The following is a 57,671-nucleotide window of genomic DNA, read 5'->3' on the forward strand; positions in this document are numbered from 1 at the left end:
CTCGTCTTAACGGCAAGAAAACTTGTGCGGTTGGTCGATGCGCTGCTACGCAACGATCAAGTCTACACGCCAAGAAGGAAGGTGAATAACTAAAGGATAAAACATCCTAAATCCTTCAATATTTTCCAGTAAATGGTTTAATATCTTACTGGGTTTCTTAAGTATTGTCTTTTTTAGGTATTGGTTGGCTTACAATTTCCAATTCCTTAGATTTTGGTACTTGACATATTACCGCAGGACTTCTCCAGCTCGCTATATTGTGCTCGATATAATTGATAATACTGTCCTTTTAAAGCTAACAGTTCTTCATGTGTACCCTGTTCGGCAACCATCCCTTGATCAAGTAGCAGAATTGTATCTGCCTTTCTGACTGTAATCAATCGATGGGCAATCGTAATCGTCGTTCTTCCTGGAATTAATTGTTCTAGTGAGTCTTGAACCTTTTCTTCCGTTTCCCCATCTAAGGATGATGTAGCTTCGTCAAAAATTAACACTGGTGGCTGGCGTAAAATTGCTCTTGCAAGGGCAACCCGTTGTCTTTGTCCCCCCGAAAGCTTCAAGCCACGTTCTCCAACAACCGTTTCATACTTATCCTCCAAGGAATCAATTAGCTCTTTTAATCCTGCCGCTTCAACAGCCTGCTCCAGCTCTTCCATCGTTGCATCTGGCTTTCCATAAAGAAGATTATTGCGAAGCGTACTATTTAATAGGAAGGTTTCCTGTGAGACAACTCCAACCTGCCTGCGAAAACTATTGCGATTATAAGCAAATAAATTTTTCCCATCAATGGTCACTGAGCCTTTCTCCGGTTCATAAAGCCCTAGCAAAATTTGAATTAGTGTACTTTTTCCTCCGCCACTTGTTCCAACGATGCCGATATGCTTACCGGATTCCACAGAAACAGATACACCCTTTAGCACTTGCTTATCGCTTCCTGGATAGGAAAACCAAATATTATCTAAATCTATTTTTCCTTGAACTACACCAAAGTTCGGAAGATTTTGTTCATGCTCTTCTGGCAAATCAAAGTATTCGTATATTCTTTGCAATGCTGGAATGGCTTGTTGAATCGTTAAGGCATTTTCTGCTAAGGAACGAACGGGCTGGAACATGATTGGAATAAAGTTCAAGCAAGAAACGAGTGTTCCAACGGTAATATTCCCTTGCCAGATCGATAATCCACCAATTAGCATCACAACACCAGGAGTAGCAATATTAAATAAATTTCCTAGACGCCAATTGACTTTTCCAATTAAAGCCGCCCGAATAGAATAATTTTTCCAATTGGTCAGTTTCTTTTCCTGTGTAGCAATTTCCTCTTTTTGCGTTTGATAGGTTCTTACTAAACGAACACTTTCGATACTTTCCTGCAAATGCTGATACATGTCTGCACTCATATCTCTTTGTACCGCACTCATTTTCCGCATTGTTTTCCCTAATTTAAAGGATGGGAGAATGTAAATAGCAAATACAATGAACATCACAATCGCAGCTGGCCAGTATATCGCAAATACCGTGATAAAAGCTGCTACTGCACTAATTACTTGTTGAAGTATCCGTGGTACAACCGTATTATTTAAATTTTGTATCGATTCTACATCATGGGTTAGTCGATATAGCATATCCCCACGAGGTGTCTTTGAAAAAAAGGACATCGGCGTTCTGTGAAGTCTTTTAAATGCACGAATTTGCATATCTGTAATCACATCAAAGCCAATTTTCACCTGTACAAATTCTTGTAAAGATTCAAATAGTGCCTTCCCTAAAAATGCTGCTAATATTCCGAAAACAATCCATAAAATAAATGCTATTGCTTTGTCTCCGATTACTTCATCTACCAATTTCCCTACAAGAATTGGAGGTAAAATCGTAAATGCACCACCAATTAATGAGAAAAATAAAGCAATCAATAACTTACGCCAATATGGTTTAAAATGCTGTAAAGTAGTTCTTAATAAGTTCATTCTTTTTCCTCCCCACAAAGAGTTATTGTATTACAAATAATGAAAATATTCACTATAATTTACGAAAAAATTTCGGATTATGAAATTTATTTTTGTACATTAAAAAAGAAGGCAGCAATTGCTAACCTTCGCAAAATATTATTCCGATTTTTCAAGTGATATCTAGGATTGTTTACTATCTATAGCTCTACCACTTTCGATCTGGACAGCTCTTCTTAACTAAGCTAGCACGGAAGCGGACAAAGCATCCGCATTTCCCACATGTATGTTGATTTAGGTACTCACATTGTTCACATATGCTTAACCGCTGATCTCTTACTTCCTCCTGGGCTAAATCTATTTCGAAGGAAAGCTGTTCTTGAACAAGTGCTTCAACATCTAATCGACCAACCTGTTCCTTTATCTCGCAGCCTACACAAGCCATCTTAATTTTCCTTTGTTAGGATGCTTGCAACACTCATTGGAGGCAATGTAACTTTTAGCGTTTCTTTATCTACTAGATAACTAGTAAACTCTTTTTTTGCTACAATTTCTGGTTCTTCAAATGTATTATGTGCATCCATTACATCAGCTGTAATATATTCCGCTTTTAGGACAACAAATTCTCCATTCTTTCTAGAAAGCGTAATTTCTCTCGTTTCTGTTACATCATAGTTACATAAGGAGATCGCTACTTTGCCGTCCTTCTTGGAAGCTGTGTATGTGACATGATTAGTCTCATCGCCATAAGAGTCGACAAGCTCTGCATCCTGATGATGTTTATATAAATCGAAAACATGATAAGTAGGGGTTTTAATCATTTTTTCCCCTTCTGTTAAAATCATCGCTTGTAATACGTTCACCATTTGGGCAATATTCGCCATATGAACGCGGTCTGCATGCTTATGAAAAATATTTAGCGTAATCGCAGTAAGCATTGCATCACGAATCGTGTTTTGTTGATATAGGAAGCCTGGATTTGTTCCAGGTTCTACGTTGTACCAAGAACCCCATTCATCTACGATTAAACCAACTCGTTTTTCTGGATCGTATTTATCCATAATAGTACTATGCTTCGTGATTAACTCGTCCATATACTGTGCATGTTCTAATAAAGAATACCATTGTTCCTCTGGGAAGTTTAAGGCATTTCCTTTATCCTGCCATACTCTTGTTGGAATGGAATAATGATGTAAACTAAGTCCATCCATAAAGTTTGCGGCATTTTTCATTAATACTTCTGTCCAATTATAGTCATCTACACTTGCGCCACAGGCAATTTTATAAATATTATGTTCTCCATACTTGCGGACATATGTCTGATATCTGCGGTATAAATCCGCATAATACTCGGGACGCATATTTCCGCCACAGCCCCAATTTTCATTTCCTACTCCAAAAAACTCTACTTTCCAGGCTTCCTCTTGACCATTCTCTCTACGAAGATTTGCCATTGGCGACTCACCGTTCATCGTCATATACTCAACCCATTCTTGCATTTCCTGAACAGTTCCACTACCAACGTTACCGTTAATATATGCTTCACATTCTAACTGACGAATTAATTCAAAAAACTCGTGTGTTCCAAAGTGGTTGTTTTCTGTTACGCCACCCCAATGTGTATTGACTATTGTACTTCGATTCTCAACTGGTCCAATTCCATCCTTCCAATGATATTCATCCGCAAAGCAACCACCTGGCCAGCGAACTACTGGTACTTGAATTTCCTTTAATGCTGCCACTACATCTTTACGAATTCCATTTACATTAGGAATATCGGAATCTTTGCCAACCCATACTCCTTCATAAATGCATCGCCCTAAATGTTCTGCAAATTGTCCATAAATATGTTTACTAATTTTCGGTCCTTGTTTATCTAATAATAAATTTACTTGCATATTGTTATTCCTCCATTACTGTTTTTTTGGAAAAATGTGAACAGATAATAGGCTACTCTATGTATTAATTCCTCCTTTGCGTCTAACTCATTATCCATTGCCAGTTACATACTTCAAAGATAAACTTACGACTAAAATATATTATATTTTGTAACCGTTGTCAATAACTTAATAGTATACTATTTTAATAATTTTATCATCTTTGTTAACCATTCGGTTATGTAAAATAATTTATTTTGCCATTAATTTATTCCTGTAGTAATATAAGAATAATAAAAGGGGGAATCACACATGCAATTAGATATTTCGGAAAATTCTATCCCTGTGTACGAGGTTCTATCCAGTCCTACTCGAATCAACATTATTAAATTATTATCCAAGAAAAAAATGAATATTGGAGAACTAGCGAAGGAATTGAATATAAGTAGTGCGATAGTGAGTAGACATATTACAAAAATGAGCGATGCAGGGTTAGTAAAAACCGAAACAATCCCTGGTAAATCTGGTCTGCAAAAAGTTGTTATCTTAAAAGTAGATCGAATTGAAATACAATTTCCACAAAAGATCTACTCTGCTTATGAAAGCTATAAACAGGAAATTCCTGTTGGGCATTATTTTAATTTTGATGTTTATCCAACATGCGGACTTGCTACCACAACACATCCAATTGGCGAATACGATGATCCCAAATACTTTATGGATCCACAAAAAAATCAAGCAGCTATCCTTTGGTTTACAAAGGGATTTATTGAATATCGCATTCCATCTATTTTAAAAAAGACGGATAGGCTAGAGATGATTGATATTGTATTAGAGGCATCATCAGAATTCCCTTTTTCCAATAATGTTTGGCCATCTGACATTACGTTCTCCTTAAATGGAAAAGAGCTGTGTATGTGGACTAGCCCAGGAGACTTTTCTGATACAAGAGGTCGCTTCACCCCTGATTGGTGGCCGAATGAAACCAATCAATACGGCATCTTGCTAACAATTCGCATTACCAAGCATGGTGTTTATGCAGATGGGAAAAAATTATCAGACACTACTATTGACGAGTTTCGTGAAGAACAACGTGGAATGTGGGATTTAAAGGTAGAAATAAAAGAAGATGCCCACAATCTTGGTGGCGTTACTTTATTTGGAAAAGGGTTTGGAAATTACAATCAAGATATTAATTTTATTACTTATTACAGTAATCCTGTGTGATGGAATGGGAAACTCCTCTGTTGAAGAATAAACTGCACGGTTAATGGTTCTTTCGTTTTTGGAGAAAAGCTGTTTAGTAAAGACACTTTTTCTTTTACACTTGTAAATTCGGTTTTCATGCTTGGGATGAAAACCTTTTTTGTTTTTGGCATGAGGTTTGGTGTTCATTGGTTTGGTGAACACTACTTTTCCAGCTTTTGGCATGGATTTTGGTTTTCATCGGCTTGATGAACACCACTTTTCCCTCTCCTTTCATCAATTTTGGTTTTCATCGACTGGATGAACTCCACTTTTTCCTCTCCTGTCATCAATTTTGGTTTTCATCGACTGGATGAACTCCATTTTTCCCTCTCCTGTCATCATTTTTGGTTTTCATCTCCTCCATAAACACCACTTTTCCCGCTTCCCCAAAGCTCCCGGCCTTCATCCAGGATCAATCACCAATCTCCCCCTCTAAACCTCCAAAGCAAAAAGCTGCACCAACATCGGTGCAGCAAAATTATTATTTCAATAAAAGCACAGCAAATTGCTCTAGCTCTAGTGCTTCTTTTACTACTTCTCCGGTTAATAGATTTAGTTTGCCAACAAGCTCTTCTGGCAATTTCTGTATCTTTGGATGTTGATTAATAACAAAATAATAGGAGGAATCTGCTGTGTCTCTTTTCGTAATTTCTAGACCTTTTCCGTTCGTGCAGATTGGTTTTACAGTCGTTTCTGCTATCACTTGATCGAATAAATGGGCAATGCCCTCTTGCTCTACTTGTGTGCCAACATACCAGACATTCCCTTTCCCATACGAATTTTTCGTAATTGCTGGAGTATCACTGTAGAAATCCTCTTTATAGGTGGCAATGGCCTCTGCACCTTCGAGATGAATAATGTCACATAGCAACGTACAGGTATATGCATTTCCATCATTAAATGCAACGGCATTTTTTTGCTCTGGCGCTAATGCATCTATTTCTTCTACCCATATTCCAGCTATTTTGCGCAATGGTCCTGGGTATCCTCCTAGGTATACATTATCTGATTCATTCACAATACCGCTCATAAAGGTAGTGACAAACTGTCCTCCATTTTCAACAAACGCTGTAATGCGCTCTGCCAAGCCTGCTTTCATCATATAAAGAACTGGGGCTACCACCACATCATATTTAGAGAGATCACTATCGACCGAAATCATATCGACTAGAATATTTTCATTATAAAAATATTGATAGTACTGATGGATTTGGTCTACATAGGTTAAATCTTTATTTGGTCCACTCGTATACTCCAGCGCCCAATAATTTTCCCAGTCAAACATGATGCCGACTTTACTTTTTATTGTTGATCCTAGAATTTCCTCTAATTGCTGTAGTTCTTTTCCAAGCTCCATCACTTCTCGAAACACTCGTGTATTTTCATGTCCAACATGTTCAATGACAGCACCATGAAATTTTTCACATGCCCCTACTGAACGGCGTAGCTGGAAAAATTGGATGGTGTCAGCTCCATGGGCAATTGTCTGGTAGCTTTGCGCACGCATTTTCCCTGGTCTTTTTAAGGAATTATAAGGCTGCCAGTTTTGTTGACTTGGGGTTTGTTCCATTAGCATAAATGGTTGCCCATCTTTAAGCCCGCGCATCAAATCATGGCACATCGCTGTATAGCTTAATGGTGTATTATAGCTTGGATAATTGTCCCAGGAAACAATGTCCATCTCTTTTGCCCATTTAAAGTAATCTAAATTTTTGTAAGTACCCATTAAATTTGTAGTGATTGGCGTTTCAGTATCGTATTTCCGAATCGAATCTCGTTCCATCTTGAAATTTTCCAGCATGCTATCCGAGTTGAAACGGCGATAATCTATAGATATTCCTGCAAAAGCGGTTTTATCGCTGCCAATTCCTTCACTTAGTGCATTCGGCAATACTACTTCATCCCATTCATAAATAGTATGACCCCAGAATTCTAAGTTCCATGCTTTGTTTAGTGCTTCAATCGTTTTATAGCGATTTTTTAGCCATACACGAAAGGCCTTCTCACAGTTTTCGCAATAGCACTCGCCCCCATACTCATTATTAATATGCCAACAGGTTACATGGGGATTGCTTCCATATCTTTCTGCAAGTTTTCCTGCCAATTTGCTAGCAAACTTCTGATAAACAAGACTGTTCGGACAAGCATTATGTCTTTGTCCAAACTTATGATGTCTTCCTTCATAATCGGTTCGCGCCACTTCAGGATATCTTTTTACCATCCATGCAGGCAAAGAAGCAGTAGAAGTAGCGAGAATAATGTCATACCTATCCTTACTTAGCATTTCTATGATTTCGTCTAGCTCATCAAAATAATATACTTCTTCCGAAGGCTGAATTTTTGCCCATGAAAAAACATTGATTGTTGCCGAATTAATTCCTGCCTTTTTAAAAATGCGCATATCCTCTTCCCAGATATCCTTTGGCCACTGATTCGGATTATAATCTCCTCCATACAAAAAACGATTAAACAATTTTTTCTCCATATTTCATCCCTCCGCACTTTTTATACATTCATTATAGAAAGGCAAATGGAGAAAAAGTATAATAAGAGTAACTAGTTTATATAAAATTATGAAACTATTGTAAGGGGATACATAAATGGAAGTATATTTTAATTTACTAGATCATTTCAATCCTTTTTCCATTGAAAGCATTGGGTATATGTGGGAACAACCAATGGTCTTAAGAGAAGAGGGATATCCTTACTATCACTGGCTACAAACAGCAGAAGGATTAGGGGAAGTAACGATTGCAAATGAAAAAATCCAATTGCATCCTCAAGAAGGGATACTTATCGCACCATTTGTTCCCCACTTTTATGAATCGATTTCAGCAAAAGGATGGCGCACAAACTTTATGACAATTAACGGTACTTTTTCCGCAAGTATAGCCGAGATACTTGGTACTTCCTCTTACTATCTAGCAAATGACTGTCCTGATTTTTCCTATAGTGATTGGACGCAGAGGATGTTATCACATATAAAAAACGAAAACAAAAACTCTGTACAGCAAAAGCTTTCCGTTGACGTGTATAACTTCTTACTAAATATCCGGGATCATGGTTTACACAGAACGTTTCAAAAGAATGATTTATATCATCAATATATCTCCCCTACTATCGAATGGATTGAAACAAACTATGGAGAAAAATGTGATATTTCCGATATAGCAGGAAGGCTCTTTATATCGCCACAGTATTTGAACAAGCTTTTTAGACGATTTGTTGGCATTTCCGTCTATCAATATGTACTTGCTTATCGAATCAAAAAGGCTAAAGAAATTTTAGTTACAAAAAGAGATGTAAAAATAAAAGACATTACCTTTCTAACTGGATTCAATGATACAAGTCACTTTGTTGCCACCTTTAAAAAAGAAACAGGATATACTCCTAAAGAATTCCGCTCCTTTTATTAGAAAACTCCTCCACTTCAAAATGGAGGAGTTAGAGACAACGAGCAGGCCCCTTTATTAAAAAAACCGCTTCTTCCAAAAGATCAAAGCAGTTACGCCTGATAATAGGAAGGAAATCATAATCGCAATTGTAAAAGAATATGGTACATCTTGATATGGAATATGAACATTCATTCCATAAAAGCTTGCAACCATTGTTGGTAATGACAAAATAATCGTGAAAGATGTTAAGAATTTCATGACAATATTGACATTATTTGAAATAACAGAAGCAAAAGCGTCCATCATCCCACTTAAAATAGACATATGGGTTTCAGCCATCTCAATTGCCTGCTGATTCTCAATAATTACATCTTCTAGCAATTCTTGATCATCTTCATACATTTTCAAATAATTGCTTTTGAGCATTTTTTGCATGACAATATTATTTGATTTTAAGGAAGTGGTAAAATACACCAAGCTTTTTTCGATATTAAGCAAGGAAAATAGCTCTTTGTTTTTCATAGATTGGTGAAGTTCTTTTTCAATAGTATCTGTCTTCTTGCTAATTTGCTTTAAATATTTTAAATAGGCAGTTGCCATACAGTATAATATTTGCAGGGAGAATCGTGTCTTTTTATACGTAAAAAAGCTCTTCATTCTGCCTTCAGAAAACTGGTAAAATATCGGATTATCCTTTAAGCAAACCGTAATAAAGCAATTCTTGGCAATAATCATACCTAATGGGATTGTGTCATAAATAGGCATACTTTTCTCATCAAAGGAAACAAGGGGGAGATTCACGATAATTAAGACATTTTCCCCATCCTTTTCAATTCTTGAACGCTCTTCTTCATCCAAGGGATCTTTCATAAACGCTAATGGAATGTCTAAACCGGTAGCAATTTCTGTAATTTCTGCTTCTGTTGGTGCAATTAAATTAATCCAGCAGCCATCCATCATGCTATCCGTTTCTTTCAGCATTCCTTCTTCAGTAGAAATATAAATTTTTCTCATGTTCTTACCTCCTCTTGTTTAGAGGAAGTCAAAATGCTCTGCCAAATAAAGTTGAATCTTTATCAGCATTCAAACTTCTAAAGGAAGGGTTATTCATGACTCCCTCTTTCATGGCCGTGGGTTCCGGATCAGGTTCCATACACATTCGAGTACTCATAAAAATTCAACTCCTTGCTAGTAATCTTTAAACCTATTACATACTACTTTATATTTTATTTATTGTAAACCGTAAAGGTGCATCTTTCCTAAGCCTCTATCCGACCACCTCTTTGTATTTGAACACAAAAATAAGGAAGAAATTTAGAATTTATTCCATAGATTATTTTCTTAAATATTCGTATAATTTTAAAAAATCCAAAAACACTTCACAACACGGAGGTACATATGAGCGAACTTGCAAAAAAACATCCAAACTATGCCGAACCAACACCGCCTAGTAAAACAAAACTAGTGGACAAGTTTTTAAACATCATTGAACGTGCAGGTAATAAGTTACCTGATCCTATTACCTTGTTTGTCATCATGTCAGCCATTATTTTAGTCGCTTCTTATTTACTATCTTTAATTGGTGTCTCTGCTACTAATCCTAGCTCAGGCGAGACTATTGAAGTAGTTAATTTACTGAATCGAGAAGGTATTATTCAAATCTTAACAAGTATGGTGAGCAACTTTACTTCCTTCCCTCCATTTGGACTAGTATTAGTCATTATGCTAGGGGTTGGTCTTGCAGAAACGACAGGTCTTATTCAAACGGTTATGAAAAGAACGGTGTTAAGTGCACCAAAAAAATTAATCCTTCCTGTTATTGTTTTAACAGGAGTCCTTGGCAATATTGCAGCAGATGCGGCATTTATCGTGTTCCCACCAATTGCAGCGCTTATTTTTATGAGTGTGGGAAGAAGTCCTATTGTGGGTCTTATTGCCACTTATGCAGCTATTGCTGGTGGCTATAGTGCAAATCTGATTCTTAATTCTTTAGATGTATTAGTAGCCGGTATTACAGAACAAGCTGCAAAAACGGTAGATCCTAATTATGTTGGAAATCCTACGATGAATTATTATTTCTTAATCATTTCTACCTTTTTATTAGTTGCTGTCACTACTTGGGTTACCGTAAAATTTGTGGAACCTCGCTTTGGTAAATACACAGGTGTAGTACAACAACTAGAGCAAGTAACTGCAAATGAAAAAAGAGGATTACGTTTTGCCGGTATTACCTTAATCATCTATTTAGCTGTCATTTTATTAATGGTTATTCCAAGAAATGGTTGGCTACGCGATTTAGAGACAGGCTCTGTTATTAACTCGCCATTTATGTCCTCAATCGTTCCACTCATGCTATTTTTCTTTTTATTACCTGCTTTAGCATATGGTATTGGCTCTAAAACGGTTAAAAGTGATAAAGATATTGCGGAAAAACTATTTAAATCCATTGCAGACTTAGCTCCGTTTATCGTGCTAGCTTTTGTCGCTGCACAAATGATTGCTTACTTTAGCTGGAGCAATATTGGTCCGATTCTTGCGATTAAAGGTGCAGAATTGCTTCAAGCGATGAACTTTACTGGTCTGCCAATGATTATTGGTTTCATCATTATTTGTTCGTTTATTAATCTATTAATTGCCAGCGCATCTGCAAAATGGGCATTACTATCTACAATCTTTGTTCCGATGTTTATGTATTTAGGCTATAGCCCAGCATTAACGCAAATGGCTTATCGAATTGGAGATTCTATCACAAATCCAATCACACCAATGCTTGCCTACTTTGCGATCCTTTTAGCTTTTGCTAGAAAACACGATAAGTCGATTGGGATTGGAACTCTAATATCAGCATTGCTTCCTTATTCTATCTTCTTTGCGATTAGTTGGATTTTATTGTTCTCAGTCTGGTATTTATGTGGACTTCCATTAGGACCAGGAGACCCTATCTTCTTAAAATAATTTAGACATTCACCATGTGCAACCTGAAATTTAGGTTGCCATGCTACATATAATTTTAAAAAAATGGAAATGAGGGGTAAGTAACATGGAAGCTTTATTTTCACTCTTAAAAGAATACGAACAGGAGATGATTGAAATTCGTCGTCATCTTCACGAACATCCAGAATTATCCTATCACGAAGTATATACACCTGCTTATATTGCAGAATATCATCAAAAATTAGGGCATGAAGTTAGAACTGGCGTTGGTGGTCGCGGTGTAGTTGCTACACTAAGAGGGAACAAACCAGGTAAAACAGTTGCATTACGGGCAGACTTTGACGCACTTGCCATCCAGGAAGAAAATGATATTCCTTATAAATCTAAAGTAGATGGGGTCATGCATGCATGTGGCCATGACGGTCATACTGCTACTTTATTAGTATTAGCAAAAGCATTAAACAAGCTGCAGGCAGACTTCGAAGGAACCATTGTCTTTATTCATCAATTTGCGGAAGAGCTATCTCCAGGTGGTGCGATTGCAATGATTGAGGATGGATGTTTAGAAGGGGTGGATGTTATTTTCGGTACCCATCTATGGGCAACAGAACCACTTGGAAATATTATGATTAACGCAGGTCCTATTATGGCAGCTGCCGACCAATTCGATATTACCATTCAAGGAAAGGGCGGCCACGGATCCGAGCCACATATGACGAAAGACGCGATTATGATTGGTGCCCAATTTATTACAAATGTACAGCAAATTGTTTCAAGAAGAGTAAATCCATTACACCCTGCTGTTGTTTCTATTGGTAGCTTTGAAGCGCAGAATCCCTTTAATGTTATTGCTGATACTGTAAAATTAAGCGGAACAGCGCGAACATTCCACGATGAAGCTCGTGACTTAATCGAGAAGGAAATTGGAAATGTCATCAAGGCATCCTGTGAGATGGTTGATGCAACTTATGATTATCGTTTTAAACGTGGCTATCCTGCTGTTGTGAACCATCAAGAAGAAACAGACTTTATTATCAAGCATGCAGAACAAATAGAAGAAGTGCAACAAGTAAGAATTTGTGATCCACTTATGGGCGGAGAAGATTTCGCATACTACTTACAGCATGTAAAAGGCGCCTTCTTCTTTACAGGTGCCATGGATCCTAATTGGAAAGAAGTATATCCACATCATCATCCTAGATTCAATATTGATGAGCGGTCACTTTTAATCGCAGCCAAGACACTAGGAACTGCAGCATTACACTATTTAAAGAATGAGTCTGTCGAAATTAAACAAGAAAGCTTGATTAACGAATAAAAGGAAAAAGAAGCTGGGACATATGTATTTTAGCCAAAGACAAAGCCAAACAATTACACGAAAGTTTTCGTATGATTGTTTGGCTTTTCAATAGCTTTTTAAGAGGAATGTTTCCGTAATGCTGTTTGTTAATACTCTTCATTCCCCATCGTTCCTTGTTCTTGTCGTTCATACAAAAACAATGCTACCTTTAAATTAGTTAAGTGGTCTAGATTATCAAAGTCACAGTTCAATTTTTCCTGAATTTGTTGAATTCGATAGTAGACCGTATTTTGGTGAAGATGCATTATTTCAGCTGTTTTTGAGACATTTTTATTCGAATATAAGTAGCTTTGTAAGGTACTCAACCATTCATTTTTTGTTCGATTATTTACTTGGGAAAGAATAGGTCCCAAAATATTTTCTACAAAGTATTCTGCTTCTTCTTCTGGTACATTAAATAAGTAGCGCTTATAGCCAAGAGCTTGAAAGTCAAACACCGATTCCTCTTTTTGAATGGGATCCATCTCTTTCTCTAATAATTCAGCATCTTTATAGGAGATGGGGAGGTGACGCATCGAGTAAACCGGACGGCCAATATAAACGAGTATATCCTTATAGCTCGCTTGTAATCGTTCTATATATTGTCTAACAACTTGAACATTCCCCGAATCTTCCTTCTTTGCGCCTAACAGCAGAAATAGTTTATTTCGATTTGGGAAAATCATCACTGAAAATTCTTTTTTGAATACTTGCCGCATCCCTTCCTCTAGCAAATGAAACTGCGTTAGTTCTTCAAAAGAATGCTGCTTGCTTTTGATTACAAGAAAGACAAAGTACTTGGAAGGAATCATCTCCTGTTTTTTTAAATAGCCTTGAACCTCTGTAGTTAAATTCAAGTTTAAAATATCTTTTAATAAAGCTTCCTTTTCCGCTTGTCTGCTCTTTAATTGTTCTTGGAGCTTTATTTGCTCAATCGCAATAATAGAAGCAGCATGCTGAAAGGAAAGCTCTCCCACAATATCGAGTGGAACGCTTTTTCCTGTAATCACTAAATAACCAATTGTTCCAAATGAAGATTGCACAGATAATGCCTGTCCAAACAACTCCTCCCTTTTATATATTTTCTGTAGCTGCTGGATTTGCAGGACTTTCCGATTTTCCCTAAGCCAGTCGCTTAAAAATGAAACATCGCCGCTAGAGGTTGGATGAGATATATCAAGCCGACCTAATGAATCAAAATAATAAATGCAATCATTTGGATTTCGGGCAAGACTTTTTACAAGTGATTGCATCCCGTTTCCTTCTAGCACTGTCTCATTTAATTGATTATGCAGTTTAAGAATTGTTTCTAACTGTAGAGCTCTTTGTTGTTTTTCATAAAAAGCACGTGCATTTACAATAGAGATGGCTATTTGACTCCCGATTGCTTCTAGAAATCGTAAATCCTCTTCTGTGAAAAAGCCTTCATTTTTAAAGTTATCAATCGTAAGAACGCCAATTTTTTGCTGCTGATAAACAAGCAACACAGACATACAGCTAACTGGCATTAAAGCATGAACCGTCGATTTCAGATAATATTGAAGTGTCTTATTCCGCATATTGGACATTGCTTTTTCAATTTCGTCGATTGTATTGATTAACATGCTTCTACCTTCTGCAAAAACGGTTCCGCTAATCCCTTCTCCTTCTAGCAGCTTATTTTGCAAATAAATATCTTCCTTAAAATTAACGGCAGCCTCAATTTCCAAATACTGATTTTCCTCATTCCAAAGCAATAAAAATCCTGCATCTGCCTTATCAATAGCGCCAATAACGTCTTCGATAATTTGCTGAATCAATTCCTTTAGACTATCATTTGTCGTAATATTTTTCGATACTTGTATAAATGTGTTTAATCGTCGCTCCATATTATTCTCGTTGCTCATTTACTTCCCTCTTTAATACAAATTATTTATTAAGATATTAGTATTATCCCCTTAAATTTATTTTTTGTTAAGAACATTCACGCAAAAAAACAGGACGGCTCGCTAACGAGTAGAACCGTCCTGTATCCATTTTTATACTAACTTATGTCCACAATTGGAGCAAAAATTCCCTTCCCCTGTTTTCGTCCCACAATTTGGACAGAAATTCGGTCGCTGCTTTTTCTCCTGACTCTGTGGTGCTGGTTCCGATGCTGGTTCCGATGCTGGTTGTTGATTTTGCTGCTGATTTTGATTTTGCTTATTCATTTTATCCATCATTTGATTAGCCATATTCATGCCCATCATCATTCCAGCCATGTCAGATGCCGTTCCACCACCAGAATTTTTCCCACTAGACATGCTATCTATCATGGAGATTTGTTGATATTTATCAATATTGCCAACCATTCCATGGGATGCATTTTTATTAATCATATCCTGTACTTCCTTCGGATAGCTAAAGCTCATGATTTGGAAGCCTGTGATAGAAAGTCCGCTTTCGGCCATTTGACTATCTAAATCTTCTCTTATGCCTTTAGCAATTTCAAAGGCATTTGCCTGCAGATTAAACATATCCTTTCCTTCTGTGACAATCCATTTCATAAGAAGCTGATCTAGAACGGAGATAATGCGTATTTTTACATCTTCCACTAAATACTGGTTCTTAATTCCTGCGATTTTATCAATTAAAGAAATATAATCATTTACTTTAAATTGAAAGGTTCCGTTCGCTCGAATTGGCATTCCTCCAGGAAGTCCAGTTGCTGGTATATTTATCGCATTTTTTGTACCCCATTTAACCGTAAATTCCTTTGTATTGACAAATAGCACCTCTACACGCATTCCGCTGTTAAATCCAAATTTGAAACCTTTTAAAGTTGATAAAAATGGGACGATTTGTGACTCAATATCATACTCTCCATCTTCTTGGAATGCTCCCTCTATACTGCCATTGTTTAAAAAGATAGCGTCTTGCCCTGGGCGAATAATTAATTTACTGCCCTTCTTAATTTCACGGTTTTTCCATTTATAGAAGATCATATCTTCTCTGAATTCTTCCCATTCCACAACATTTGCAAATTGATTGCGAAAAAATGACATCGTTCTATCCCCTTTCATTATTCAAATAACTGTTTAGAATTTCCCTCTACTTCCACTATGGGAGTGACCACCACCAGTAATCCCTCCACCACCACCTGAATTATTTTGTGGCTTTCGTTGTTTTGTCACTGTTTTTCGAATAAAGCGATCATGTCTATTTATAATCTTTGAATTTCGTTTATCCATATACGTATTGCCATTTACCGTTACTTTTCCGCCTGATCGGAAGACCATAATACTCACTACAATTCCCGCAAGCACAATAGAAACAATCAATTGGAAGCCCCAATGAGAAAGAAGTCCTAGCATCCCATTTGAACTATTTCCTTCGATATATTCATTTCGAGAGTCAGCAATTCCACTGTAATCATAATCATTTTCTAAATTTGCTGGATCATCAACCAAATAATAGGCTGATTCATGCATAAAGGTTGAGAACGCCTCAAAATAGTCACCTTCAGATAAAGCTGGCGTTATTTGTTCCCGAATATAATCTAAAGTAGCATTATCCAAATTATCTTCTGCCTTTTTAAAGCCGGCCAAATAAATATCCCTTTGTTCCATGTCAATTGCCAAAATAGCTGTATTTCCAAAAGGCTGATCATAGCCAGGTGCCTCATCATCATAATAATCCTCAACGTATTTCTTGATGTCTTTTCCATCTATACCATCTAATGTTAGTACCAATAATGCCGTTTCCGTTTCTTCCCCTAATTCCACTGCCAAGCTTTCTAGTTCTGTTCTTTCCGTATCTGTTAAAAGCATTGCTTGATCAAAAACAAATTGCTTTTGGTTTTCTGAAGCCGCCTTTACTGTCATACCAGAAAAAATGGACATTATTGCCAAGGCAATAAAAAGGAAACTACTATACTTGATTAACAACTTTCTCAAAAGAAGCCACCTCCCATAAAGAAGGAGACACATTTTAATGCTAGGAAGGAACTAGCGGCAATTCCACTAAACCATAATGCCACTTTTCCTTTACTAATTGGCGGTTTTCCTACTACTTTTCCTGTTTGCCCATTCATCGCAAAAATATGCTCTTGGTTTTCATAATCATAGCTTACCATCCATACAGGAAGTAACACATAGTCACTTCGCACCGCTCTCGTATCAATATTTTTATCTCGATAATGAATCGAATGATATCCAGCGAAAGTGGAGTGCACAAAGGAATCAACATAATCACTAATTTTATCTTTTGCTCTCGGCAATAACGCTGAATCTGTATAATTATATTTTTCCGATATAAAGCCAGCAAGATAAGGTGTTTTAAAATCTTTTAGCTGTTCATAAGGAAAAGGCTCTAATTTATCCATTAGCTCGTCATTCATTTTTTCAGAAGCATCTACTGGAATTTTCACATAATCTAAATTTATTTTCCGATAAGCTTCATAATACTTCGTTTCCGTATAAATATAATCCCCACTTGTATAAGTCCGAACCTTCGTACATGATGCTGTTACATCCACATCACTATTTAAATCATAAAGCCAAAATGGAACGTACATACCTGTAATGCTTTTTATCCGATCTGCACTCATAAATCCTTTTGGTGTTAGAAGTCCTTTTCTGCACCATTTTCGAAAGGCTATGATGGCCTCTTCTTTACTGATGGTAAAAGGAATTACTTTTTTAGGGGCAAGCACACCTGCCAACCGATCGGCGATCACTATTCCCGCACCACAAAAACTACAATTGGTTGCCGTAGTATCTGCTTCTGTTAATAACACTGCACCACAGTTGTCACAATGGTACTCCTTTACTTCATTTTCTTCAAATGATGCAGACATTAAATTGTCTGGATAGTTTTCAATATTCTCTTCATTTCCGCAGCTAGGGCAAGATAAACTGCCAGTATCTGCATTAAAGCTCATGTCTCCCCCACAATTTGGACATTTATAATGAAGGATCAAGTTAATCACCTCAATTTATTTATCTATCAATATACTAATAATAACTTAATTATCCTCTTACTGCTTTCCTACCCTTGAAAAAGGATGATATATACATATACTGATTGGATGTAGAAAAAGTTTCATTTTCCTATTCTCTCCTTAGAATCAAAGCCCATCACTTCATATTCTAATTTTCATAAAGAACTGGCATAATAAGGAGAAAAGGAGACAAAAAGCGAACGTTAGATGTGGTGTATCACAATAAACAATTAGGTACTTTCGAAACTTATATATAGGGGGAAAAGAATGAAAAAAGCACTTTTGATTATTGATGTCCAAAATGGCATGTTTCAAAAAGGGAATGTCGTACATAATGGCGAGCAATTACTTCGTCGTATCAAATCTTTACTGGATCAAGCACGCTTCACAAAAACACCTGTCTTTTACATACAGCATCAATCAGCAATTGGTAAACCGCTGGAATATGGTACACATGGTTGGGAAATCCATCCCGAAATCGCTCCAGAAAAGGAGGATATTATCATTCAGAAAACAACGCCAGATGCATTTTTTCACACTTATTTAGAGCAAGAGTTAAATCAATTAGAAATTGAGCAATTAATTATTACTGGCATCCAAACAGAAGCCTGTGTCGATACGACTTGTAGAGGTGCTTTTAGTAAGCATTATAAGATTACGCTTGTTTCTGATGCACATAGTACTTGGGATACTAATTTGTTAACAGCCGAGCAAATTATTGGGCATCATAATGAAGTTCTACGTTGGTTTGCAGATGTATATCCTTGCTCGAAGATAAGTTTTTAGGCGCTATTGCCAGGAGAAAAAGGTTAACTTAGAAGTCTTTTTTTAGCGTATATTTCTACTTGAAATAAACTCCTGTTAATGTTGATGTCACAGTATTATCAGGTTGTACTTTATATTATTTTCAGCTTAACAAGCTACTTTTCGTACAGCATTTTTTACTTTTTGATTATATCGGCTTTAAGATGTAAGATGCCTTCTCTGTTACCTTTTGTTGTTGGTATTCTTGGGTTGGGGCTCAAAGGGCGATTCTCTGTTACCTTTAAAGGGTTCCTTTTTGAGGTACTTTTCTTTAAATGTGTGTCGATTTGACAGTGGCATTGGCAGCGTTATTGGTATATAAAACCCCACTTACTATTGGTACAGTTCACCGTCATGCATTAAAATAAGGATTTCTTAGACTCACTCCCTTTTAAACAAGACGTTTTGTCCTGAATCAAGTAATCGGCAAAAGGGAAATAAGCGGAAGTTTTCCGGTTAAACGCAGAATAGAGCTTTTTTCGGGGTAAATAAGGGGATTTTTTCCGATTATGCAAAGCAAACTCTCCCTTTTTCGCATTTTTCGAGTCAATAGGCGGAATCTCTCCGTCTATTTAAGCCTTTTTTAATAATAATTACTAAATAAGCGAAATTTTTCCGTCTATTTTTCAACCCAGATGCTTTCCCTTATACCCCAACCGACAAGTGCGGACCCTCTCGAACCCTTGATACACAAAACAGCACTGCAAATGACAGAAGATTAGACATCTTTAACAGTCCCTAAATCATATTGCCGTTAACAAAAAAGCGGACCGCAAATTGCCTTTTTCAGCATTTACTGAAGGACTTTATATTTATTGCATTTAACTCATGTACCACAATAGGTTTTAAAAGCTGGATTCACCTTTTGCGGGGCTATGCCGTATTCTATTTGTTCTTTTGTATAAGCATATGGATTAGAAAGCATTTGCAATAATTCTTCCATTACACTTAAATCCCCGTCTTCTGCAGCATCAAGAGCTGCTTCTACAAGGTGATTACGAGGAATGACGACTGGATTATGCTTTTTCATTTTTTCACGTGCGCCTACTTCCCCACCTTCTTGGCTCTCTATTCTTTCCTTCCAAGCCTTGTGCCAATCAATAAATGCTTGATTTTTACTTAGCTCCAATTTATCTACTTCCCCTAATGCTAAAAAGCGGAAAGTATCTGTAAAGTCAGCTCGATTATTTTGCATGATGCCAAGGAGCTTCTCAATTAGTTCTGCATCTTGTTCTTCTTCTTTGGCTTGTAATCCTAGCTTTCCTCTCATGCCATCAAGCCAATGCTCTTGATAATACGTATTAAATGCATATAATTCATTTTGGGCTAGTTCCACTGCTTTTTCCACATTATCATGCAGTAATGGCAACAAGGCTTCCGCAAACCTCGCCAGGTTCCAGCCAGCGATTTTCGGCTGATTTCCATATGCATAACGCCCTTGGACATCGATGGAACTAAACACCGTCTCTAGATGAAAGGTATCCATAAATGCACAAGGACCATAGTCAATCGTCTCTCCGCTGATTGTCATATTATCCGTATTCATAACACCATGGATGAATCCTACCAACTGCCACTTTGCAATTAAGGTAGCTTGACGTTTAATCACCTCTTTAAACATTGCTAAATAGTGATTTCCATCTTTCTCAATCGTTGGAAAGTGGCGGTCAATCGCATAATCTGCAAGGGCTTTTAGTTCCTTCTTCGAATCAAGGGAAGCTGCATATTGAAAGGTCCCTACGCGCAGATGGCTTGCTGCAACTCTCGTTAAAATTGCTCCTGGCAAATCTGTTTCACGAACAATCTTTTCTCCAGTTGCCACGACTGCAAGACTTCTTGTTGTTGGAATACCAAGTCCATGCATTGCTTCACTTATAATATACTCTCTCAGCATTGGCTTAAGAGTAGCTCGCCCATCTCCTCCGCGAGAATACGGAGTGCGGCCAGAACCTTTTAATTGAACATCAACTCTATCACCTGTCGGCGTAATATGCTCACCGATCAACATTGCCCTTCCATCTCCAAGCATCGTTGGATGGCCGAATTGATGCCCTGCATACGCTTGTGCAAGAGGAAAGCCTCCTTCCGGAATCTCATTACCACTTAATACTTGTATCACCTCTGGGCTTTGCAATTGTTCCGTATTTAATCCTAATGTCTTTGCCAAATCGTAATTTAGCTTCACCAAGCTTGGCGAACTGACTGGATTTACCGTCATTTCAGAATAAAAAACACCTGGAAGACGAGCATAGCTGTTATCAAAATTCCAGCCAGCATTTATTTTCATTTCACTATTACTCATATTAGCTCCCTTCCAATCGTTATTTGGATATTTTCTATTATACCCTCTTCATCATATGGAACATGCAATAACCTCTAAATAGGTACGAAATCGTTTATTTTTTATACACTTCTTCTTTTGAATGAAAATCATCTTTTATGATTGTTTCTTCCATATTTTCTTTTGTTACAGCAACTGGTGAAAGCAAGATAGTCGGAACCTCTATTTTCCCATTATTCACCTTATTCTCCACAGGGATCATTTCTCCATTTGCCATCCGAACAGCAATTTGAGCTACTTCTTCAGCTAATGCTTTAATTGGCTTATATACAGTCATCGTTTGAGTTCCTTGGATTATCCGTTGTGCTGCTGGAAGATCGCCATCTTGTCCAGCAACAGGAATTTTCCCTTCTAGTCCATATTTTTTAAGTGCTTTAATGGCACTTCCAGCAGTTGCGTCATTTGCCGCGATAACAGCATCTATTTTATTGTCATTTGCTTTTAAAGCCTCTTCCATGTTACTGTATGCATATTCTGGATTCCAGTTTTTTGACCATTGATCATACACTACGGTAATATCACCTCTATCTATAAAAGGTTGTAAAACTTGAAATACGCCTCTTTTAATAAGATGGGCATTATTATCCGTATCTGCTCCTCCAATGTATACATACTTCCCTTTTGGCACTAATTTTGTAATTGCTTCCGCCTGCAATGTTCCAACCATTTCATTATCAAAGGAAATATATAAATCGACTTCGGCATTTTTTATTAATCGATCATACGAGAGAACCTTTATTCCAGACGAATGAGCTTTGTTCACAATAGTTGCCATTGCTTCTGCATTATGTGGGACTACGACTAATAAATCGACCCCTTTGCTTATTAACGTCTCTGCCTGTAAAATTTGCAAAGCGTCATCACCATTCGCAGCAACGCTTTCTACTTCTGCACCTAGCTCTTCCACTGCTTCTTTAAATAAATCTCTGTCTCTTTGCCATCTGTCTTCTTTCAAGGTATCCATTGAAAATCCTATTTTAAGCTTTTTAGTCTCTTCTTTTGCTTCTATTGTTTTGGAAGTAGCCTTAGACGGCAAATACCCTTCCTGTTTTCCTTGTTCCTTATAACAGCCAGCAAAAATACCTGTTAAGCATAGTAACAGAATGAACAATGTTTGTTTTCCTATCCGTCTCATCCAACTCTCTCCTATTTTAATCACTTTAGCTCTTTCTTCTAATGGTCTTGTTAATCAAAGAAGTATCTAGGACGTCTTATTCGCTAATAATAACTTCCGATATTCCTTTGGTGACATATTGCATAGCTTTTTAAAGACTTTACTAAAATAGTTGGGATCATGGTAGCCAACTTCGAAGGTAATTTCTTTTATACTTTTATCCGTATCTCTTATTAATTCCTTTGCCTTTTCAATTCGACATTCTGTTAAGAAATCAATATAGTTAACCCCTTGCTTTTCTTTAAAAATCTTGCTTATATAAATAGGACTAAGACCGACTTTCCTAGCCAATGAATCTAAGGATATATCTTCTTGAGAGTGGGAAAGAATATATTGCTTCAACTGATGGATCGCATCTGCTTCCAATCGTTCTGTTCTTTGTCTAAAAGAATGAACCATTTCATCGAGTAATCTCGTTGTTTCTACTTGCAATTCCCGATAGTTTAAAGGCTTATATGCATATAAAGGGGGATCTGTCTCCATTCCCAATTCTTCCATCACTCGCGATATAATCCAAAGAATTTCTAATATTCGTTGCTGTGTATGCAATACGTCTGCCGCTTCTTTTTCATAGTGCTGCAGAACATATAAAATATATTTTCGTACATTCTCCCATTGCCCCATTCGAATTTGGTCAGCAAATTCCTTTTTCCGGTGCTCTATTAATCTTCCACTCATCGTATCACTTGAAGATGCTGCTTCTTCTGAATAAAAACGATATTTTGTTGGTAAGGAAATATCCATCGTCGCAAATAGAGCTTCATGGTACGACTGGCGAACCTTCTCTAAGGAATCCGAAACATTCCCTATTCCAATAAAACAATCCGCTTTCTTCGTACGTTTAACAATGGAAAGCACTTGTTGAGCTAGAGAAGTTGCCTGTGAACGATAAGAAACTTTTTCGTCTCTAAACACAATGATAGGAAGATGACTACCATAAAGGGCACCTACCCAGCAATTTTTCGTTTCTCTAATTTTCTCTTTTATGACCGAATAAAGAGACTCTCCCCCTGTTGGCATTAGCACTAGCATGACAAACATTTCCTGTGTAGATGGCGTCTCTAACATTTCTACAAGCATATCAACATGCACTTCGTGGACATGATCGAATAATAATTGTGTTACCACATCAGTCTCCACTAGAGATAACGCTTTCGAAAATGCTTCCTCTTGATATTTTCTGACGATAGTTGCTCTATGTTCCTCTTTAATCTGCTGAAAAACCTTTCCGACCGTTGTAATAATTTCACTTGCTCTACTCGGTTTAAGAATATAATCCTTCACTCCTAGCTTTATGGATTGACGCATATATTCAAACGTATCAAAAGCAGTGACCATAATAAAGCGAACCATTGAATTGCTTGCGATAATCCTTTCCATTGCTTCCAAGCCATTGATGCCAGGCATTTTAATATCCATTAGTATTAAATCAGGTCGAAATGTTTCCGCTAATTCGATTGCCATTTTTCCATTTTTCGCTTGCATTATCTTTGTATCAGGAAAACCTTTTTTTATGATTGCCTCCATTCCATCTCTCTCTATTTGTTCATCATCTACAATGAGGAGTTTTATCATCATCCCACACCCTATTTTTTAATTTGAATGATCACCTTAGTTCCTGAGCCAATCTCACTCTTAATCGTTATGACATCTTCCTCGCCGTAAAACAGTCGTAATCTTTTTACTACATTGCTAAATCCTATTCCAATGCCTTTTGATTTATTTTCAACTAGCTGTGAATCCTCTGTAAGTAATAGGTTTATTTTATCCTTATGTATTCCAATCCCATCATCTTCAATTTCGATTAGGACTGTATCCTTCTCATCGATTACTCTTGCCCAAATCGTTCCACCATCCTCATTTGGTTCCACTGCATGAATAACTGCATTTTCAATAATTGGCTGTAAAGTTAACGACGGAATTTTCCAATCTAGACAGCATTCATCTATCTCCATAAAAAATCGTAATCTATCTGTGAATCTTGCTTTTTGTATATCCATATATTGCCTTACCACCATTATTTCCTCTCGCAGTGTCACCGACCGATCTAATTGCTTTAAATTGTAGCGCAGAATTCCTGCTACACTAACTAATAAATCACTTGTTTCTTCTGAACCTTCTAAATAAGCCTTTTTAGATATCGTATTTAAGGTGTTAAACAGAAAATGGGGACTGATTTGACTCTGTAAACTTTTAAATTGACTTTCTTGCAGTAATAGTTTGCTCTGCTGTAATTCATGTTCTAACTGTGCCTTATGTTTTATTTCTGAAATTAGCATATTAATGTTCTTTCTCATTCGATCAAAGGTTCTCGCTAGAAAGGCAATCTCATCTTTTGTTTCTACTTTCACCTGCAAATCAAATCGGCCCTTAGACAATTCGTTTGCTGCCTGGGTTAGCTTAAATATTGGTCTAGTAATAGTTAGAGAAAACCAATATGTTACCAAAAACAATACAAACATGATTAATAATAAAAGGAAGATTCCTAATTTCATTACTTCACCTGACTGTTTAATAATACCTCTATAAAAACGGTCATAGGTCTTTAGCTCTGTATCTACTAAAGATAAAGACATCTCTGAAATATATGTTGATATGCTTGTTACTTCAGAAAATTCCTGAGCTGCCGCTTCACTGTCATTTTCTGATAAAAATAGCAGAAGTCGATTGGTTGTTTCAATAAAACTATCCATTAAATGAACATAGTTTGTTAAGGTAAAATTGTTTTCTTCATTTCTTAGTGTAATAACACCTTGCTTTGCTTCTTCCATTCTCTTCTTACTTTGGTTAAGCTGAGACATATTTTCTTCAGATGGTTTTATCATGTAGTTATTTATATCAGTAATGACATTCTGGCTACTAGTGGTAACTTCGTTTAGTTTTAAATAACGCTGCAAAATCTCATTATACTGTTGTTGCGTCTTGTGATTATAGTAAGTAAGCGCAATCCATATAACAGACATGATAATCAAGACAATGGTTGTGAGCAGAAGAATTTTTTTCTGAATACTATTCATTTGTATTTTCCGCCTTTTGTATCTTTATATCTGTAAGATAGCCATTTTTATCTAACGGAACTTTTTCACCGTTCAGCCATTCCATCATTAACTGGACACTCTGTTCTCCCATTGCTTCAGGAGTTTGCTCTACCATGGCATCTAAGGTTCCCTCTTCTAATAGGGAGATGGATTCCGGTCCATCATCAAAGGAATATAAATAATAAGGATCGATTTGGTAACGCTTACTAATTTCTTTAACCAAAGTTCCCAAAACATTTGCATTAATAGCAATGAACGCATTCGTATCAGGTTCCTTATTTAAAATATCCTGTGTTGTCACAACTACTTGCTCTTTCGTTGTATCAATTGTTTTTGCATACACAACATTAATATCTTTATATTGTTTAAGTATCTCCTCTATGCCTTTCAATCGTTGTTTTTGAAAATATTCCTCCTGGGATTCAAGCATGAGAACAACCTTCCCCTTTGATCCCATATCCCTTACTAGTTGCTCTGCAATCATTTTTCCAGCTGAAAATTGATCGGACCCTACATAAGTTCTTCGCAAACTGTCAGCTATCGGAACATCATTGGCAACAGTAATGATAGGAACTCCATAAAAGGAGGCTTTTATTTTTGTCAAATTCTTAAACTCATCCGTATCTAACCCCTGAACAATAATTCCATCTACTTTCGATTGAATCGCTATTTCGACGTTTTTCAGAAAATCTTCCTGATTATGGCTATAGCTCCCCCAAACTTCAAGACTAACTTCTTCAATTTCCGCCTGCTTCTTCGCACCCTTTGCTACTTTATCCCAAAAAGGAGTATCTCTTTCCTGAGTGATTAAGACAAGACGCTGCTGATCTTGATTGTTCATCCTATCATCAGAGGGGAATTGCCAATCCGCACGAAAAACATTTTTTGCTGCATCAAATGTAAAATAACAAAGAATTAGGATGACCGTTAAAAATATAACCATAATTGTTTTTCGCAAAAGATCAGTCTCCTTCCATTAATTGTATCCCACAAACTCATCATAGCATCCTTTGTAGATTGTTCAATAGTTATCTTTTCTGGGAAAAGTAATATCATTTATCTAGTGGGAAATAACAGCAAAAAAGGGATTAGTGAAAAACGTGGCATAGGCTTGTCCTAGTGAAAAAGCGGAAAAGAGGAGAGACCGCTGTCTCTCCTTCTAGTTTATTTTGACTTTCTCGTCATTACATCAAATATAACCGCACCTGCTAAAACTCCGCCTCTAATCATATATTGATAAGATATTCCAACACCTAGTAAGTTCATCCCACTTGAAAGTGATGCCATAACGATTGCACCAATAATAGCACCTGTTACTTTTCCAACTCCTCCAGCAGCTGAAACTCCCCCTACATAGGCTGCAGCGATGGCATCTAATTCGAATAGAGTTCCGGCTGTTGTGGTTGCTGATTGAAGACGAGCCGTGAATAAAATACCGGATAATGCTGCCATCATTCCCATGGATCCAAAAACAATATAAGTAATTTTTTTGACATTAATCCCACTAAGGTGAGCAGCTTCTGGATTGCTTCCGACTGCATAAATATGTCTTCCAAGTACTGTTTTCGTAGTCAAGAAATGATACACAAAAACAACTGCAAGCATTACAATAACGGTCCAAGAGAATCCATTATATCCAGCAAGAATCCATGTAATATAAGCAATAATGATTGAAACAAATGCTAATTTTAAAATAAACATCGGTTTAGACAATACATCGAATTGATAGTTTAATTTGTTCCTTCTATTTGTTATTTCGCTATAAATATAGAGCAGAATCCCTATTAACCCTACCAATAAGGATAAAAAATGCAGTCCATTTACTTCAAACATGGATGGAATATATCCATTGCCAATTGCATTAAATGCATCATTTTGAATAATAATAGTTCCTGTTTTTTCCGTTACTTGCAATAAAGCCCCCCGAAAAATCAGCATTCCTGCTAAAGTAGCCACAAAGGATGGTATGCCTACTTGTGCTACTAACAGCCCATTAAATAATCCTACTACAATTCCTAGAATGAGAATGATGGGGATGGAAATATATACAGATACGCCTGCCTGTGTCAGTAGGATTGCGGCAATCGCCCCGAGAAATCCCGCAACATATCCAACAGATAAATCGATATGACGAATAACTATAATCAATGTCATCGCAACTGCAAGCACGGCTATATATCCTGCTGAGTCTAGTAAATTACTTATATTTCGCGAAGAGATAAATAGTCCGTCTGTCATAATCGTAAACGTAAGAATAATAACAAACAAAGCGATATACATTCCATAATCACGAATATTCGCTCGAATAAGTGCTTTTGCTTCTTGATACATAATCCTTCCACCCTCCCTATTGTGTTGCCAGTTGCATAATGTTTTCTTGATTCGCTTCTTCTATAGACAATTCACCTTTTAATTCTGTTTGCGCCATGACATACACTCGGTCGCTCATGCCAAGCACCTCTCCTAGCTCAGAAGAAATCATGATGATGCTTAATCCTTCTTCAATCAGCTTATTCATAACAGTATAAATTTCAAATTTAGCACCAACATCAATGCCACGGGTTGGTTCATCTAAGATTAATAGTTTTGGGGCAACAAAGAGCCACTTTCCAAGTGAGACTTTCTGCTGATTTCCTCCACTTAAATTACCTGCGAACTGTTCAAGTGATGAAGCTTTTATATGAAGCGACTTTTTATAGGAGTCAGCAACCTTAATTTCCTCATTTTCATTAATGACTCCTTTTTGCGCAATTCCTTTCAAATTAGCAGCGGAGATATTACTCTTAATATCTTGCAGCAAGAATAATCCGTCTCCTTTACGATCTTCTGTTACATACGCTATTCCCGCTTGAATAGCATCACTCGTATGTTTAAATTTTTGCGGTTCCCCATTCAAATACATTTGACCCTGAATCTTATACGATTTTGCATTTCCAAATATACTTAATGCAAGCTCCGTTCGTCCTGACCCCATTAAGCCTGCTATCCCAACTATTTCCCCTTTTTTCACATGGAGGTTAATATTCTTTACCACATCTCTCCCTAATTGAGGATCAAAGGCACTCCAATTTTTCAGCTCTAAAATAGGGGTTCCTTTTTCTTTCTTATTTCGTTTTGGATAAATATCCTCTATTTCTCGACCAACCATGTTTTTAATAATAAAATTCTCTGTAATTTCTCCTTTAGCAGCTTCTAGGGTACAAATTGTTTGGCCATCTCGAAGGACAGTCGCTTTATCTGCTATCGAGATAACTTCCTTTAGCTTGTGGGAAATCATAATACAAGTAATCCCCTGATGCTTTAGTTCCTTTAACAAGCGAAGAAGATTTTCACTATCATCTTCATTTAATGCAGCTGTCGGTTCATCTAAGATAAGAAGCTTTACATCTTTACTTAATGCCTTGGCAATTTCAATTAGCTGTCTTTTCCCGACACTTAAATCTTTTACAAGTGTGTCTGGAGCAACATCCAGTTTTACTTTTTCTAGTAATTTCTTTGACTCTACAATCGTTTGGTTCCAATTGATTACTCCACCTTGCTTCACTTCATTGCCAGCGAAAATATTTTCATACACTGATAAATCAGGAAATAAAGCAAGCTCTTGATAAATAATGACAATCCCTGTTTTCACACTGTCACTAATTTTATGAAACTGTTGAATTTCATCTTCAAAGACAATATCCCCCTCATACGTTCCATATGGATGGACTCCACTCAACACTTTCATCAAAGTCGATTTACCAGCTCCATTTTCTCCTATTAAACAATGAATCTCTCCTTTATTAACCTTGAAATTCACATTGCTTAACGCCTTAACTCCTGTAAATTCTTTTGTGATCCCATTCATTTCAAGAATATATTCACTCATTTTCTTCCTCCTTTAAAAGCTGACAAGGGAATGGATGAAAGGGCCGACCTCCCTTGATATATCAATCACCAAAAGCAATCGATATAGCCAATGGAGGCCGAACATTTTTTTTTTGGAAGTCCCTTCTATAAAATTACTTTAATCCTGTAAATTCACTTGCTTCATAATAGCCTGAGTCAATTAATTCTGTTTGGACATTATCTTGATCTACAACAATGACATTTGTTTGCTTCGCACTTACTTCAATCGCTCCATTATCATAAGAACCTGTAGTTTCTGGTGATTTTCCATCTAAGATATCAACAGCAATCCCCATTGCGTCCGTTACTAAGGTACGAACATCTTTAAATACGGTCATGGATTGCTTTCCATCAATCACATATTGAATAGATGCCTTTTCTGCATCTTGTCCTGTCACGGTATAACTAGAAATATCTCCATCAGAAGCGAAAACATCAGCAATTGCGCGGGCAGTTCCATCATTAGGCGCTAAGACAGCAACATCGCCCTTCATGTCTGTTCCTACCGCTGTTAAATGAGTTTGTGCTTTATTTTTCGCTTCGTTTGGATCCCAGTTTGTTGTAACCTGGCCTAAGATTTTACTCATTTCATCACGACTAAGCTCTTGCTTATCTTTTAACTTTTCTGCTTCACTTGAGTTAGCAATTTTGAATGTTCCATCCGCAATTTTTGGTTGAAGTACATTCCATGCTCCCTCAAAGAATAAAAAGGCATTGTTATCTGATGCAGCTCCTGCATATAGATACAAAGGGACATCCTTTCCTTCTGAATGCTCAATCAAATATTGCCCTTGTGCAGCACCAACTGCCACACTATCAAAAGTTACATAGTAATCAACTGCATCAGTATCTGTAACCAAACGGTCGTATGAAATAACTTTAATGCCCTCTTTTTTAGCAGCCTCAACAGCTGCCGCTGCTGCCGCTCCATCTTGTGGAGTTATAATAAGTACTTCAATTCCTTTATTAATTAACGTTTCCACATTTTCTTTTTCCTTCGCAGAAGAACCTTGGCTGAATAAAATTTCAGTCGTATATTCAGAGTCTTTTAAAGCATCTTTAAAACGCTGTTCATCCTGTACCCAGCGTGGCTCATCTTTCGTTGGCAAGACAATTCCCACACTAATTTTATTGCTGCTTCCACCTGTGCTGTTACTGCAAGCTCCCATCAGAGCAGCAATTAGCACTACTACAAGTAATAAGGAAATGGATTTCCATCTTTTCATTGATTTTTCCCCCTTTGAATTTGGTTCTTTCCTTTCTTTACAGTTAAAATTGTATGAGAAAAACCGCTATTTTGTAAGCGTTAACAATAGTACTCTTTTAATATCATCTGTATTTTTTTAATATAGGGGTGGTTAAAAGACTTTATTTGGCTTAGCCAATGCTTGAGGGTAAGGATATTTCAAAAGTGGAGCACTTCATCTTTTATAGTGGTTAAAAAAATAGCCTTCATTCGATTAATGAAGGCAGTTCTTTCAACCAATATACTAACTATCCAACCAGTTACTTTACAATCACTCTATTTCCGTAAGGTATGGTATTTTTCTTTTTCTTCATTTTATTTTGGTACATATTATCATCTGCTTCTGTAAATAACGCAGTCATTTTTCCAAGAGAGCTTGAAACAAATCCATAGCCTATAGACATTTTTACAGTAGTATCCGTATCCCTTTCCTCATCGCCGCTTAATTCCATGGACATACGTTTGTACAACTCTTCTATTTCTTCCTTTCCCATTCCTTGTATTAGTAGGACAAACTCGTCCCCACCGATCCTTGAGACCGTTATATACGGGGAAGAAAAAGTGTTTAGTATTTTTCCAGCTTCTTTGATTAGATCGTCACCTTGTTTATGCCCATATTTATCATTTACCTGCTTTAGTTCGTCTAAATCACATAAAATAATAGCGATTGCCTCATCTATTTTTGTATCAAATTCTTCCATCTTTTGTTCAAAATAAAATCGATTATGTACCTCTGTCAGTGCATCATGAATCAGTTGATACTCTAAATTTTGTCGCAGTCGCACTTTCTCATCAATATTGCGAATAATTCCATGTATAGCTACTAGATTCCCTAGTTCATAAATAGGGGTGGCATATTCCTCAAACCACTTATAATTACCGTCTACACATCTCATACGTTGGATCAATGGCTCACTATAATCTATCTTTCCAATGAGTTTTTTGTACATAATATGATAATCATCTGGATGGATTAATTCTAAAGGAGCATGGGGATTTCGATAGAATTCCTTAACCATTCCCTCTCCTAAAATATAATCGGTGGATGGACTAATATACGAATGTCTCATTTGCGGTCTTACTTCATATCTGTAAACAATATCCTTCGAGCTTTCCACTAAGCGAAACATAATATCTTCCCTTTCCATTTTCACTTTCCAGCTATTATGTTTTCGTTTGGCATTTACCTTCCAAAAGAAAATACCAAATATTATCCCGCTAAAAAAATAGAAAATCCCCATCTTCATCCTCACCTTAAATTTGTGAGACTATCATCGGCATATTACAACGATCTAAATACAGAAAAAAACTAATCTTCTTCCGATTAGCCTTCCGTTTATAAAGATAAATCGGTAACTGGCTGACTTAATCTCCAAGATCTTAGTCCCTATAGCTTTGCGTCTTCACCTTTCGATGAATTTGCCTTTAACACCTTAATATATTTAATGAACTATTGCATTACATTTTTTCCTTTTTCTAGCTTCTATTACAAATTTTATAGGAAAATAGTCAGATGTACAAGAGATAGGAAGGACTTTTTTCACATTTTCTTACATAACTAGAAAAAATAACTCTTTCTATTAAATCTGAAAAATTCACAAAATCTCCATTTCTCTTTCCTCTTTTTTGCGGTTTAGTTTGATATCTTAATAAATAAGCAATCAAACTAAAAAGGGAGAATGCGATTAAGATGAAAAAAAATAAACTTATCATCCCAATATTCATTACAATAGTATTTGCCATAACTATCTATTTATTAATCAATCAAAATAATCGCTATGAAAAAATGGAAAGTGGAGATGTTAAACAACTCGTCCATGATTATAGTACTGGCAAAAAATCGGCCGTTTCTGCTTCGATTAGCTCCGATACACTAACAGTAAGCACGCCTGAAAACGAGGAACTTATCTATCAGTTGCCTAAAGGTGAATTTTTCGTATCATTTGCTCCTTACTTAATTGATACACACCCTTGCGCAATCCATAATCTAGCAGGTTGGCGCGGAGAATTGGCTAATAAGGAATTTGCTGTATATATTGAAGATCAAGATGGAAAGGTTTATGTGGATGAACAGATAACATCCCAAGCAAATGGTTTTATCGATGTATGGCTTCCTCGCAACAAGGATTTTAAAATGACTATCTCTTATAATGGCAAGACAGCTAAGACCGAATTTGCTACTTTTAAAGATGATAACACTTGTATTACTACCCTTCCTTTAACCTAACATGCTAAGTAGGTACCTATTTTCTAGGTTACCTACTTTTTTTGACAGTTACTTAATTTCGTAATAATCCTGAGAATGATAGCTTCGAAATCCACAAGACTCGTAAAGCTTAAGCGCACGAGCATTTTTGGCTTCTACTTCTAAAAAAATCGGCAAGCCTTTTTGCTCTTCTTGTTTTACTACTTTCGATAATGCCCTTCTGCCAATTCCTTGCCCGCGGAACTCTGGAAATACCACAAAACCATAAATCCATGCTTCTCCATTCATTTCAGAAACTCTGATTTTCCCTGCTATTTTTCCATCCACCTCAATAATCATACGGTGATCATCATCCAGTTCCCTTATTGTTTCTACATATGCTCTGACATCCTCTTCCACCATTCCAAATCCTAGGACATCAAGCTGGATTTCTACTTCTTTGTCATGAACATAATCATAGGGTCTTAACTTAATCGCTGTGTCCTCGATTATGTTTGCCTTCTGCCATTTCATTTGATGCTCCGAAAAGGTATAGGAACAAGGAATTTTCTCTAAAAATGCTTTCGCACTCTGGGATGTAGCAGGAGCATTCAATAATATGCTCGTCGCCCCTCTCCTTCTTGCCTCCTCTAGACCTTCCGCCAGTAATGCTGTAAAAATCCCTTTTCTTCGATACTGTGGATGAACCATGCCACAAAACTCTACTTTTCTTCCAAAATAGTAGCTTCCTAAAAATCCAACTAGTTTGCCGTCTTCATTATGGAAAAAGTCCTCTTTATTTTCTCCATTTCGGTTTTCTAGCATATCGAAGTTAAGCTTTAACTCATATCCTTCCTCTTGCTCACAAATTTCTTTAAGTGATTTTATTTCTGCAATTTGCTCTTTTGACAGCATATTTATTTTCTCCTCTAATTTTGGATAGGAATCGGAAGGATTCTCCTAAGAACATCTTCCAAATAATCACATTCAGTGCTACTTACTCGATCATCCTCTATAACAGTATACGTACAATTGTCGCTGTTTAAATATTTATAAATAATATATGCTTCATCTATTTCCTCTTTTCCCAAAGCACTGATATGTTGGTTGGGTACAGAAAGGGATTCTATCCTTCTCTTCACTTCTTGAATATCTACCTGATTGACTTCATATATTTGTTGATAAATAATTTTATTTCGTCTAATAAGAAAAAGCTTTATTCGATAGTCAGCTAAGGATTCTACTGCCATTATTAGATGATTATCCACCATAAAACTTACTACTGATTCTGTTTGCAAAATCGTATTTATTTTCGTAATCGTATCTCTAATTTCTGCTGCCTTCTCAAACTCAACATTACTGGAGGCTTCAATCATTTTTGTGGACATCTCTTCTAGTACACCATTATCCTTTTTATTAAATAAAGCGATAAGCCGATGAATAATTTGTTGGTGAGCTTCTTTGGCTATTGGATCAAAACAAATCCCCATACACTTTCCGATGGAATAATTCAAGCACGGACTTTGACTCCACTTCTCTTGGGAGCAATTTATTTTATAAAATGCTTTTATTCCATTTATCACATTTTCTACTGTTCCTTTACTAGTGAAGGGACCAAAGTAATAATGAACATCGTCCTTATCTAACTCATTGGCGATTTCCATATGATAGTTTCCCTTCTGCCATCGAAAAACGATGTAGTTATAAGCCTTTGTTGTTTTCATCATTCTATTGTACATAGGTTGAATTTCCTTTATTAACTTACATTCCAGCATCAATGCCTCAAATTCCGTATCTGTTAGGATAAAGTCGAAATCCTTTATATGCTTTACAAGCTTCTCCCATTTGCCAAACCGATTTTTCGAATGCTGGAAATAGGAAGAAACTCTATTTTTTAATTTTTTTGATTTGCCAACATAAATGATGTGACCAGAGGAGTCTTTCATCAAATACACCCCTGGAGATGTTGGCAGATTTTTTATTTTTTCTTTAAGCTCCAAGTCGATTCCTCCTCTGGATTGTTTAAAAAGTAGTCATCTTTATTCCATGTGTCATCGTATCAATCTCTACTTCTCCTCCAATTGGAAAAGTAAAGAATGGTTGAATATGTCCAAAATCAACATTATAGAGAACAGGGATTTTTTTCAAAAGAGGATGTTTATCCAGAATAAATAGAAGCTGCTCCTCTGACATCTTAGAAGCTTTTTGAAATCTCCCAATTACTAGCGCTTTTATGGAGCCAGCAGTCTGTAATAAAGAAGTTAAGTCTCTTGCAAACGTTTCTGGAATGGTTAATTCATCATCTTCTACAAACAGAAGGCTGTCTTTCAGATTTGGCATATATTCTGTTCCCTGCAGTAAATTTAAGGTACATAGATTACCGCCAAACACTTGCCCTTTTGCCCTACCCTCTTGATATACCTTCCATCCCCCTGGTTCGAATTGGCGATTTTCTTGATCCAAATACCATGCATCATCTGTCCATACATCAGAAGGCTCAACCATAAATTTCTGTGATTCCATCAAGCATTTCTGGAAATATTCCGTTTGGTATTCCTGTAACTTATCCATTTGAAAGCTAGAAAAGTGCGGTCCTGAATATGTAATAAAATCAGCCTTTGTTGTGATGGCTGTTGCTAAAGCAGTAATATCACTATACCCGCAAAGTATCTTTGGATTGTTTTTTATTAAATCATAATTCAAATAAGGCAATAGCTCATTACTGTTAAATCCACCAATTACAGTTAAAATCCCTTTCACCTTTTTATCCCGAAAAGCATCATGAATATCTTCTATTCGATGTTCTATTGTCGTGGAAAACTGTAAGTCGGATTCAAAAATATACTTACCAAACGTAACAACAAATCCAAGATCCTTTAATCTTTTCTTTGCTTGCACAATTCCCTCTTCAGATAATATTTTTGCACTTCGACTAGGAGCGATTACTCTAATTTCATCCCCCTTTTGTAGCTTAACAGGTACTCTCATGCCTATTCCTCCTCTTTCTTTTTATTAAAACACAAATAATCTTATATTTCTGTAACTTTTAGGGAGGACAAAACGTATATTTTACAAAAGAAAAAGGTGCTTCATTGGAAAAGGAGGAATAACTATGTTTACATTTTTTTTAGTCATTGGGATTATCGCGATTTTTATCGCTGTAACTATGGTAGGCGCATGGCCCGATGGACGGCAACATAGAAACCATTATTTCACAGAAACAAAAGAAGATCGCGCATTAAACACAAAGATTTCCATAGTAGTTGGTTTGATTGGGATTGTGTCATTAGCAATAGCTGCAGCAATTTATTATTTTGTAAATTGAGTGGGACAAGGAACCCGGCCCCACGTCCCACTACTCCAACTCCTTCATTCGCTTCGTCAAATCCAAAAACTTTCTATCTAATTCTGCATATTCTTTATCCTTTGGTGTCATAAAGCTTAATTTTCCTAGAACTTCTTGTCTTTCTGTTTCTAGCTTTAAACGCAGTTCCTCTTTATTGTCCCTTTCCTGCTTCGCAGATTCTGTCCATTGCCTCTTAAAGGAGTCTTCTGCTAAAACTATTTTGCTTGTTGTTGTTTTCTCCAAAAAATAGCGGTCATGGGAAACGATTAGAAGAGTCCCATTATATTGCGATAGCGTTTCTTCTAATTGCTCACGGGATGGCAAGTCAAGATGGTTCGTTGGTTCATCCAGAATAAGCACGTCTTTTTCTTCTAAAATATATGCCATTAACTTACACTTTACCCGTTCCCCCATGCTCATATTTTTTATCGGTTCCTTCCATTGGGACGGCATAAACCCTAGATGTTTCATTAGCGTTTGTACTTTTCCCCTTGCAGCAAACGTCTCAGTAAAAAATAGCTGTTCTGGTGTTTCCTCTAAAGGGAGATCAAATACTTCCTGTGTTAAATACCCCATATTGGCTGTAGGAGAAATCCAGACTTCCCCGTCTGCTTTTTCTTTTCCTAAAATAATGTTTAATAAGGTTGTCTTCCCGCTTCCATTCGGACCTATAATAGCAACCTTCTCGCCATATTGAATCGTAATATTCCCTTTTTCAAACAAAACGCGAGAGCCAAATTTCTTCGATAAATCCTTAATCTCCAAAAAGCGTTTTCCTTTCTTTTTATTCGCTTCAATCGAAAAAGATACCGTATACTCTTCTTCTACACGCTCCACTTTATTTCTTTCCAGTTCCTTTTCCAATCGTTTTTGCTTCGATTTCACTTGAGCATCCATTCGTTTCGCCTTTGCCCGATAATATTCCTTTGGAAACTCTTGTTTGGTTGATTGCGCATGTGCCTTTTGCGCCCAAGAGGTAATCTCTTTCATTTGTCCTTCGACTTGTTTAATCTTCTTTTGTTGTTTATCATATTCCCTCTGCTGGGTTAACCTTTTCTGTTCGCGCGCTTCCATATAACTGGAATAGTTTCCTTTATGTTCAATAAGCTTCCTACTTTCAATAGACCAAATCTTTGTGGTTACACTATCTAGAAAATAACGATCATGAGAGACAAGGAGAATGGTACCCTTATATTTTTTGATTTGCTGTTGAAGGAGTTTCATACTTCGCTCATCTAAATGATTGGTTGGTTCATCTAAAAGCAGTATGTCTGCTTCAACAGCAAAACCTCTAGCAAGCCGAGCTTTTAACTTTTCCCCACCGCTCATATTCTGAAAATCATTTGTTGGCACTTGCCATTTTTCCAACAGCTTCATTTCAGTTGAATTTTCTTCCGCTAGGTCATAGTTTTCTGTTTCTTGCTCAACCATTCTAATAACCAAATTTTCCTTTATCCACTTCAAATGCCCATTTGTAGGAGCTATATCTTGATTTATTAATTGCAATAATGTTGATTTGCCTGCACCATTCTTGCCAATAATCCCAATAACCTCTCCCTGCCGTACACTTGCATTTATTTTTTCAAAAATGGTTGCATCCAACACTTCATAACTGATATTCACTAATTTAAATAGTTCTGTCATCCGATCAAACCCTTTCTATGAAGGGAGAAAAAAAATCCTCCCAATTTTCCTTGGAAGGATTAGCCGTACCTAATTATCCGCTCGTTCCCAATCATGATCATATACAAAAAAACCGTGCATATCGACCACTAATTGTGCGCATACCATTAGAGATATACACAGAAAAGCGTTATATGAAAATGGGCAGACTAATCCTATTTTTGGTTAATTTGAAATTTTTTCATTCAAATTGTTGAAAAATAAGATTAGTTCTTCATCGTTCACCCATCATCCCTTTCGTTGTAAGTAACTGTAGTATAACATACTTTCTGTAATGTAATCCATTTCTGACAAAAAATATGGAAAAATTTCACTTTATATTCCTATCTGTACAATATCACGATTGTTTAGTATTATTTTAATTATGTTTTTGTTAGATAATCTAACATAAGATATCCAAAACTTATCAACATCAAGAATAATGCGAAAAGGAGTTACACGAATGAAGCAAAAAAGAATGTCTAAATTTATTTTATTCTTTGTAGTTATCTTAACTATATTGAGTATTATTTCTCCCATAACAAAAGCAGAAGCAAAGGAGAAAGTATATCAGATTGCAACAGATATTACATTTGCACCATTTGAATTTCAGGATGTAAATGGTGATTTCGTTGGAATTGATATGGACTTAATCGCTGCTATTGCAAAAGACCAAGGCTTCCAATATGAAATGAAGCCACTTGGATTTAACGCTGCTGTTCAAGCGCTTGAATCAAACCAAGTAGATGCTGTTATTGCCGGAATGAGTATTACAGAGGAAAGACAAAAGAAGTTTGATTTCTCTGATTCTTATTTTGATTCAGGTATCATTATGGCGGTTGATAGTGATAATGAGACCATCTCCTCTTATGAAGATTTAAAAGGTCAAAAAGTTGCTGTGAAAACAGGAACAGAAGGTGCTAGCTTTGCAGAGAGCATCAAAGACGAATACGGATTTTCAATCGTGACTTTTGACGATTCTGCTAATATGTACGAAGAAGTAAGAACAGGAAATTCCGTTGCTGTATTTGATGATTATCCTGTATTAGCATATGGAATCAAGCAAGGAAATGGATTAAAAATTGTCACAGATAAAGAAGCAGGAGCATCATATGGTTTTGCTGTCTCAAAAGGACAAAACACAGAGCTTCTTGAGATGTTTAACACTGGTTTGGCTAATTTAAAGGCGTCAGGTGAATATCAAAGAATATTAGATAAATACTTAGAAACTGGCTCAGATGTGGAAGAAGGAAGCGGCTTTTTCGGTCTATTGAAAGAAAGTTTCCCAAGCTTGCTATCTGGTTTAAAAATGACATTGATCTTAACCGTTATTTCTCTGTTAATTGCAACCGTACTTGGGATTATTTTCGGATTATTACGTATTGCAAAAAATAAAGTGTTAAACACAATCGCTATTATTTACATCGATATATTCCGAGGAACACCATTAATCGTTCAAGCATTCTTTATTTATTTTGGAATACCAGCAGCTCTTGATTTTCGCATTTCAGCTGTTGCTGCCGGTCTTATTACCCTAAGTTTAAATGCTGGTGCTTACATGGCTGAGATTGTCCGCGGAGGAATTCAATCGGTTGATAAAGGACAAATGGAAGCCGCACGTAGTCTGGGACTTCCTTATGGAAAAGCAATGAGAAAAGTCGTCCTTCCACAGGCGATTCAATTAATGATTCCAGCATTTATTAACCAGTTTGTTATCACCTTGAAAGATACGTCTATTCTTTCGATTATCGGCATCAATGAATTGACACAAAGTGGAAAAATTATTATTGCAAGAAACTTAGAATCATTCCAAATGTGGCTAATTGTCGGCATTATGTACTTTATTGTCATTATGATTCTAACAAAAGTATCAAATGTATTAGAAAGAAGGATAAAAAATGGCCAAGCTTAAAGTGACGAATCTGAAAAAATCATATGGTAGTCTCGAAGTATTAAAATCAATTGATTTACAGGTAACAGAAGGCGAAGTTGTTTGCTTAATCGGTCCTTCTGGATCTGGTAAAAGTACCCTTCTGCGCTGTTTAAATATGTTAGAAGAAGTAACAAGTGGAGAAGTAGTAGTAAATGACTTTAAATTAACCGATAAGAAAAATGACATAAATAAAATTAGAGAAAATATTGGAATGGTGTTCCAGCACTTTAATCTTTTTCCACACTTAACGGTATTAGAAAATATCACGCTAGCACCAGTTGATTTAAAGAAAGCCACGCCACAGCAAGCGAAAGAAAAAGCATTAGCACTTTTAGATCGAGTTGGCTTGAAAGAAAAGGCGAATGAAAATCCAGCTAAATTATCTGGTGGCCAAAAGCAAAGGGTCGCAATCGCACGTGCCCTTGCCATGAATCCTGATATTATGCTATTCGATGAACCAACAAGTGCCTTAGATCCGGAAATGGTCGGAGAAGTATTGAATGTTATAAAACAATTGGCACAAGAAGGAATGACCATGGTTATCGTTACACATGAGATGGGCTTCGCTAGAGAAGTGGCGGACCGTGTAATCTTCATGGATAATGGATACATTGTCGAAGAAGGTACACCACAAGAGATCTTTGGAAACCCACAAAATGAGCGTACGAAAGATTTCTTGAATAAAGTATTGTAAAGCTTATGGGGACAATTCATTGTCCCCATTTTTTTAATCCTTATAATGCTTCTTCCCCCACTCCCCCATTAAATCAAGAATGGGGATAAAGCTTACTCCCTTTTCTGTTAAAGAATACTCCACTTTAGGCGGCACTTCTTTATATACTTCTCGATGTACCATTTGATCTGCTTCCAATTCCCTTAGCTGTCTTGTTAAAATTCCTTTTGAAATGCCTGGTAACAGCCTTTGTAGTTCATTAAAGCGTTTTGTTCCTTGACTTAAATGCCATAAGATAATAATTTTCCATCTTCCCGCTGTTAAATTTTGCGTATAAGTAACAGGACAGAACCCTTCCTCTTCACTCGAGTCAGGTGTTCCTTGAACAAAATAACGAGCCATCTGATCTATCTCCTTTCCCATGGTACTATTTATGTGACTATGTTATTAAAAAATAACTACTTTTATTTTTCTAACTATGAATATACTATATACCTATATTGAATATACAACAACACATCTTGTCAGAAACATTTGGTTATAATGAAATAAGAAAATGAATGGGAGGAAATATAAAATGAAACTATTAGTAACAGGTGCTACTGGTAAACTCGGCTCTAAAATCGTGAATGTTTTACTATCAAAAGTTTCTGCTGACCAGCTTGCAGTCAGTGTTCGTCATCCTGAAAAAGCAGAAGATTTACGTGTAAAAGGTGTAGATGTTCGCGAGGGAGATTTCGATAAGCCAGAAACATTGGAAACAGCCTTTAAAGGAATTAATCGATTATTGATTATTTCAGCAGATGGAGACACGGAAACAAGAATTCGTCAACACAGTAACGCAGTCGCAGCAGCCAAAAATGCTGGTGTTTCGTTTATCGCATATACAAGTATTGCAAATGCACAAGAAAGCACAAATTTCCTTGCTGAAGTTCACAAAGCAACAGAAGAAGCTATTCTTCAAACAGGCATCCCCTATTCTTTCTTGCGTAACAACTGGTACCTTGAAAATGAACTTTCTACTATTCAAGGTGTTCAAGCGGGAGCACCATGGATTACCTCTGCTGGAGAGGGAAAAGTCGGCTGGGCTTTACAACAAGACTATGCAGAAGCAGCAGCAGAAGTACTAGCAGGAGAAGGACATGAGAATACGATTTATGAGCTGTCTGGCAAACTATTATCTCAGGAAGATATCGCTGCTGCTGTTAGCACAGTGATTGGAAAAGAAGTACCCGTTCAACAGGTTGATGACACAACTTATGCTGAAATAATGACTAAAGCTGGCGTACCAGACTTTATCGTTCCTATGCTTGTGGCTATCCAAAAGGATATTCGCGAAGGTTCCCTAGAAATAGAAAGCAAAGACTTTGAGAAATTGCTTGGACGTTCGGAAACTCCTGTGGTGGAAGGGATAAAACAACTTCTCAATGGTTTAAAATAAATAAGTCCATATAAGAAAACAGCCACACCCTTTGATTCATGGAGTGTGGCTGTCACGTATTCTACGACTACTTATTTTTTAAGCTTCTACATTATCTGCTTGTTCTTTCGCTTCTTTTAAAATTCTTCTTCTGTTATAAAGCATTAAAGCAAGGGTAAGTACAGCAATGATAATTGCGCCAATTATTTTTATATCTAACAATTTTACGATAAACCATGGTAGTGGACTTGCTGCATAATCAATGCTTGAAATTAGACTCGAACCATTAGGAATCGCAAAGTTTACCAAGCTAGCTGCTTTTGTAAAGATAGGTGCTAAGTCTGTAGCAAACCATAAACCTAATATTGTAATAACAAGACCAACAATGAACGTACGGAATACATTCCCTTTTGTAATTGGGACAATTAACACAAATGCGAATGGTAGACCTGCTAAACTTGCAAATGGTAATAAACCGTTACCTGGAAGTATTGCTGCAAGAACTAATGATATTGGTACAAGTAATAGAGATACAACTAACGTAGTTGGATGACCAATCCCAACTGCTGAATCAAGACCAATAAATAGTTTCCCAAAATTTTTAAAGCGTTTTTCAATCAAATCTTGTGTTGCTTCCGATACAGGCATTAATCCTTCCATCAATACTGCTGCCATTTTTGGAATTAAGACTAATACTGCTCCCATTGTAATCGCTAAGTTAAGAATACCTTTTACATCATAACCAGCTACTAATCCAAGAATTCCACCAATAATGGTTCCAAGGAATATTGGTTCACCGAATACACCTAGTCTTCTTTGTAACCCATCTGCATCTAAATTAATTTTATTAATACCAGGAATCCAATCTAAGATTTTATTCACAACGATGGCAATCGGTACAAATGATGCTGTAAAACCTTGCGGTAATGATACACCCTCTAATCCAAGATGCTTTTCGACACTTTTCGCAGTCAGGTCAGCAATAACCATAATAACAATCATATTTATAATAGCTGCAAAAATACCCTACCAAAAACTATCTGTTAAAACAGCAACAATCGATCCTGTAAAAGCAAAATGCCAGTAGTTCCAAATATCAATATTAACCGTTTGTGTCGTTCTAGTAAGTAACATCACTATGTTCACTACTAAACAAACCGGAATAATCAGTGCCCCTACTTTTGAACCAAACGCAATAGCTGCTGCAGCTGGCCAACCTACATCCAATACATGTAAATTCAGTCCAAAGTTTTGCACCATCTGCTCTGCAGCAGGACCAAGGTTATCCGTCAATAAAGCGATAACAATATTTAACCCAATGAATCCTACACCAACAAGTAATCCTGATTTAATTGCCTTTCCTACCTTTACTCTTAATAAAAGAGCAAAGATAGTGAATATAATTGGCATCATGACACTTGCACCTAAATTAACAATATAATCTAGAACAGCCATGTGGCTTACCTCCTAATACCAATTGCAATTCCTCTAATATGATAACGGTTGCAATTGGTTGTTTTATTTATCTGAAAAACTTAGCTTGTAACAAGTTGACTTAAATATTTCTTAATAGAAGAAATATCACCAGTCATCATCTCTTTAACAGCCTCTTCTTCAGAAAAGAGGCCCATTAAACTGGAAAGCATAGCAGTTTGATTTTGCTTATCTTTTAAAACAATATTGCAAATTAATTTCACTTCTACCGCTCCACTACCATCCATATTACTAAATGTAATAGGTTTTTCTGGAACGATGATTACAAGCGTCGATTTATTGACATGAATTGCATCTGAATGCGGAATTGCTACTCCGTAATTTCCAAAATCAAGTCCAGTTGGAAACTCAACCTCACGTTTTAAGAGAGCTTCTTTATAGGAATCTTTCACATAGCCTTTTTTTAATAATTCATCCGCTAAAAATTCCAATACCTCTTTATCGGTTGTAAATATTCGATCCGTGAATATCAGTTCTTCATCTATTACGAAATCCATTTTCCTTATCCCCCTTATTTTAGACCTAACTTCGTAATAACCTCCTCAATGGTTTTCTCTTTCCCCACATTTGTAATGAATGATAAGCCTTTAACAACTGGAATATTTAATTCTTTTGTGAAGTTTGTAGTTGTTACGATTAAATCATATTCATTTGCTTTACTAGCCAATTCAGCAACTGTTGTTTGATGAAGCGTTACTTGATTTAGCAATCCTCTTTCCTTTAAAGCATCCTGTAATTTATTTAAAGCAACAGTAGAAGTAGCAATACCTGCACCACAAGCGATTAATATTTTTTTCATTTTAATTTCCTCCTATTTATTGCGAATATTCATTGAAAATTTGGAAGATATCTTCCTTGGAATTCGCTTTAATTATTTTTTCCACATCATCTTTATTCGTTAATAGTTTCATCAGTTGTCCCAATATTTCTAAGTGACTAGTCTTATCCACAACCGTTAAAGTAACCACCAGTCAGACATCTTCTTTAAAATCGTCTTTAAAATCAATACCATTTTTAAAAGTAACTAAACTGAGAGCAAGCTTTAATGCTCCATCTTCTGGCCTTGCATGTGATAAAACAACTCCAGGCGCAACCACCATATATGGACCATATTCATGAAAGTGTTTAATCACCGTCTCATAATAAGGGCTAGTTGCTGATTTATCGTCATATAATAAGTCAGTTCCTTCTTTAATAGCTTCTTCCCAAGAACCTACTTTTGCTTTCAGTTTTATTGTTCTTTCATTAATAATATTTCGAATACTTAAATTCTCATAGGATGTAGAATCTTCTTTTTTATCCATTAGTATTTTCATAAATTGATATTGGAGCTTATAAACATCCTTCACTGTTCCATGTGATTGAACCGCTTCCAATAGTTTATTCACCTTATTTAAGGTAACTTCGTAATAATTCCCTTGGCTAAATTTGGAATGTAAAAATTGACTAATAAGCTCATAGTCTGACTCTGTTAAAAAAACATTAACTTTCAAGTATTTCTTATTATTCATCTCTGGAATATCAATTGTACTTATGATTAAATCATAGCTGCTAGAGTCCATATACTGTAACGCTCTAAACGAAACTGTGTTTACAATCTCTACATGGAACGCTTTTTGGAGTTGATTGGATAAAATATTGGCACTCGATATTCCAGCACCACAAACCAACAACACTTTTTTTCTTGCTTCCATATTATCCTGTGCTTTTTCTAATGCTGCTGCAAAATGCAAGGTAATGTAGGATATTTCATGATCGTTAAAAGACTGGTCCAGATGTTCTTCCAAATACTTTGTTATTTTTTTCGTATGTTGAAACAATTCCTCATAATGAAAGATAATCTCATCAAACATAGGATTTTCTAACGTTAAGTGATATTTAATTCGATAGATAGCTGGCTTTAAATGAAGAAGTAATCCCTCGACTATCTTTTCTTTCTCTTCCCCAAACCTACATTGATAGATGGATTCTAATTCATCGACCATTTTTAGAGAAGCTAAGTATAGCTCATCACCATTCAACTCTTGTTGATCAAGTGGATGCTTTTTAATGCTCTTTGCCCCTAATAATTGTAAAGCAATATAACCAGCCTCCATATCTGGAATAGAAATAGCATAATGCCAAGCCAGTTCCTCCATCATATGTTTAGCTACTGTATATTCTCTTGTATCACTGATATTACTAATAATAGCTTCTGATATATCTACTTCACGATGCTGGAATGTCCTCTTTACCGCAACCATTAAGTGTGTTAACAGATTCATATAAGACTGATCATCAAATTCTTTATCCAATTCCTGTTCTGCTGAGAAAATTAAATCATCAATAAATTGAATATCGATTTCACTTAATACATCATGAAAATAAATAGTATTGATTTTCGAGAGAACACGGTGATTGCTAATATATTGAAAGATATCTTTTGCACTAATGGTACCTAAGATCATCTTGTTTAAAAGCGATCTCTTTTGCTTTTCATCCCCCTGTATCAGAACACCATGCTTTCTTTTTCGCTCTAGAGTTAAACCATATGGATCAATATATTCATTAATCAATTGCAGCTCTGAATCCAAGGTAGACTTAGATATTCCTATTTTATCTTGCAAATCAGAGTATGAAATCGGTTCCGTTTCACCTAACAACCTTGTCAAAATATAGATAAAACGTTCTTCCTTCGATAAAATATACTGATATGGTGAATGCTCTTCTAGAAACTTTGCTATAAACGTTGTTACTTCTTTTACTCTATTTAATTTAATTCCTTTTAAATGATGCCTTTCAATGCAGTTAAATCCATTTTGAAAAAGAAATTCATCTAATTTATTGATGTTATATCTTATTGCCCTTTCACTTACATCAAGTTTATTAGCTAGTTCTTGAATTTTGATGTAGTCAGGAGTCTCTAATAAATCTCTTAGTATGGCCATACATTTTTTATTTAGATTCATTGTTGTTCTCCTTTCTATTTACATGATATACGATAATTCGCTATAAATGAATACGCTTAACACACAAACCATGACCGATTGTTTCGGAAAAAATTATGCAAATACGAATTCGCTTCATTTGTTGTTAACACGGACCAAATCAGTAATATGCCCCCCCTAAACTAGAATCACCTCTTATTTCATCAAATGCTTAATCTTCTCTTCTGTACCAGTCCCATCAACAGGCGTATAAATGCTACATCTTAAATCATTTCGGCCATGAACTTGCAAAGAAGTTAAATTATAAATCATTTTCCCAGCCTTGGAGTGACGAAATTCAATTAATACTTCAGGCGCAGAACTTACTTCACTTTCATTCCACATTTTATTAAAATCCGGATAGTTCTTTTTCATCTCTTCAATAAATTCTCCATACCACTCATCTGCCATATACTGCCCTAAATAAGTGCGAAAGATAGAGAGAAATCCTTTGACAAAGTCTTCCCAATTAACAGCTAATGCTCTTAGCTCTTTTCTTGAAAAAACCAGTTCAATTAGATTTCTTTTTTCAAGTGGAATTTTTTCAAAATCCAAGAATACTTGTTTAGCAGCTTCATTCCATCCTACAATAAAGGAGCGTCGATCGGTAATAATCGAAGGACAGTAACGAAGCTCTTTTAAAATTTTCTCCAAGGATGGCGTAATCATTCCCTCTTCCTCTCCTTTTGGAAAGAAGGAACCACCTTCTTCAAAAGCTAATCCGTACACATATTTTCTCTCATCTAAACTCAATTGGAGCGCATCTGCAACAGCGTCTAAAACTGAAATAGATACTTTAATGTCTCTACCTTGCTCTAGCCAGGTATACCATGTAGTGCTTACACCAGCTAATTGTGCTACTTCCTCGCGACGAAGTCCTGCCGTTCTTCTTCTACTACCAGCAGGAAGTCCAACCATTTGTGGCTGTATTTTTGACCGTTTTGTTTTTAGAAAATCGGATAGCGCTTCTAATCGGATGTCTCTATTCATATACATTCTCCTTTTTAACCTAGTATTAATTATACTAGTATAAACTACAACTTGTAATAGGATAAAAAAAGCATACAATAAATAAAAAAGGAATGGGGGAAAATTTGTGAAAAGAGTCGTTATCACTGGAATGGGAATCATTTCACCGTTAGGAAACAATGTAGATGATTATTGGCAGAACCTTTTAAATGGAATATCTGGAATCAGTATGATCGAGCATTTAGATGCCTCTTCATTAAAAACAAGAATAGCTGGAGTTGTAACGGACTTTCATCCAGAAGAAAGATGGGGTACAAAGGAAGCGAAGAAGCTTGACCGATTTAGCCAGTTTGCATTAGCAGCAGCAGATGAAGCTTTATCTAACTCTCAGCTAGACTTAAATAAAGTAGACAAAGAGCGGCTAGGTGTCTATGTAGGTTCAGGGATTGGCGGTTTAACCACCCTTATTGATAATGTAAATACATTAAATCAACGAGGGCCTAATCGAGTAAGTCCTAATTTAGTGCCGATGATGATTTCAAACGCTGCTGCGGCACAAATTAGTATTAGATTCGGAGCCCAAGGTCCTTCCCTTTCTCCTGTAACAGCTTGTTCCATTGGAAATACCTCGATTGGGGAAGCTTTTCGCACCATTCGAAATGGTGATGCAGACGTGATGTTTGCCGGTGGAGCGGAAGCAGCTATTACAAATTTATCCTTAGCTAGCTTTGGTAATGCAAGGGCCTTATCTACTAATAACGAGGAACCCACATTAGCAAGCAGACCTTTTGATAGAAATCGAGATGGATTTGTAATGAGTGAAGGTGCGGCAATCTTGGTCGTTGAAGACTTGGAACATGCCCTTAAGAGAAATGCTAAGATATTAGCTGAAATTATTGGCTATGGAGCGAGCTCTGACGCTCATCATATGGTTGCAACCCATCCAGAAGGAAGAGGCGCATATCTCGCCATGAAAAATGCATTAGCAAAAGCAAATGTCTCCCCTTCTGATGTGGATGTAATTAGTGCTCATGCGACTAGTACACCAGTAGGCGATTTATCGGAAACATTAGCTATTAAGAAATTATTTGAAGCGGAAGCTTATAAAATACCAGTAACCGCGAACAAATCGATGCTTGGTCATATGCTTGGTGCCGCGGGTGGAGCGGAGGCAATCGCCTTAGTTAAGAGTTTGCGAGAAGGTATTATTCCACCAACTATTAATTTAAAAACTCCAGATTCTGACTGTGATTTAGACTATGTCCCAGAAGGAGCAAGAAAAGCTTCCTTATCTATTGGTTTATCCAATTCCTTTGGGTTTGGCGGTCATAATTCTGCGATTTTGTTGAAAAAGTATTAAAGGGAAAAAACTAGGAAAATCACTATCAGCGTTTCCTAGTCTTTTTTATCGGAATTTAGGAAGCAAGCTTTTCCTCAGTATTCACGTTATCTATAAACGCAAAATATGGTAGTAGCATTCCTAGTAGGGAAATAATAGCAATTAATGTTCCAATTAAAATGTACAAAGGTCGGATTCCCCATACTTCACTTAGAACTCCACTTATTAATACGCCAAGCGGCATCATTGCACGAATGATAAAAGAGCGCACGGAAATAATTTTTCCCATTAGATGATTAGGAACAGTTTGCTGACAAATCGTTATATTATGGATACTAAAAAAAGCCATCGCGATACCTGCAATCAATTCTGTTGCTATGGCAAAAATGAGCGAGCTAGTTATCCCAAGATTAATATAAGTCAACCCTCCAATTAAAAGTGCCCCTAGCATCAATCTTCGTCTTGAGGCGTATTTTAATTTCCCAACCAATAATGTCCCTATCATATAGCCTAACGGAAATCCCGCCATAAAATAACCATACATGGCATTATTTCCGTATAGAACCGTTTTGATATATGGAATATTAATTACCATCGTAACCCCTACTCCAAATTGGACAAATGCTAGAAAAACTCCTAACCACACTATCGTCCTTTGCTGAAAAAAATAACTGATTCCCTCCATAAATTCAGTACCCCATGCTTTTCTCTCGAGGGCACTGAAAAAGTATAGTATCTCCAAAATAAATAAGAATTTATTTATTTGAAAGCGAATATTAAGTTGGTTTGGAGAGGTGACCGCTTGACTCCTATGGGAACAGCGAGAAAGTCCGAGACCCTGCAGGAGCGTGAGCTGTGAAGCGGCTCGGCGCTCGCCCCATGGAAAGCAAGTGGGCACCTCGGAAAACAATTTACACATCTAAGTTTAAAAGGCAGTTACGGCCAATCATCAATAGCTATCAGTTTTTCAGTGCCCTCTTTTCTCTCCGGTCTCTTTTCTCTTTCTTCGGAAACTCCTAATAAAAGACTTCCGCTAATAATCAAGGAAAGGCAAATAAAAGATAAAGTGCTGTTAACCCCGATATATTCAATGACCACCCCTGCCATAACAGGAGCCGTAAAGGTCATTAATCTCGCCATTCCTTCTATGTATGCATTAGCTGTATGCAATTGTTTTTTTGAAACAATACTGGATAGTATCGCTTGATTGGCTGGTGAATAAATAGGTGTTATTAATCCTATAATGATTTGGACAATAAAAATATGCCATGGGACTAATGTGTTTGTCATAACACCGATAAGGGGTATGACAAACACAAGTCCCCTGCTCCAAAGTGCAAAAATCATGGTCCATTTTCTACTCCAACGATCAATATAAGGTCCAATAAAAAGCTGAAGCGCAAGGGAGGGCAGGAAATATAATAGCCACATACTCCCCAATGCCCAAGATGAGTCTGTTATTTCATAGATTAATAACGAATTGCAAAAGGTTCCAAAAGCTCCTGCTAATTCTGATATGCCATTACCAATCCACATATATGTAAATGATTTATTTCGAAAAATATACAAACTAGCACCACTTTCTTTGGTTTGGCTGATATATTTCTATTTTGGCTGATATCCTTGTTACTTTGGCTGATATATTCATATTTTGGCTGATATCCTTGGTGGTTTGGCTGATATATCCTTATTTTGGTTGATATCCTTGGTGGTTTGGCTGATATATTCTTTTTTTGGCTGATATCCTTGGTGGTTTGGCTGATATATTCTCATTTTGGCTGATATCCTTGGTGGTTTGGCTGATATATTCTTTTTTTGGCTGATATCCTTGGTGGTTTGGCTGATATATTCTTTTTTTGGCTGATATCCTTGGTGGTTTGGCTGATATATTCTTTTTTTGGCTGATATCCTTGGTGGTTTGGCTGATATATCCTCATTTTGACTGATATCCTTGGTGGTTTGGCTGATATATCCTCATTTTGACTGATATCCTTGGTGGTTTGGCTGATATATTCCTATTTTGGCTGATTTCCTTGTTACTTTAGCTGATATATTCTTTTTTTGGCTAATTTCCTTGTAGAATTGGATCTTATTATACTGCGTTTCAATCATTTTTTTGTGGTTTCTTCTAAATCCCTCATTGTTGAAAGTATTGCTCTAATTCTTTTGCTAATGACATGATAGCTCGCGTCTTTAATACATACTTCCCTTCTTCTATTCCTACTAGTTGTGCAGATCTCAATATCTTTAAATGATGGTGAATCGTTGATTTTCCCAACGCTAATTTTTCCGTCATTTCCTGAAGTGTTCGACTTTGTTCAAATAATAATTTCACTATTCTCATGCGTACTTCATCCCCTAAAGCCTTATGTTTCAATACAAGAAAATTGCTCGGCATATATTTATCACTCGGAGATAGGCTTTCATTTGAAACGGGATAATAATATACTTTCGTTTCTTCTAAATCTGCTGCAATATTCCATGGTCGATATATGTATTGTGGAATAAGTAATACTTTATAAACGCTTGGTTCTGGCATATACTTAATCCCACCCGTCGCCCATTCTACAAATTCTTCGGGTTCCATTTTCTTTTTCATTTTTTCTTTTGCACGAGCATCCGTTTGTAAGATAGATTTCAAGTTTTCCAAATCAGGTTCTATGAATGCTTTATACCAACCACTCATGACTATAATCAGATGCTGTTTCAGCTGTTGTGCATCAATCTTACAAATAAAAGAAATGTAGCTTGGAAAAAAAGGGTTGTCTTTTGTAGCTTCTCTTAATTGCTCTATCGCTTCGAGCTTTTTATCTGCTGCTTGTTCTCTAATAGGCTGATAGTTTTTACTTATAAACGGAATACATTGGTAGATCAATTCTCTTTCAGTGAGATTATTGATATATTCGCTAAATGCTTCTAGGCTGGAAAAATCCTTTTGATGGAGTAATTGAAGTAATGCCTTCCACGTATTATTTTTTTCTACATAATCTAATTCTGCTTGTAAATCGACAGAAAGACTCGTTCTTACATCTTTCCAATAACTTGTTGGCCTATCTAACGAATTGAGTAGCCGGTTATTCGTGATAGCTGCTATGCCAAGTGCACACTCCCATAGTAGTGAATACTTCATTTCAACTTGGTACGTCTCTCTTTTCCGACCAGTAGTACTAAAAACTTCCATTCAACAACACCTCTATTTTATTTTCAGTTAACTATATTCTAAATTATTAGAATTATTAATTCAACGTTTTTCGAATATTTATTCAAAAAAACTCGACCTCTTTTTTATAAAGGTCAAGTTTTTTCCAAAGATTAGTTTCTTTCTTTGCCGAAATAACTATTGCTAGCAAACAAGGACTTATTTTTATAGATGATTATACTGGCAAATGCAAGAAGTAAGCTTGATAGAACAAACACCATTCTTACGCCTAATAAATCAGTAAGCATTCCCATCAGCAAAGACCCAATACCAAAGATTCCTGTACCAATTGCTCCCAATGAGGTATATACCTTCGATAATTGTTCTTTTGGTAAGCTCGTTTGAATGACCGTTTGTTGAGGAATACTTTTTATTTGTGTAAAAATGCCAACACCAAACGATAGAACTAGCGCGAATACAGGAATACTATTTAAACTAAATAATATGGTAAGAAGAAAACTAAAGAATGCGCCTACTAATAAAAAGCTCCCTATTTTTCTTTCCACTAAGGAAGCATATTTTATACAATAGAGGCTTCCTAAAATTAGTCCTAAGAAGAAGGCTCCATTAATAAAGCCCCACCATTTTTGTTCCACTTCTAAAGCATCACTAACAAATACGTATAAAACAGCCGCAATCCATACTGTTCCAGCAAAACCCTCTAAAAGATCAATGGAGGCAATTTTTCTTAATACCGGAGTATGAAATAGTATCTCCCACCCCTCTTTGATTTGTTCTACTTTTCTAGCTGACTTAATTGTTTCTGCATAGACGGTTTCCAAAAAGCATAGTAAGAAACTGGAAATAATAAACAGACAGCTAACAAACCAAATAAGTTGTTGTGAGCTTAAAATTAGGAGAAACATACTTCCAACAAACCACATTGTTGCTTGAATCAATTGGGTCACCGTTTCTGCAATTCCGTTCGCTTTCATTAAATACTCAGGTTCAACGTAATACGGTATCAAAGTTTGTCTTATTGGATTTGCACAACCATCAAGAAATGCAATGAATCCTATGACGATAAAGACCACAAAGTAATTTGATTCATTTAACCCTGTTAATGAAAAGCCTAATAATATTAGCAATATTGTCTTCCCCAATTGAGAACCCGCCATTAACCAGTTCAACCTTACTTTTCCGACGAGAAGGGGTGTTATTATACTGGAAATAAACATACAAGTTGTAATGGTAAAAGGGACAAATGATGCAGCTGTTGCTGATCCCTTCAAGTCATAGATAATACTAATAACACTTACAATATAGAGAACATCCCCTATATTCGCAAAAGATTGCCCGATCATTAATAATGAAAAGTTTTTATTATAATTCATGTTTCATCCCCCATTATTTATTAAAGTAAATTTAGTTAATGGGAGATTATTAAATTGGACAGTTCACTTTTGTACATACTCCTTTAGAACGGATAAGCCAGGGGGATAGAGGATTATCACAAAATTTTCTTACATCTATTTTAACACCCAATAGTATATTCGGTTACCTCTTTTTAGATTTTGCTGTTTTTGATGATAAGATAGATAATTTCTCTATTACTTTTCTTGATTCTAATAAGACGCCACATATTCTTACCGCCACTTCCTCGTCATGCAAAAAAAGAGCACTTTTCCTAATGCCCTTTCTCATCATTCCATATACTATTACTAAGGTTAACTATTTTTAAAGTGACCATTTAATCAATAATCCTGCATGTGCTAGGCCTCCACCAAAACCATATAATAAAACATTATCACCGGCTTTTAATTTCCCCTCTTTCACACCTATAGCCAATGACAATGGAATAGTAGCTGCAGAAGTATTTCCGTAATGAACAAGGCTAAAGATTGTTTGTTCTATTGGAAAATTACTTTTCTCACAAATCGATTCTATCATTCTTAAATTTGCACTATGTGGGACAAACCAATCTATATCATCCAAGGACAGGCTTCCCTTTTCCGCAACAATTTTCATACCGCTCGTAACTGTTTTAATAGCCCATTTATACACTTCTCTCCCGTTTTGAACAATGCAGCCATTTCCCAGTAAATCGATGCCGTTCATTTGAGTAGCCAGATTTGTGCAATATAGATGTTGACCACCCTCCCCTTCAGACCCTATATGGGAAGAAATAAAGCTTGGTTGATCCTCCACATATTCTATAAGAACTGCCCCTGCTCCATCGCCAAAAAGGATACAAGTCGTGCGATCTGTGAAATCCGTAATTTTTGATAAAGTTTCTGCACCTACGACAAGGACTTTTTTATTTAATCCCGCTGTAATCAGCCCATTAGCAACATACAACCCATAAGTAAATCCTGCACAGGCAGCATTTAAATCAATCGCACCAGCATTCTTTATCCCTAGCTTAGCTTGCAGATTGGATGCAACACTTGGCGTTGTATAGTCAGGAGTCATCGTACAAACAATGATTAAATCAACATCATCAATCGTTTTATCGTATTGTTCTATCAAATTACGTACTGCTTTATAGCTAAGATCACTCGTATACTCTTTTTCATTTGCTATTCTCCGTTCCTTTATACCTGTTCGTTTCACAATCCATTCATCGTTCGTATCAACCATTTTTTCTAAATCATTATTTGTTAAAATACGTTCTGGAACGTATGAACCTATTGCTGTAATACGTGCTTTAGAAGCTGACATTCACATCACCTCATTATTCATTTCTTTATATTTTAACACCAATTACTATTACCTGGTACTAATTTATACTCAAACTATTCCCTCTGTTTAAAAAAATGCTATTCATCTCCCTTTAGAATATGTATTTTTGCTTTATTTGGTTTACCTATTTTTCATCAAAAATCCCTCACCTTATTATGAAGATGAGGAATCCTTCTCTTTCTGTGGACGTGGAACCCACACAGCATGATGAATTATACCAATACCATAAAATTTTAAGGAAAAAGGCTAAAAAAGACTCTATATTTGTAAATAGATACTTACAAATATAGAGTCTCACCCATACAGAAATATTAATGAATCCTAATGCGTTCCTGAAACATCCAATGTTCCTACGTCATTCTGCTTCTTTTGAAAGGTAGACTGCTCTATTCTCTTTGTCAATTGTTCAAAAAATAGGTCTTCATCTAAGGGAATGTCCACCCAACGATCTGTCCATGCAGATAAATGCATGGCATTTGAAATCGTTAATCCATCGATGCCTTCTATCCCTGGTGCGATGAGCTCTGCTCCATTTCTAATGGCATTTGTCCAATTTTCGATAATGCCAACATGCTGGGTGTTATCTCCTTCGATTGGAATGTCGCATTTCCAACACTCTGGACAACCAAATCCACCTTTAAACTCTCTATTAAATACTCTTTCTGATACGCGCAATCGCCAAAAAGTTAACTTACCATCTTCAATAACAATCTTGCCTTTATCACCTGTCACTTCTAATCTATTTGTTCCTGGCGCTTCGCCAGTAGAAGTAATAAATACACCTGTAGCTCCATTATCATATTCTACGTAAGCGGTAACATCATCTTCCACTTCAATATCGTGATATTTTCCAAAATCCATAAAAGCACGTACTCGCTTTGGCATTCCACAAATCCATTGCCATAAATCAAGTTGATGTGGATCTTGATTTAGCAGGACACCGCCTCCTTCACCAGACCAGGTTGCTCTCCAGCCACCAGAATCATAATAACTTTGCGGTCTATACCAATTTGTTATAATCCATACCGTTCTCTTTAATTCTCCCAGTTCTCCTGAATCCATTAAGTCCTTTACTTTTCGATATAATGGATTCGTTCGTTGATTATACATAATACCAAATACCTTACCACTCTTTTTAGCGACTTCATTCATTTCTCTTACCGCTTTTGTATATACTCCAGCAGGTTTTTCAATTAAGGTATGATAGCCAGCTTGTAAAGCTCTAATCGCTAGACTTGGATGATCATAATGTGGGGTAACAATCATCACTGCATCAAAAGCATTGGAATTAAAGAAATCATCCACACGATGAAAGCGTTTAACTTGTTCTCCAAATTTCTTTTTTGCCCATTCTAGCCTTTCCCCACTTATATCACAGACTGCCGTAAGCTCTGCATGAGGAATTTTGTCTGTAACCAAACTTTCAGCATGATTTGATCCCATTGCTCCGATGCCAATTATTCCGATACGCACTTTATTCATAAGGATCCTCCTCTTATTGAATCTTATTTATGATATTTTTTATTGCTCGTACAGCAACCGCAAATCTTTTTTCTTCTCCAACAGGTAAATCATAACCAGGAGAGTCTGGAGTAAGCAAAGAGAAATCAGAATAATTCCATAAATGAGGTTCTAGTGATAAAAAGCCCTCATAACCTGTTTTATATAATTCCTGTAAAATCTCTGATACGTTTCCGTCTCCTTTCCCCGCAGGTACCACATGATGATCACTGTAAACGGCATCCTTCACATGAATATACGCAATATAATCTTTTAGCAGCATAAATGCCTCTGGATAATTCTTGGCATTACATTGCACAAAATTTGCAAAGTCAAAAATTCCTTTCACATATTCACAATTCAATGTCTCTAATAGATTGAAACATCTTTCTGGCGTATCTCCATAAATGCCGGATTCATTTTCGTGGAGAAGAACCACATTTTTCCCCTCTGTAACTTGAATAAAGCTTCTCCATCGGTTTATTACTTCTTCTCTATAAACACTTGGATCCTCTCCTTTAGGCATAAAAAAGCTAAACATCCGAATATATTTACATTCCATAATCTCAGCTATCTCTAACGTATGCTTAAACAACTGTAGATGTGGTCTAAAATCGTCGGTAATATTGATTTTGCCAATTGGAGAACCAATTGCGGAGAGCTTAAATCCTCTCTCATCCATTTGACGTTTTATCTCTTGTACCTCTTCTAACGTATGATGGACAAGTAATTTTCCATTTACTCCTCTCATCTCTATAAACTTAATATCGTGTGATTCTAATACATCCATCTGCGTTTTTAATTGATCATTTATTTCGTCAGCAAATGCAGACAATATAAATCTACTCATTCTATTCACCCTCACATCAGTTTTATGAAACCACTAAAAAACTGCCATTTAATCATAATTATTGGTGACCGACTTTTAAATTAAGCTATTTCATTTGTTTACAAATAAATAAATCCTTATTTAGCTTGAAGATATTATACTTTTTAGTGCCCTCTGTTTATAGTTAAGTGACTACCAGTAGTTCTAACCGTATTTTATACTATCTACTGTCCTTTCTTCTTTGAACTTATTGCTTAATTTATTGCAAATATTGCTTTTTCGTTTTGTAAGCGCTAAAGTAAGAAGAAGAAGTATAAATTAGTCAACAAAAAAGGAGAGGTGAAATCCTTATGAAAGAAATCCTACATTATAGTAGTGATTACTTTACCTTGAACCACACAATCAATGATTCTCCTCATAATATTGATACACATATACATGACTGCTATGAGTTGTTCTACTTTATTTCTGGCGGTCTTACTTATTATATTGAAGGTCAAGTTTATGAATTACATCCCCATGATATCATCATCACAAACGCGAGAGAGCTACATAGAATTGTTTTCCATTCCAATGATTGTTATGAACGAAAGTATATTCACTTTTCCCCAGAATACATATCCTCTTTTCAAATAGAAGAATATAATATGTTTCATTTTATTGAACGTAGAAAATTGGGTTATTTTAATAAGATTTCTGCTAAAGATGTACGAGAAGCAGGAATTGATAAGATGTGGGCGCAAATGGAAGAAACAGCACTTAGTCATTCTCCTGAAAAGATAATCTTAATGAAAACCTATTTCATACAGATGCTCATTAATATGAATAACATCTTTATGACATATAATAATCCTTTGGTGACTAGTCAAAGTTATAATCAAAAAGTGGTCGCCATTTTAGAATTTATCAATAAAAATTTAGACAAAAAAATTACATTACATTTATTAGAGACGGAGTTTTTTGTAAATAAATATTACCTCTGCCATATTTTTAAGAAGAGCACAGGATTTACGGTTATGGAATATTTAACATATAAAAGAATTATGTGGGCGATGGATTTGCTCCTGTCGGGTGACTCGGCACTGGATGTAGCTCATCGTGTTGGATTTGGGGACTATTCTAGCTTTTATAAGGCATTCAAAAATATTACTGGTTCTTCTCCTAGACAGTATTGTAATCAATAAGTTCCTTATAAATTAAAAAAGAAGGAAGATTTACATTCGCGAAATCTCCCTTCTTTTTATCAACTATGTTCTTCTGTAATTGTTGAAATCTGCCATGTTA

44 protein-coding genes, 4 pseudogenes and 1 riboswitch (1 of these 49 running past the window's edge) are annotated in these 57,671 nt (G+C 36.3%); of the genes and pseudogenes, 12 read left to right on the plus strand and 36 right to left on the minus strand.

The genetic code is table 11. The annotated features are described in order from the left end of the window. Nucleotides 1-206: 206 nt before the first annotated feature. From QQZ16_RS05770 to QQZ16_RS05780, 3 genes are all read right to left on the minus strand, one after another. On the minus strand, nucleotides 207-1,964 hold the full coding sequence (locus QQZ16_RS05770; RefSeq protein WP_284561179.1) for an ABC transporter ATP-binding protein: 1,758 nt from the start codon (nucleotides 1,962-1,964) through the stop codon (nucleotides 207-209). Nucleotides 1,965-2,151: 187 nt separating this feature from the next. After that, nucleotides 2,152-2,388, minus strand: coding sequence for a DUF6171 family protein (locus tag QQZ16_RS05775; protein WP_031536126.1), 237 nt, complete (start codon nucleotides 2,386-2,388; stop codon nucleotides 2,152-2,154). A 1-nt stretch (nucleotide 2,389) separates the two neighbouring features. Next, nucleotides 2,390-3,841 carry an alpha-N-arabinofuranosidase gene (locus tag QQZ16_RS05780; RefSeq protein WP_031536124.1) on the minus strand — a complete coding sequence of 484 codons (1,452 nt, stop codon included), beginning with the start codon at nucleotides 3,839-3,841 and terminating at the stop codon, nucleotides 2,390-2,392. Between the two features lie 291 nt (nucleotides 3,842-4,132). On the opposite strand from QQZ16_RS05780, the gene QQZ16_RS05785 reads away from it, so the two are divergent. Beyond that, nucleotides 4,133-5,047 (plus strand): ArsR/SmtB family transcription factor, encoded by a 915-nt coding sequence (locus QQZ16_RS05785; RefSeq protein WP_031536123.1) that lies wholly within the window; start codon nucleotides 4,133-4,135, stop codon nucleotides 5,045-5,047. 502 nt (nucleotides 5,048-5,549) lie between these two features. Here QQZ16_RS05785 and QQZ16_RS05790 read toward each other — a convergent pair. Beyond that, nucleotides 5,550-7,553, minus strand: coding sequence for a beta-galactosidase (locus QQZ16_RS05790; RefSeq protein WP_031536120.1), 2,004 nt, complete (start codon nucleotides 7,551-7,553; stop codon nucleotides 5,550-5,552). A gap of 115 nt (nucleotides 7,554-7,668) precedes the next feature. Here QQZ16_RS05790 and QQZ16_RS05795 point away from each other — a divergent pair, with 115 nt between their 5' ends. After that, complete coding sequence (locus QQZ16_RS05795; protein ID WP_031536118.1) at nucleotides 7,669-8,484, plus strand: AraC family transcriptional regulator; 816 nt, start codon at nucleotides 7,669-7,671, stop codon at nucleotides 8,482-8,484. 54 nt (nucleotides 8,485-8,538) lie between these two features. Here the strand turns inward: QQZ16_RS05795 and QQZ16_RS05800 are convergent, their stop codons facing one another. Then, entirely contained in the window at nucleotides 8,539-9,477 is a 939-nt protein-coding gene (locus QQZ16_RS05800; protein WP_031536115.1) for a magnesium transporter CorA family protein, read from the minus strand. Nucleotides 9,478-9,861: 384 nt separating this feature from the next. On the opposite strand from QQZ16_RS05800, the gene QQZ16_RS05805 reads away from it, so the two are divergent. Next, complete coding sequence (locus QQZ16_RS05805) at nucleotides 9,862-11,418, plus strand: AbgT family transporter (protein WP_048719342.1); 1,557 nt, start codon at nucleotides 9,862-9,864, stop codon at nucleotides 11,416-11,418. An 85-nt stretch (nucleotides 11,419-11,503) separates the two neighbouring features. Continuing rightward, the gene (locus QQZ16_RS05810; protein WP_031536111.1) at nucleotides 11,504-12,715 is read left to right on the plus strand and encodes a M20 family metallopeptidase; all 1,212 of its coding nucleotides are present in this window, start codon (nucleotides 11,504-11,506) and stop codon (nucleotides 12,713-12,715) included. A 128-nt stretch (nucleotides 12,716-12,843) separates the two neighbouring features. Here the strand turns inward: QQZ16_RS05810 and QQZ16_RS05815 are convergent, their stop codons facing one another. From QQZ16_RS05815 to QQZ16_RS05830, 4 genes are all read right to left on the minus strand, one after another. Then, the gene (locus tag QQZ16_RS05815; RefSeq protein ID WP_031536109.1) at nucleotides 12,844-14,622 is read right to left on the minus strand and encodes a helix-turn-helix domain-containing protein; all 1,779 of its coding nucleotides are present in this window, start codon (nucleotides 14,620-14,622) and stop codon (nucleotides 12,844-12,846) included. Between the two features lie 132 nt (nucleotides 14,623-14,754). Beyond that, nucleotides 14,755-15,762 (minus strand): SPFH domain-containing protein, encoded by a 1,008-nt coding sequence (locus QQZ16_RS05820; RefSeq protein WP_031536107.1) that lies wholly within the window; start codon nucleotides 15,760-15,762, stop codon nucleotides 14,755-14,757. Between the two features lie 33 nt (nucleotides 15,763-15,795). After that, nucleotides 15,796-16,653, minus strand: a complete 858-nt coding sequence (locus QQZ16_RS05825; protein ID WP_048719339.1) for a TPM domain-containing protein — start codon at nucleotides 16,651-16,653, stop codon at nucleotides 15,796-15,798. Further along, nucleotides 16,650-17,678 (minus strand): hypothetical protein, encoded by a 1,029-nt coding sequence (locus tag QQZ16_RS05830; protein ID WP_031536103.1) that lies wholly within the window; start codon nucleotides 17,676-17,678, stop codon nucleotides 16,650-16,652. The genes QQZ16_RS05825 and QQZ16_RS05830 overlap by 4 nt, the downstream gene beginning before the upstream one ends. 288 nt (nucleotides 17,679-17,966) lie before the next feature. On the opposite strand from QQZ16_RS05830, the gene QQZ16_RS05835 reads away from it, so the two are divergent. Beyond that, nucleotides 17,967-18,485 (plus strand): cysteine hydrolase family protein, encoded by a 519-nt coding sequence (locus tag QQZ16_RS05835; protein ID WP_031536101.1) that lies wholly within the window; start codon nucleotides 17,967-17,969, stop codon nucleotides 18,483-18,485. Nucleotides 18,486-19,329: 844 nt separating this feature from the next. On the opposite strand, the gene QQZ16_RS05840 is transcribed toward QQZ16_RS05835, so the two are convergent. The 9 genes from QQZ16_RS05840 to QQZ16_RS05880 form a co-directional block, all read right to left on the minus strand. Then, nucleotides 19,330-20,805 carry a protein adenylyltransferase SelO gene (locus QQZ16_RS05840; protein ID WP_031536099.1) on the minus strand — a complete coding sequence of 492 codons (1,476 nt, stop codon included), beginning with the start codon at nucleotides 20,803-20,805 and terminating at the stop codon, nucleotides 19,330-19,332. A gap of 94 nt (nucleotides 20,806-20,899) precedes the next feature. Further along, nucleotides 20,900-21,979 (minus strand): D-xylose ABC transporter substrate-binding protein, encoded by a 1,080-nt coding sequence (xylF, locus tag QQZ16_RS05845; RefSeq protein ID WP_031536097.1) that lies wholly within the window; start codon nucleotides 21,977-21,979, stop codon nucleotides 20,900-20,902. Nucleotides 21,980-22,045: 66 nt separating this feature from the next. Beyond that, nucleotides 22,046-23,593: a response regulator gene (locus tag QQZ16_RS05850; RefSeq protein ID WP_031536095.1), complete on the minus strand. Its 1,548-nt coding sequence runs from the start codon at nucleotides 23,591-23,593 to the stop codon at nucleotides 22,046-22,048. A gap of 11 nt (nucleotides 23,594-23,604) precedes the next feature. After that, nucleotides 23,605-25,035 (minus strand): sensor histidine kinase, encoded by a 1,431-nt coding sequence (locus tag QQZ16_RS05855; RefSeq protein WP_031536093.1) that lies wholly within the window; start codon nucleotides 25,033-25,035, stop codon nucleotides 23,605-23,607. Beyond that, nucleotides 25,028-26,014, minus strand: coding sequence for a sugar ABC transporter substrate-binding protein (locus QQZ16_RS05860; protein WP_031536091.1), 987 nt, complete (start codon nucleotides 26,012-26,014; stop codon nucleotides 25,028-25,030). Before QQZ16_RS05860 ends, QQZ16_RS05855 begins: the two co-directional genes overlap by 8 nt. 206 nt (nucleotides 26,015-26,220) lie before the next feature. Next, the gene (locus QQZ16_RS05865) at nucleotides 26,221-27,387 is read right to left on the minus strand and encodes a sugar ABC transporter permease (protein WP_031536089.1); all 1,167 of its coding nucleotides are present in this window, start codon (nucleotides 27,385-27,387) and stop codon (nucleotides 26,221-26,223) included. Between the two features lie 16 nt (nucleotides 27,388-27,403). Then, the gene (locus QQZ16_RS05870) at nucleotides 27,404-28,924 is read right to left on the minus strand and encodes a sugar ABC transporter ATP-binding protein (protein ID WP_031536087.1); all 1,521 of its coding nucleotides are present in this window, start codon (nucleotides 28,922-28,924) and stop codon (nucleotides 27,404-27,406) included. A gap of 133 nt (nucleotides 28,925-29,057) precedes the next feature. Then, entirely contained in the window at nucleotides 29,058-30,170 is a 1,113-nt protein-coding gene (locus tag QQZ16_RS05875) for a sugar ABC transporter substrate-binding protein (protein ID WP_235250780.1), read from the minus strand. Between the two features lie 280 nt (nucleotides 30,171-30,450). Next, on the minus strand, nucleotides 30,451-31,431 hold the full coding sequence (locus QQZ16_RS05880; RefSeq protein ID WP_235250782.1) for a sensor domain-containing diguanylate cyclase: 981 nt from the start codon (nucleotides 31,429-31,431) through the stop codon (nucleotides 30,451-30,453). Between the two features lie 107 nt (nucleotides 31,432-31,538). After that, a riboswitch (cyclic di-GMP riboswitch) is annotated at nucleotides 31,539-31,624 on the minus strand. A 256-nt stretch (nucleotides 31,625-31,880) separates the two neighbouring features. Here QQZ16_RS05880 and QQZ16_RS05885 point away from each other — a divergent pair. Further along, nucleotides 31,881-32,417 (plus strand): CueP family metal-binding protein, encoded by a 537-nt coding sequence (locus QQZ16_RS05885; RefSeq protein WP_284561180.1) that lies wholly within the window; start codon nucleotides 31,881-31,883, stop codon nucleotides 32,415-32,417. 48 nt (nucleotides 32,418-32,465) lie between these two features. On the opposite strand, the gene QQZ16_RS05890 is transcribed toward QQZ16_RS05885, so the two are convergent. The 3 genes from QQZ16_RS05890 to QQZ16_RS05900 are packed head-to-tail and all read right to left on the minus strand — an operon-like array spanning nucleotide 32,466 to nucleotide 35,363. Next, nucleotides 32,466-33,290 carry a GNAT family N-acetyltransferase gene (locus tag QQZ16_RS05890; protein ID WP_284561181.1) on the minus strand — a complete coding sequence of 275 codons (825 nt, stop codon included), beginning with the start codon at nucleotides 33,288-33,290 and terminating at the stop codon, nucleotides 32,466-32,468. 14 nt (nucleotides 33,291-33,304) lie between these two features. Further along, entirely contained in the window at nucleotides 33,305-34,375 is a 1,071-nt protein-coding gene (locus QQZ16_RS05895; protein WP_031536076.1) for a UvrB/UvrC motif-containing protein, read from the minus strand. A gap of 22 nt (nucleotides 34,376-34,397) precedes the next feature. Then, the gene (locus QQZ16_RS05900; protein ID WP_284561182.1) at nucleotides 34,398-35,363 is read right to left on the minus strand and encodes a S66 family peptidase; all 966 of its coding nucleotides are present in this window, start codon (nucleotides 35,361-35,363) and stop codon (nucleotides 34,398-34,400) included. Nucleotides 35,364-35,487: 124 nt separating this feature from the next. Between QQZ16_RS05900 and QQZ16_RS05905 the strand changes: the two genes are divergently transcribed. Then, nucleotides 35,488-35,700: a DUF5316 family protein gene (locus QQZ16_RS05905; RefSeq protein WP_284561183.1), complete on the plus strand. Its 213-nt coding sequence runs from the start codon at nucleotides 35,488-35,490 to the stop codon at nucleotides 35,698-35,700. A gap of 30 nt (nucleotides 35,701-35,730) precedes the next feature. Here QQZ16_RS05905 and abc-f read toward each other — a convergent pair whose 3' ends face one another. After that, a complete protein-coding gene (gene abc-f / locus QQZ16_RS05910) occupies nucleotides 35,731-37,365 on the minus strand; it encodes a ribosomal protection-like ABC-F family protein (RefSeq protein WP_284561184.1) in 1,635 nt (544 codons plus the stop codon). Between the two features lie 481 nt (nucleotides 37,366-37,846). Between abc-f and QQZ16_RS05915 the strand changes: the two genes are divergently transcribed. Continuing rightward, the gene (locus tag QQZ16_RS05915; protein ID WP_031536069.1) at nucleotides 37,847-39,295 is read left to right on the plus strand and encodes an amino acid ABC transporter substrate-binding protein/permease; all 1,449 of its coding nucleotides are present in this window, start codon (nucleotides 37,847-37,849) and stop codon (nucleotides 39,293-39,295) included. Beyond that, entirely contained in the window at nucleotides 39,282-40,010 is a 729-nt protein-coding gene (locus tag QQZ16_RS05920; RefSeq protein ID WP_031536067.1) for an amino acid ABC transporter ATP-binding protein, read from the plus strand. Before QQZ16_RS05915 ends, QQZ16_RS05920 begins: the two co-directional genes overlap by 14 nt. A 33-nt stretch (nucleotides 40,011-40,043) precedes the next feature. Here the strand turns inward: QQZ16_RS05920 and QQZ16_RS05925 are convergent, their stop codons facing one another. Continuing rightward, nucleotides 40,044-40,391, minus strand: coding sequence for a winged helix-turn-helix transcriptional regulator (locus tag QQZ16_RS05925; protein WP_251628333.1), 348 nt, complete (start codon nucleotides 40,389-40,391; stop codon nucleotides 40,044-40,046). A 175-nt stretch (nucleotides 40,392-40,566) separates the two neighbouring features. Between QQZ16_RS05925 and QQZ16_RS05930 the strand changes: the two genes are divergently transcribed. Beyond that, nucleotides 40,567-41,430, plus strand: a complete 864-nt coding sequence (locus tag QQZ16_RS05930; RefSeq protein ID WP_284561185.1) for an SDR family oxidoreductase — start codon at nucleotides 40,567-40,569, stop codon at nucleotides 41,428-41,430. A gap of 78 nt (nucleotides 41,431-41,508) precedes the next feature. On the opposite strand, the pseudogene QQZ16_RS05935 reads toward QQZ16_RS05930, so the two are convergent. The 5 genes and pseudogenes from QQZ16_RS05935 to QQZ16_RS05955 form a co-directional block, all read right to left on the minus strand. Further along, nucleotides 41,509-42,864 (minus strand): annotated as a pseudogene (locus tag QQZ16_RS05935) (PTS galactitol transporter subunit IIC). A gap of 80 nt (nucleotides 42,865-42,944) precedes the next feature. Next, on the minus strand, nucleotides 42,945-43,400 hold the full coding sequence (locus QQZ16_RS05940) for a PTS sugar transporter subunit IIA (RefSeq protein WP_284561186.1): 456 nt from the start codon (nucleotides 43,398-43,400) through the stop codon (nucleotides 42,945-42,947). A gap of 14 nt (nucleotides 43,401-43,414) precedes the next feature. Then, on the minus strand, nucleotides 43,415-43,702 hold the full coding sequence (locus tag QQZ16_RS05945; RefSeq protein WP_031536059.1) for a PTS sugar transporter subunit IIB: 288 nt from the start codon (nucleotides 43,700-43,702) through the stop codon (nucleotides 43,415-43,417). 16 nt (nucleotides 43,703-43,718) lie between these two features. After that, nucleotides 43,719-45,851: pseudogene (locus QQZ16_RS05950) on the minus strand (BglG family transcription antiterminator). Nucleotides 45,852-46,025: 174 nt separating this feature from the next. After that, nucleotides 46,026-46,859 (minus strand): helix-turn-helix transcriptional regulator, encoded by an 834-nt coding sequence (locus QQZ16_RS05955; protein ID WP_284561187.1) that lies wholly within the window; start codon nucleotides 46,857-46,859, stop codon nucleotides 46,026-46,028. Nucleotides 46,860-46,965: 106 nt separating this feature from the next. On the opposite strand from QQZ16_RS05955, the gene fabF reads away from it, so the two are divergent. Further along, nucleotides 46,966-48,198: a beta-ketoacyl-ACP synthase II gene (gene fabF, locus QQZ16_RS05960; RefSeq protein WP_284561188.1), complete on the plus strand. Its 1,233-nt coding sequence runs from the start codon at nucleotides 46,966-46,968 to the stop codon at nucleotides 48,196-48,198. A gap of 55 nt (nucleotides 48,199-48,253) precedes the next feature. Here fabF and QQZ16_RS05965 read toward each other — a convergent pair. The 7 genes and pseudogenes from QQZ16_RS05965 to QQZ16_RS05995 all read right to left on the minus strand — a co-directional run. Continuing rightward, nucleotides 48,254-48,886 (minus strand): annotated as a pseudogene (locus tag QQZ16_RS05965) (MFS transporter); the annotation flags it as partial. A gap of 248 nt (nucleotides 48,887-49,134) precedes the next feature. Further along, nucleotides 49,135-49,746, minus strand: a pseudogene (locus QQZ16_RS05970) (MFS transporter); the annotation flags it as partial. Between the two features lie 568 nt (nucleotides 49,747-50,314). Further along, nucleotides 50,315-51,358, minus strand: a complete 1,044-nt coding sequence (locus QQZ16_RS05975; RefSeq protein ID WP_284561189.1) for an ArsR/SmtB family transcription factor — start codon at nucleotides 51,356-51,358, stop codon at nucleotides 50,315-50,317. A 131-nt stretch (nucleotides 51,359-51,489) separates the two neighbouring features. After that, nucleotides 51,490-52,710, minus strand: coding sequence for an MFS transporter (locus tag QQZ16_RS05980; protein ID WP_251628327.1), 1,221 nt, complete (start codon nucleotides 52,708-52,710; stop codon nucleotides 51,490-51,492). A gap of 343 nt (nucleotides 52,711-53,053) precedes the next feature. Beyond that, nucleotides 53,054-54,037 (minus strand): ketoacyl-ACP synthase III, encoded by a 984-nt coding sequence (locus QQZ16_RS05985; RefSeq protein ID WP_031536048.1) that lies wholly within the window; start codon nucleotides 54,035-54,037, stop codon nucleotides 53,054-53,056. A gap of 342 nt (nucleotides 54,038-54,379) precedes the next feature. Further along, entirely contained in the window at nucleotides 54,380-55,540 is a 1,161-nt protein-coding gene (locus tag QQZ16_RS05990) for a Gfo/Idh/MocA family protein (RefSeq protein WP_284561190.1), read from the minus strand. Nucleotides 55,541-55,553: 13 nt separating this feature from the next. Then, a complete protein-coding gene (locus tag QQZ16_RS05995) occupies nucleotides 55,554-56,408 on the minus strand; it encodes a sugar phosphate isomerase/epimerase family protein (protein ID WP_284561191.1) in 855 nt (284 codons plus the stop codon). Nucleotides 56,409-56,737: 329 nt separating this feature from the next. On the opposite strand from QQZ16_RS05995, the gene QQZ16_RS06000 reads away from it, so the two are divergent. Then, nucleotides 56,738-57,571, plus strand: coding sequence for an AraC family transcriptional regulator (locus tag QQZ16_RS06000; RefSeq protein ID WP_284561192.1), 834 nt, complete (start codon nucleotides 56,738-56,740; stop codon nucleotides 57,569-57,571). 59 nt (nucleotides 57,572-57,630) lie between these two features. Here the strand turns inward: QQZ16_RS06000 and QQZ16_RS06005 are convergent, their stop codons facing one another. Then, on the minus strand, nucleotides 57,631-57,671 hold the 3' portion of the coding sequence (locus QQZ16_RS06005; RefSeq protein ID WP_048719315.1) for a VOC family protein. It continues 391 nt past the right edge of the window; only the last 41 of its 432 coding nucleotides appear in the window; its start codon lies beyond the right edge, outside the window; its stop codon occupies nucleotides 57,631-57,633.

It is taken from the genome of Bacillus sp. T2.9-1 (assembly GCF_950097965.1).
GTDB lineage: Bacteria > Bacillota > Bacilli > Bacillales > Cytobacillaceae > Niallia > Niallia hominis.

Coding starts and splice junctions, on each gene's coding strand:
- QQZ16_RS05770 (WP_284561179.1), bottom strand. CDS start 1,964: ATGAACTTATTAAGAACTACTTTACAGCATTTTAAACCATATTGGCGT.
- QQZ16_RS05775 (WP_031536126.1), bottom strand. CDS start 2,388: ATGGCTTGTGTAGGCTGCGAGATAAAGGAACAGGTTGGTCGATTAGAT.
- QQZ16_RS05780 (WP_031536124.1), bottom strand. CDS start 3,841: ATGCAAGTAAATTTATTATTAGATAAACAAGGACCGAAAATTAGTAAA.
- QQZ16_RS05785 (WP_031536123.1), top strand. CDS start 4,133: ATGCAATTAGATATTTCGGAAAATTCTATCCCTGTGTACGAGGTTCTA.
- QQZ16_RS05790 (WP_031536120.1), bottom strand. CDS start 7,553: ATGGAGAAAAAATTGTTTAATCGTTTTTTGTATGGAGGAGATTATAAT.
- QQZ16_RS05795 (WP_031536118.1), top strand. CDS start 7,669: ATGGAAGTATATTTTAATTTACTAGATCATTTCAATCCTTTTTCCATT.
- QQZ16_RS05800 (WP_031536115.1), bottom strand. CDS start 9,477: ATGAGAAAAATTTATATTTCTACTGAAGAAGGAATGCTGAAAGAAACG.
- QQZ16_RS05805 (WP_048719342.1), top strand. CDS start 9,862: ATGAGCGAACTTGCAAAAAAACATCCAAACTATGCCGAACCAACACCG.
- QQZ16_RS05810 (WP_031536111.1), top strand. CDS start 11,504: ATGGAAGCTTTATTTTCACTCTTAAAAGAATACGAACAGGAGATGATT.
- QQZ16_RS05815 (WP_031536109.1), bottom strand. CDS start 14,622: ATGAGCAACGAGAATAATATGGAGCGACGATTAAACACATTTATACAA.
- QQZ16_RS05820 (WP_031536107.1), bottom strand. CDS start 15,762: ATGTCATTTTTTCGCAATCAATTTGCAAATGTTGTGGAATGGGAAGAA.
- QQZ16_RS05835 (WP_031536101.1), top strand. CDS start 17,967: ATGAAAAAAGCACTTTTGATTATTGATGTCCAAAATGGCATGTTTCAA.
- QQZ16_RS05840 (WP_031536099.1), bottom strand. CDS start 20,805: ATGAGTAATAGTGAAATGAAAATAAATGCTGGCTGGAATTTTGATAAC.
- xylF (WP_031536097.1), bottom strand. CDS start 21,979: ATGAGACGGATAGGAAAACAAACATTGTTCATTCTGTTACTATGCTTA.
- QQZ16_RS05850 (WP_031536095.1), bottom strand. CDS start 23,593: ATGATAAAACTCCTCATTGTAGATGATGAACAAATAGAGAGAGATGGA.
- QQZ16_RS05855 (WP_031536093.1), bottom strand. CDS start 25,035: ATGAATAGTATTCAGAAAAAAATTCTTCTGCTCACAACCATTGTCTTG.
- QQZ16_RS05865 (WP_031536089.1), bottom strand. CDS start 27,387: ATGTATCAAGAAGCAAAAGCACTTATTCGAGCGAATATTCGTGATTAT.
- QQZ16_RS05870 (WP_031536087.1), bottom strand. CDS start 28,924: ATGAGTGAATATATTCTTGAAATGAATGGGATCACAAAAGAATTTACA.
- QQZ16_RS05875 (WP_235250780.1), bottom strand. CDS start 30,170: ATGAAAAGATGGAAATCCATTTCCTTATTACTTGTAGTAGTGCTAATT.
- QQZ16_RS05880 (WP_235250782.1), bottom strand. CDS start 31,431: ATGGGGATTTTCTATTTTTTTAGCGGGATAATATTTGGTATTTTCTTT.
- QQZ16_RS05885 (WP_284561180.1), top strand. CDS start 31,881: ATGAAAAAAAATAAACTTATCATCCCAATATTCATTACAATAGTATTT.
- QQZ16_RS05890 (WP_284561181.1), bottom strand. CDS start 33,290: ATGCTGTCAAAAGAGCAAATTGCAGAAATAAAATCACTTAAAGAAATT.
- QQZ16_RS05900 (WP_284561182.1), bottom strand. CDS start 35,363: ATGAGAGTACCTGTTAAGCTACAAAAGGGGGATGAAATTAGAGTAATC.
- QQZ16_RS05905 (WP_284561183.1), top strand. CDS start 35,488: ATGTTTACATTTTTTTTAGTCATTGGGATTATCGCGATTTTTATCGCT.
- abc-f (WP_284561184.1), bottom strand. CDS start 37,365: ATGACAGAACTATTTAAATTAGTGAATATCAGTTATGAAGTGTTGGAT.
- QQZ16_RS05915 (WP_031536069.1), top strand. CDS start 37,847: ATGAAGCAAAAAAGAATGTCTAAATTTATTTTATTCTTTGTAGTTATC.
- QQZ16_RS05920 (WP_031536067.1), top strand. CDS start 39,282: ATGGCCAAGCTTAAAGTGACGAATCTGAAAAAATCATATGGTAGTCTC.
- QQZ16_RS05925 (WP_251628333.1), bottom strand. CDS start 40,391: ATGGCTCGTTATTTTGTTCAAGGAACACCTGACTCGAGTGAAGAGGAA.
- QQZ16_RS05930 (WP_284561185.1), top strand. CDS start 40,567: ATGAAACTATTAGTAACAGGTGCTACTGGTAAACTCGGCTCTAAAATC.
- QQZ16_RS05940 (WP_284561186.1), bottom strand. CDS start 43,400: ATGGATTTCGTAATAGATGAAGAACTGATATTCACGGATCGAATATTT.
- QQZ16_RS05945 (WP_031536059.1), bottom strand. CDS start 43,702: ATGAAAAAAATATTAATCGCTTGTGGTGCAGGTATTGCTACTTCTACT.
- QQZ16_RS05955 (WP_284561187.1), bottom strand. CDS start 46,859: ATGAATAGAGACATCCGATTAGAAGCGCTATCCGATTTTCTAAAAACA.
- QQZ16_RS05975 (WP_284561189.1), bottom strand. CDS start 51,358: ATGGAAGTTTTTAGTACTACTGGTCGGAAAAGAGAGACGTACCAAGTT.
- QQZ16_RS05980 (WP_251628327.1), bottom strand. CDS start 52,710: ATGAATTATAATAAAAACTTTTCATTATTAATGATCGGGCAATCTTTT.
- QQZ16_RS05985 (WP_031536048.1), bottom strand. CDS start 54,037: ATGTCAGCTTCTAAAGCACGTATTACAGCAATAGGTTCATACGTTCCA.
- QQZ16_RS05990 (WP_284561190.1), bottom strand. CDS start 55,540: ATGAATAAAGTGCGTATCGGAATAATTGGCATCGGAGCAATGGGATCA.
- QQZ16_RS05995 (WP_284561191.1), bottom strand. CDS start 56,408: ATGAGTAGATTTATATTGTCTGCATTTGCTGACGAAATAAATGATCAA.
- QQZ16_RS06000 (WP_284561192.1), top strand. CDS start 56,738: ATGAAAGAAATCCTACATTATAGTAGTGATTACTTTACCTTGAACCAC.